The 54,496-nt window shown below is 56.6% G+C and carries 63 protein-coding genes and 1 tRNA gene (2 of these 64 cut by a window edge); 28 read left to right on the forward strand and 36 right to left on the reverse strand.

What is annotated here, in order from left to right; genetic code table 11:
• The 3 genes from ACN0WW_RS08335 to ACN0WW_RS08345 all read right to left on the reverse strand — a co-directional run.
• A protein-coding gene (locus ACN0WW_RS08335) for an ExbD/TolR family protein (RefSeq protein ID WP_417611334.1) crosses the window boundary here: on the reverse strand, window positions 1-12 show its 5' portion. 510 nt of this gene lie to the left of the window's left edge; the window shows 12 of its 522 coding nt (coding positions 1-12); its start codon is at window positions 10-12; its stop codon lies off the left edge, out of view.
• Window positions 13-121: 109 nt separating this feature from the next.
• A complete protein-coding gene (locus tag ACN0WW_RS08340) occupies window positions 122-916 on the reverse strand; it encodes a MotA/TolQ/ExbB proton channel family protein (RefSeq protein WP_417611336.1) in 795 nt (264 codons plus the stop codon).
• Window positions 917-996: 80 nt separating this feature from the next.
• On the reverse strand, window positions 997-1,653 hold the full coding sequence (locus tag ACN0WW_RS08345; RefSeq protein WP_417611338.1) for an energy transducer TonB: 657 nt from the start codon (window positions 1,651-1,653) through the stop codon (window positions 997-999).
• A 268-nt stretch (window positions 1,654-1,921) separates the two neighbouring features.
• On the opposite strand from ACN0WW_RS08345, the gene ACN0WW_RS08350 reads away from it, so the two are divergent.
• Together ACN0WW_RS08350 and ACN0WW_RS08355 are read left to right on the forward strand one after the other, a co-directional pair.
• Entirely contained in the window at window positions 1,922-2,761 is an 840-nt protein-coding gene (locus ACN0WW_RS08350; protein WP_417611340.1) for a hypothetical protein, read from the forward strand.
• 97 nt (window positions 2,762-2,858) lie between these two features.
• The gene (locus tag ACN0WW_RS08355; RefSeq protein WP_417611342.1) at window positions 2,859-4,157 is read left to right on the forward strand and encodes a homoserine dehydrogenase; all 1,299 of its coding nucleotides are present in this window, start codon (window positions 2,859-2,861) and stop codon (window positions 4,155-4,157) included.
• Here ACN0WW_RS08355 and ACN0WW_RS08360 read toward each other — a convergent pair whose 3' ends face one another.
• Window positions 4,158-4,640 (reverse strand): hypothetical protein, encoded by a 483-nt coding sequence (locus tag ACN0WW_RS08360; protein WP_417611344.1) that lies wholly within the window; start codon window positions 4,638-4,640, stop codon window positions 4,158-4,160.
• Between the two features lie 60 nt (window positions 4,641-4,700).
• Here ACN0WW_RS08360 and glpX point away from each other — a divergent pair, with 60 nt between their 5' ends.
• Genes glpX through ACN0WW_RS08375 form a run of 3 tightly spaced genes read left to right on the forward strand, consistent with a single transcriptional unit; the run spans window position 4,701 to window position 7,500 of the window.
• Window positions 4,701-5,675: a class II fructose-bisphosphatase gene (gene glpX / locus ACN0WW_RS08365; RefSeq protein ID WP_417611346.1), complete on the forward strand. Its 975-nt coding sequence runs from the start codon at window positions 4,701-4,703 to the stop codon at window positions 5,673-5,675.
• 23 nt (window positions 5,676-5,698) lie between these two features.
• Window positions 5,699-6,913 carry an alpha/beta hydrolase gene (locus ACN0WW_RS08370; RefSeq protein WP_417611348.1) on the forward strand — a complete coding sequence of 405 codons (1,215 nt, stop codon included), beginning with the start codon at window positions 5,699-5,701 and terminating at the stop codon, window positions 6,911-6,913.
• Complete coding sequence (locus tag ACN0WW_RS08375) at window positions 6,910-7,500, forward strand: uracil-DNA glycosylase family protein (protein ID WP_417611350.1); 591 nt, start codon at window positions 6,910-6,912, stop codon at window positions 7,498-7,500. The genes ACN0WW_RS08370 and ACN0WW_RS08375 overlap by 4 nt, the downstream gene beginning before the upstream one ends.
• Here the strand turns inward: ACN0WW_RS08375 and ACN0WW_RS08380 are convergent.
• The gene (locus tag ACN0WW_RS08380) at window positions 7,497-7,988 is read right to left on the reverse strand and encodes a flavodoxin family protein (protein ID WP_417611352.1); all 492 of its coding nucleotides are present in this window, start codon (window positions 7,986-7,988) and stop codon (window positions 7,497-7,499) included. The two genes, ACN0WW_RS08375 and ACN0WW_RS08380, sit on opposite strands and share 4 nt — an antisense overlap.
• 65 nt (window positions 7,989-8,053) lie before the next feature.
• Between ACN0WW_RS08380 and recJ the strand changes: the two genes are divergently transcribed.
• Window positions 8,054-9,820, forward strand: a complete 1,767-nt coding sequence (gene recJ, locus ACN0WW_RS08385; protein WP_417611354.1) for a single-stranded-DNA-specific exonuclease RecJ — start codon at window positions 8,054-8,056, stop codon at window positions 9,818-9,820.
• A 200-nt stretch (window positions 9,821-10,020) separates the two neighbouring features.
• Window positions 10,021-10,095 (forward strand) — tRNA-Glu (locus ACN0WW_RS08390).
• 229 nt (window positions 10,096-10,324) lie between these two features.
• Here ACN0WW_RS08390 and gntA read toward each other — a convergent pair.
• The 3 genes from gntA to ACN0WW_RS08405 form a co-directional block, all read right to left on the reverse strand.
• Window positions 10,325-11,017, reverse strand: a complete 693-nt coding sequence (gene gntA, locus ACN0WW_RS08395; protein ID WP_417611356.1) for a guanitoxin biosynthesis heme-dependent pre-guanitoxin N-hydroxylase GntA — start codon at window positions 11,015-11,017, stop codon at window positions 10,325-10,327.
• A gap of 6 nt (window positions 11,018-11,023) precedes the next feature.
• Window positions 11,024-11,518 (reverse strand): hypothetical protein, encoded by a 495-nt coding sequence (locus tag ACN0WW_RS08400; RefSeq protein ID WP_417611358.1) that lies wholly within the window; start codon window positions 11,516-11,518, stop codon window positions 11,024-11,026.
• Window positions 11,519-11,618: 100 nt separating this feature from the next.
• Window positions 11,619-12,353, reverse strand: coding sequence for a Crp/Fnr family transcriptional regulator (locus ACN0WW_RS08405; protein ID WP_417611360.1), 735 nt, complete (start codon window positions 12,351-12,353; stop codon window positions 11,619-11,621).
• Window positions 12,354-12,635: 282 nt separating this feature from the next.
• On the opposite strand from ACN0WW_RS08405, the gene ACN0WW_RS08410 reads away from it, so the two are divergent.
• The gene (locus ACN0WW_RS08410; protein WP_417611362.1) at window positions 12,636-13,391 is read left to right on the forward strand and encodes an NRDE family protein; all 756 of its coding nucleotides are present in this window, start codon (window positions 12,636-12,638) and stop codon (window positions 13,389-13,391) included.
• Window positions 13,392-13,520: 129 nt separating this feature from the next.
• Here the strand turns inward: ACN0WW_RS08410 and ACN0WW_RS08415 are convergent, their stop codons facing one another.
• The 5 genes from ACN0WW_RS08415 to ACN0WW_RS08435 all read right to left on the reverse strand — a co-directional run bounded on the left by ACN0WW_RS08415 (window position 13,521) and on the right by ACN0WW_RS08435 (window position 17,544).
• Window positions 13,521-14,078, reverse strand: a complete 558-nt coding sequence (locus tag ACN0WW_RS08415; RefSeq protein WP_417611364.1) for a DUF421 domain-containing protein — start codon at window positions 14,076-14,078, stop codon at window positions 13,521-13,523.
• A 29-nt stretch (window positions 14,079-14,107) separates the two neighbouring features.
• Window positions 14,108-14,557, reverse strand: a complete 450-nt coding sequence (locus tag ACN0WW_RS08420; RefSeq protein ID WP_417611366.1) for a hemerythrin domain-containing protein — start codon at window positions 14,555-14,557, stop codon at window positions 14,108-14,110.
• A 459-nt stretch (window positions 14,558-15,016) separates the two neighbouring features.
• Window positions 15,017-15,244 (reverse strand): hypothetical protein, encoded by a 228-nt coding sequence (locus ACN0WW_RS08425; protein ID WP_417611368.1) that lies wholly within the window; start codon window positions 15,242-15,244, stop codon window positions 15,017-15,019.
• Window positions 15,245-15,313: 69 nt separating this feature from the next.
• A complete protein-coding gene (locus ACN0WW_RS08430) occupies window positions 15,314-16,051 on the reverse strand; it encodes a Crp/Fnr family transcriptional regulator (protein ID WP_417611370.1) in 738 nt (245 codons plus the stop codon).
• Between the two features lie 5 nt (window positions 16,052-16,056).
• Complete coding sequence (locus tag ACN0WW_RS08435) at window positions 16,057-17,544, reverse strand: sensor histidine kinase (protein ID WP_417611372.1); 1,488 nt, start codon at window positions 17,542-17,544, stop codon at window positions 16,057-16,059.
• Between the two features lie 102 nt (window positions 17,545-17,646).
• On the opposite strand from ACN0WW_RS08435, the gene ACN0WW_RS08440 reads away from it, so the two are divergent.
• On the forward strand, window positions 17,647-18,195 hold the full coding sequence (locus ACN0WW_RS08440; protein WP_417611374.1) for a pyridoxamine 5'-phosphate oxidase family protein: 549 nt from the start codon (window positions 17,647-17,649) through the stop codon (window positions 18,193-18,195).
• An 87-nt stretch (window positions 18,196-18,282) separates the two neighbouring features.
• Here ACN0WW_RS08440 and ACN0WW_RS08445 read toward each other — a convergent pair whose 3' ends face one another.
• Complete coding sequence (locus ACN0WW_RS08445) at window positions 18,283-18,573, reverse strand: DUF883 family protein (protein ID WP_417611376.1); 291 nt, start codon at window positions 18,571-18,573, stop codon at window positions 18,283-18,285.
• Window positions 18,574-18,737: 164 nt separating this feature from the next.
• Between ACN0WW_RS08445 and ACN0WW_RS08450 the strand changes: the two genes are divergently transcribed.
• Complete coding sequence (locus ACN0WW_RS08450) at window positions 18,738-19,523, forward strand: response regulator (RefSeq protein ID WP_417611378.1); 786 nt, start codon at window positions 18,738-18,740, stop codon at window positions 19,521-19,523.
• A gap of 165 nt (window positions 19,524-19,688) precedes the next feature.
• Here ACN0WW_RS08450 and ACN0WW_RS08455 read toward each other — a convergent pair whose 3' ends face one another.
• Both ACN0WW_RS08455 and ACN0WW_RS08460 read right to left on the reverse strand, forming a co-directional pair.
• Window positions 19,689-20,279: a sigma-70 family RNA polymerase sigma factor gene (locus tag ACN0WW_RS08455; protein WP_417611380.1), complete on the reverse strand. Its 591-nt coding sequence runs from the start codon at window positions 20,277-20,279 to the stop codon at window positions 19,689-19,691.
• The gene (locus ACN0WW_RS08460) at window positions 20,272-20,508 is read right to left on the reverse strand and encodes a NepR family anti-sigma factor (RefSeq protein WP_417611382.1); all 237 of its coding nucleotides are present in this window, start codon (window positions 20,506-20,508) and stop codon (window positions 20,272-20,274) included. The genes ACN0WW_RS08455 and ACN0WW_RS08460 overlap by 8 nt, the downstream gene beginning before the upstream one ends.
• A 152-nt stretch (window positions 20,509-20,660) precedes the next feature.
• Between ACN0WW_RS08460 and ACN0WW_RS08465 the strand changes: the two genes are divergently transcribed.
• On the forward strand, window positions 20,661-20,882 hold the full coding sequence (locus tag ACN0WW_RS08465) for a hypothetical protein (protein ID WP_417611384.1): 222 nt from the start codon (window positions 20,661-20,663) through the stop codon (window positions 20,880-20,882).
• 97 nt (window positions 20,883-20,979) lie between these two features.
• Here ACN0WW_RS08465 and ACN0WW_RS08470 read toward each other — a convergent pair whose 3' ends face one another.
• Entirely contained in the window at window positions 20,980-21,408 is a 429-nt protein-coding gene (locus tag ACN0WW_RS08470) for a BLUF domain-containing protein (RefSeq protein ID WP_417611386.1), read from the reverse strand.
• Between the two features lie 105 nt (window positions 21,409-21,513).
• Window positions 21,514-22,902 (reverse strand): mechanosensitive ion channel domain-containing protein, encoded by a 1,389-nt coding sequence (locus ACN0WW_RS08475; protein ID WP_417611388.1) that lies wholly within the window; start codon window positions 22,900-22,902, stop codon window positions 21,514-21,516.
• 131 nt (window positions 22,903-23,033) lie between these two features.
• On the opposite strand from ACN0WW_RS08475, the gene ACN0WW_RS08480 reads away from it, so the two are divergent.
• From ACN0WW_RS08480 to ACN0WW_RS08495, 4 genes are all read left to right on the forward strand, one after another.
• Entirely contained in the window at window positions 23,034-23,477 is a 444-nt protein-coding gene (locus ACN0WW_RS08480; RefSeq protein ID WP_417611390.1) for a ferritin-like domain-containing protein, read from the forward strand.
• A gap of 39 nt (window positions 23,478-23,516) precedes the next feature.
• A complete protein-coding gene (locus ACN0WW_RS08485; RefSeq protein WP_417611392.1) occupies window positions 23,517-23,702 on the forward strand; it encodes a PLDc N-terminal domain-containing protein in 186 nt (61 codons plus the stop codon).
• A 128-nt stretch (window positions 23,703-23,830) separates the two neighbouring features.
• Window positions 23,831-24,235, forward strand: a complete 405-nt coding sequence (locus tag ACN0WW_RS08490; RefSeq protein ID WP_417611394.1) for a YidH family protein — start codon at window positions 23,831-23,833, stop codon at window positions 24,233-24,235.
• A 68-nt stretch (window positions 24,236-24,303) separates the two neighbouring features.
• On the forward strand, window positions 24,304-24,435 hold the full coding sequence (locus ACN0WW_RS08495) for a hypothetical protein (protein WP_417611396.1): 132 nt from the start codon (window positions 24,304-24,306) through the stop codon (window positions 24,433-24,435).
• 18 nt (window positions 24,436-24,453) lie between these two features.
• Here the strand turns inward: ACN0WW_RS08495 and ACN0WW_RS08500 are convergent, their stop codons facing one another.
• Window positions 24,454-25,878 carry a phospholipase D-like domain-containing protein gene (locus ACN0WW_RS08500; protein ID WP_417611398.1) on the reverse strand — a complete coding sequence of 475 codons (1,425 nt, stop codon included), beginning with the start codon at window positions 25,876-25,878 and terminating at the stop codon, window positions 24,454-24,456.
• Between the two features lie 149 nt (window positions 25,879-26,027).
• Between ACN0WW_RS08500 and ACN0WW_RS08505 the strand changes: the two genes are divergently transcribed.
• Window positions 26,028-26,849: a mechanosensitive ion channel family protein gene (locus ACN0WW_RS08505; RefSeq protein WP_417611400.1), complete on the forward strand. Its 822-nt coding sequence runs from the start codon at window positions 26,028-26,030 to the stop codon at window positions 26,847-26,849.
• A gap of 82 nt (window positions 26,850-26,931) precedes the next feature.
• Entirely contained in the window at window positions 26,932-27,546 is a 615-nt protein-coding gene (locus ACN0WW_RS08510; protein ID WP_417611402.1) for a GNAT family N-acetyltransferase, read from the forward strand.
• 227 nt (window positions 27,547-27,773) lie between these two features.
• Here the strand turns inward: ACN0WW_RS08510 and ACN0WW_RS08515 are convergent, their stop codons facing one another.
• Genes ACN0WW_RS08515 through ACN0WW_RS08530 form a run of 4 tightly spaced genes read right to left on the reverse strand, consistent with a single transcriptional unit; the run spans window position 27,774 to window position 31,204 of the window.
• Window positions 27,774-29,072, reverse strand: coding sequence for a DUF2254 domain-containing protein (locus ACN0WW_RS08515; RefSeq protein ID WP_417611404.1), 1,299 nt, complete (start codon window positions 29,070-29,072; stop codon window positions 27,774-27,776).
• A complete protein-coding gene (locus tag ACN0WW_RS08520) occupies window positions 29,069-29,260 on the reverse strand; it encodes a hypothetical protein (protein WP_417611406.1) in 192 nt (63 codons plus the stop codon). Before ACN0WW_RS08520 ends, ACN0WW_RS08515 begins: the two co-directional genes overlap by 4 nt.
• A 5-nt stretch (window positions 29,261-29,265) precedes the next feature.
• Window positions 29,266-29,841 carry a DNA-3-methyladenine glycosylase I gene (locus ACN0WW_RS08525; protein ID WP_417611408.1) on the reverse strand — a complete coding sequence of 192 codons (576 nt, stop codon included), beginning with the start codon at window positions 29,839-29,841 and terminating at the stop codon, window positions 29,266-29,268.
• 37 nt (window positions 29,842-29,878) lie between these two features.
• Window positions 29,879-31,204 carry a methyltransferase family protein gene (locus ACN0WW_RS08530; RefSeq protein WP_417611410.1) on the reverse strand — a complete coding sequence of 442 codons (1,326 nt, stop codon included), beginning with the start codon at window positions 31,202-31,204 and terminating at the stop codon, window positions 29,879-29,881.
• A gap of 152 nt (window positions 31,205-31,356) precedes the next feature.
• Here ACN0WW_RS08530 and ACN0WW_RS08535 point away from each other — a divergent pair, with 152 nt between their 5' ends.
• Complete coding sequence (locus tag ACN0WW_RS08535; protein WP_417611412.1) at window positions 31,357-32,523, forward strand: PQQ-dependent sugar dehydrogenase; 1,167 nt, start codon at window positions 31,357-31,359, stop codon at window positions 32,521-32,523.
• Window positions 32,524-32,541: 18 nt separating this feature from the next.
• On the opposite strand, the gene ACN0WW_RS08540 is transcribed toward ACN0WW_RS08535, so the two are convergent.
• Window positions 32,542-33,408, reverse strand: a complete 867-nt coding sequence (locus tag ACN0WW_RS08540) for a DUF1499 domain-containing protein (protein WP_417611414.1) — start codon at window positions 33,406-33,408, stop codon at window positions 32,542-32,544.
• Between the two features lie 129 nt (window positions 33,409-33,537).
• Between ACN0WW_RS08540 and ACN0WW_RS08545 the strand changes: the two genes are divergently transcribed.
• The 5 genes from ACN0WW_RS08545 (at window position 33,538) to acs (ending at window position 38,476) form a co-directional block, all read left to right on the forward strand.
• On the forward strand, window positions 33,538-34,050 hold the full coding sequence (locus ACN0WW_RS08545) for a GNAT family N-acetyltransferase (RefSeq protein WP_417611416.1): 513 nt from the start codon (window positions 33,538-33,540) through the stop codon (window positions 34,048-34,050).
• 47 nt (window positions 34,051-34,097) lie between these two features.
• Window positions 34,098-34,658: a DUF1285 domain-containing protein gene (locus ACN0WW_RS08550; protein WP_417611417.1), complete on the forward strand. Its 561-nt coding sequence runs from the start codon at window positions 34,098-34,100 to the stop codon at window positions 34,656-34,658.
• Window positions 34,655-35,254, forward strand: a complete 600-nt coding sequence (locus tag ACN0WW_RS08555) for a CoA pyrophosphatase (protein WP_417611419.1) — start codon at window positions 34,655-34,657, stop codon at window positions 35,252-35,254. Before ACN0WW_RS08550 ends, ACN0WW_RS08555 begins: the two co-directional genes overlap by 4 nt.
• A complete protein-coding gene (locus ACN0WW_RS08560; protein ID WP_417611421.1) occupies window positions 35,251-36,441 on the forward strand; it encodes a CCA tRNA nucleotidyltransferase in 1,191 nt (396 codons plus the stop codon). The genes ACN0WW_RS08555 and ACN0WW_RS08560 overlap by 4 nt, the downstream gene beginning before the upstream one ends.
• A 115-nt stretch (window positions 36,442-36,556) precedes the next feature.
• On the forward strand, window positions 36,557-38,476 hold the full coding sequence (gene acs, locus ACN0WW_RS08565; protein ID WP_417611672.1) for an acetate--CoA ligase: 1,920 nt from the start codon (window positions 36,557-36,559) through the stop codon (window positions 38,474-38,476).
• Between the two features lie 125 nt (window positions 38,477-38,601).
• Here the strand turns inward: acs and ACN0WW_RS08570 are convergent, their stop codons facing one another.
• The gene (locus ACN0WW_RS08570) at window positions 38,602-39,279 is read right to left on the reverse strand and encodes a nitroreductase (protein ID WP_417611423.1); all 678 of its coding nucleotides are present in this window, start codon (window positions 39,277-39,279) and stop codon (window positions 38,602-38,604) included.
• Window positions 39,280-39,413: 134 nt separating this feature from the next.
• Between ACN0WW_RS08570 and ACN0WW_RS08575 the strand changes: the two genes are divergently transcribed.
• Window positions 39,414-39,593 (forward strand): hypothetical protein, encoded by a 180-nt coding sequence (locus tag ACN0WW_RS08575; RefSeq protein ID WP_417611425.1) that lies wholly within the window; start codon window positions 39,414-39,416, stop codon window positions 39,591-39,593.
• 31 nt (window positions 39,594-39,624) lie between these two features.
• Here ACN0WW_RS08575 and ACN0WW_RS08580 read toward each other — a convergent pair whose 3' ends face one another.
• From ACN0WW_RS08580 to ACN0WW_RS08600, 5 genes are all read right to left on the reverse strand, one after another.
• Complete coding sequence (locus ACN0WW_RS08580) at window positions 39,625-41,385, reverse strand: sodium:solute symporter family protein (RefSeq protein WP_417611427.1); 1,761 nt, start codon at window positions 41,383-41,385, stop codon at window positions 39,625-39,627.
• 9 nt (window positions 41,386-41,394) lie between these two features.
• Window positions 41,395-41,688 (reverse strand): DUF4212 domain-containing protein, encoded by a 294-nt coding sequence (locus ACN0WW_RS08585; RefSeq protein WP_417611429.1) that lies wholly within the window; start codon window positions 41,686-41,688, stop codon window positions 41,395-41,397.
• Between the two features lie 252 nt (window positions 41,689-41,940).
• Window positions 41,941-44,232, reverse strand: a complete 2,292-nt coding sequence (parC, locus tag ACN0WW_RS08590) for a DNA topoisomerase IV subunit A (protein ID WP_417611431.1) — start codon at window positions 44,230-44,232, stop codon at window positions 41,941-41,943.
• Between the two features lie 213 nt (window positions 44,233-44,445).
• Complete coding sequence (locus ACN0WW_RS08595; protein ID WP_417611433.1) at window positions 44,446-45,237, reverse strand: ceramidase domain-containing protein; 792 nt, start codon at window positions 45,235-45,237, stop codon at window positions 44,446-44,448.
• Window positions 45,234-45,698: a hypothetical protein gene (locus ACN0WW_RS08600; RefSeq protein WP_417611435.1), complete on the reverse strand. Its 465-nt coding sequence runs from the start codon at window positions 45,696-45,698 to the stop codon at window positions 45,234-45,236. Before ACN0WW_RS08600 ends, ACN0WW_RS08595 begins: the two co-directional genes overlap by 4 nt.
• Window positions 45,699-45,874: 176 nt before the next feature.
• Here ACN0WW_RS08600 and ACN0WW_RS08605 point away from each other — a divergent pair, with 176 nt between their 5' ends.
• The 4 genes from ACN0WW_RS08605 to purQ all read left to right on the forward strand — a co-directional run bounded on the left by ACN0WW_RS08605 (window position 45,875) and on the right by purQ (window position 48,824).
• The gene (locus tag ACN0WW_RS08605) at window positions 45,875-46,819 is read left to right on the forward strand and encodes a DUF4349 domain-containing protein (RefSeq protein ID WP_417611437.1); all 945 of its coding nucleotides are present in this window, start codon (window positions 45,875-45,877) and stop codon (window positions 46,817-46,819) included.
• Window positions 46,820-46,941: 122 nt separating this feature from the next.
• The gene (gene purC, locus ACN0WW_RS08610; protein ID WP_417611439.1) at window positions 46,942-47,718 is read left to right on the forward strand and encodes a phosphoribosylaminoimidazolesuccinocarboxamide synthase; all 777 of its coding nucleotides are present in this window, start codon (window positions 46,942-46,944) and stop codon (window positions 47,716-47,718) included.
• Window positions 47,719-47,913: 195 nt separating this feature from the next.
• Window positions 47,914-48,168, forward strand: coding sequence for a phosphoribosylformylglycinamidine synthase subunit PurS (gene purS / locus ACN0WW_RS08615; protein WP_417611441.1), 255 nt, complete (start codon window positions 47,914-47,916; stop codon window positions 48,166-48,168).
• Window positions 48,168-48,824 (forward strand): phosphoribosylformylglycinamidine synthase subunit PurQ, encoded by a 657-nt coding sequence (purQ, locus tag ACN0WW_RS08620; protein WP_417611443.1) that lies wholly within the window; start codon window positions 48,168-48,170, stop codon window positions 48,822-48,824. Before purS ends, purQ begins: the two co-directional genes overlap by 1 nt.
• 383 nt (window positions 48,825-49,207) lie before the next feature.
• Here the strand turns inward: purQ and ACN0WW_RS08625 are convergent, their stop codons facing one another.
• From ACN0WW_RS08625 to ACN0WW_RS08650, 6 genes are all read right to left on the reverse strand, one after another.
• Entirely contained in the window at window positions 49,208-50,317 is a 1,110-nt protein-coding gene (locus ACN0WW_RS08625; RefSeq protein ID WP_417611445.1) for an OmpA family protein, read from the reverse strand.
• A 190-nt stretch (window positions 50,318-50,507) separates the two neighbouring features.
• A complete protein-coding gene (locus ACN0WW_RS08630; RefSeq protein WP_417611447.1) occupies window positions 50,508-50,948 on the reverse strand; it encodes a DUF2793 domain-containing protein in 441 nt (146 codons plus the stop codon).
• A 54-nt stretch (window positions 50,949-51,002) separates the two neighbouring features.
• Window positions 51,003-53,228 carry a phage tail protein gene (locus ACN0WW_RS08635; RefSeq protein ID WP_417611449.1) on the reverse strand — a complete coding sequence of 742 codons (2,226 nt, stop codon included), beginning with the start codon at window positions 53,226-53,228 and terminating at the stop codon, window positions 51,003-51,005.
• The gene (locus tag ACN0WW_RS08640) at window positions 53,229-53,621 is read right to left on the reverse strand and encodes a peptidoglycan endopeptidase (protein ID WP_417611451.1); all 393 of its coding nucleotides are present in this window, start codon (window positions 53,619-53,621) and stop codon (window positions 53,229-53,231) included.
• A gap of 17 nt (window positions 53,622-53,638) precedes the next feature.
• A complete protein-coding gene (locus ACN0WW_RS08645; protein WP_417611453.1) occupies window positions 53,639-54,454 on the reverse strand; it encodes a DUF2163 domain-containing protein in 816 nt (271 codons plus the stop codon).
• Window positions 54,451-54,496: the 3' portion of a DUF2460 domain-containing protein gene (locus ACN0WW_RS08650; RefSeq protein ID WP_417611455.1), read on the reverse strand. Its footprint extends 2,303 nt past the window's final position; 46 of the gene's 2,349 nt are visible here — the last part of the coding sequence; its start codon lies beyond the right edge, outside the window; its stop codon occupies window positions 54,451-54,453. The genes ACN0WW_RS08645 and ACN0WW_RS08650 overlap by 4 nt, the downstream gene beginning before the upstream one ends.

Raw genomic sequence — 54,496 nt, forward strand, 5'->3', positions numbered from 1 at the left:
ATTCATTGCCATAGGATCTTATCCTCTCAAAACTAAACCATCTGAAGGAAGCGAAAGCTCCCTCGTCGTGCGTTGGTCAGGTTGCCAGTCAACATATTTGGCTGACAACCCGACCCCCGTCTTACTTCTTTGCGGCAGGCGCAGCAGGCTTTGGAGCAGTTTTAACACCGCCAGCAGTTGTTGCGACTGGGGCAGTTTTAGCACCACCAGTTGTTACGACTGGCTTAACGCCGCCATCCGAGGCCATGTAGCCAAGAACGTCGTTCGAGAAGGCGCCGAGCTGCTCAGCGATCCGCTTGTTGCGGCCCTGCAACCAGTTGTAGGCCAAAACAGCAGGAACAGCCACACCAAGACCAAGAGCGGTCATGATCAGAGCCTCACCAACCGGACCAGCAACTGCGTCAATCGATGCCTGACCAGCAATACCGATTTTGATCAGGGCGCGATAGATACCGATAACCGTACCGAACAGACCAATGAACGGCGACGTTGCACCAACCGTTGCCAACCAAGGCAGACCGGTTGCCAGACGCGACTTGATCAGATCTTGCGAACGTTCAATCGAGCCGTGCAGCCAGTCATGGGCTTCAACCGGATCGGTCAATTTGGCGTGGTCAGAGTCAGCCTTGATCGCGTCGTCGACGATCTGACGGTAAGCGGAATTCTTGTCGAGCTTTGCAGCGCCTTCCTTAAGCGTGCTGGCACGCCAGAAGGTCGAGCGCATTGCCTGACCCTGCTTCATAATCTTGTTCTGTTCGAACAGCTTCGAAAACAGGATGTAGAAAGACGATACCGACATAATTGTCAGAATGGCCAGAACGGACCATGCGATAACGCCGCCTTGCTCCATGGCTTCGACGAAACCAAAAGAGTTTTGCGGTGGAGTGGCACCAGCGGCCAAGATTTCAATCAACATTTTAACATTCCCCTCAGGATAAACTAATTGCAAAAAATCTGTTGCGGGAAGGACGATTGGGAACGCCCTCCCCCATTACATTATTTGGGTATCTGCCAACGAACGGCGTTGGAATAATATCCGGTCATCGGATTGCCGTTCGCATCCAGAGCAGGTCTAAACCGCGCACGCCGAGTCAAGTTTTTGCATGCGGCCTCATCAAGATCGGCATGACCACTGGAACCAGTGATCTGACAATCAGTTACCCGACCGTTTGTGCCTACGGTCAAGCGGAAACGGGTCGTGCCTTCCCTTTCTTCACGCAGAGCGCGAGAAGGATAGTCATTCGCATTCGCCCAGCTTCCTGGATTACCACGAGCCTCCGGATTCGCCCGTTGTGGCGGTGGTGGTGGTGGTGGCGGCGGCGGTGGCGCAACCACTGGTGCCGGTGGCGGTGGTGCGGTCGGAACCGAGCGGATCACCGGCCGCGGTGCAACCACTGGTGCCACGATCGGAGGCGGCGACACTACCGGTGGCGGCTCAATCGGCTTGTCCGGTGGTGGTGGCGGTGGTTCTTCCGGCTCAGGTGGCTCTTCCTCTTCTTTAATGTCAATCATATCAAGCTGCGAGGCAACCTTCTTGACAGCATTATACGCCAGGCCGGTGACCAGCGCATAGCCAAGTAAAATATGGATGATCACAACAAGAGCAATCGATATGATCTTGTTCGAACTCATCTCTTGGTCAGCATAAGCCATTCAGAAATGTAACTCCTTTTTCCCCATCACAGAGCCATGTGCTTCATCGCTGAAGCTTCCGATAAAGACCGACAGGTTTGGAAAACCATTGCGACCCTTATTATCCCCATGACAACTTTTCGTTCGCTTGAAAGCCATCTTAAATTTGTTTTAACGTGCTACTTCCAAGCAGGCAATCGCTTTGTTGGTTCAGCGTCGATTAAGCTGTCAATGCCCCAAAATAGGGGCTAAAACCAGTCTTCTTCAAATTTTATTTTCAGAGAAAACCATGCGCTCCTTGTTGATGATAACCTTCACTCTGTTTTTCAGTCAAATTGGTGCGTTTCCAGCTTTCTCGCAAGCTTTGGAGGAAAGTGACCCGCTGCAATATGCGGACATCGTCGACCTCAGCTCAGAGGCTCCCATCATTGTCAATGTGGTCATCAAGGACGCGATAAAAATCGATCCGGAACGCGCACCCAATGCGCCTGCAGGGACGCAACGCTTCTATATTATAGCCTCCACAAGCGCCCTGATTCGTGGTCAGGGCGGGGTCGGGGAAACGATTCGCTACGTCATTGATTTGCCGCTCGATGGCCGCGCCCGCGCGCCAAAAATCGAGAAAAAGCCGTTCATCATATTCGCTCGCCGGCCGTCGGGTGGCAGTATAGATGATGTCCAGCTGGTAGCCAAAGACGCACAAATCGCATGGACGCCCAGCCGCGAACAGCGGGTCCGTTCGGTGGTTCGCGAGCTGGTCGCCCGCGATGCACCACCCGCGATTTCGAAAATCGCCAGCGCTTTTCACGTCCCCGGCACCATCCTGGGAGAAGGCGAAACCCAGATTTTTCTGGAAACGGATACCGGCACACCGATTTCGATCACGGTCCTGACGCGAGATGGTCAGCGGAAATTCTGGGCCGTGTCGCTCGGCGAAATTGTTGATGAAGCGGCCCGTGCGCCGATGCGAAACAGCCTGCTCTGGTACCGGCTTGCCTGTTTTCTGCCACGTCAATTGCCGGCCCCTGCGCTGGCAGGCGATACATTGGCAAACGCGCAGCGCGCGCGGAACGATTATCAAACAGTGCTCGATGATCTGGGCAGCTGTCCGAGATCACGTCAGCCCTGACTTCAGCCTGACAATGCAGAACTAGTTCTGGCATTCGATCAGGGCGGCGCTAATAAGGCGCCTTCACACTCATCCCAACGCAAAGAGGCTATTAATAATGACAGCTCCGCTACGCATCGCGCTCGCTGGACTGGGGACCGTCGGAACCGGCGTCATCCGCTTGATCGAAGAAAATGGGGCCATGATCGCCCAACGGGCCGGTCGGCCGATTGTCGTAACCGCCGTTTCTGCCCGCGACCGCAATCGCGACCGCGGGATCGATCTCGGTGCCTATCTCTGGTGTGACCAGCCTGAAGCGCTCACTGAACAGGAGAATATAGACTGCGTTGTGGAAATGATTGGCGGCTCGGATGGTACCGCGCTGGATCTGGCGCGCAAAAGCCTGGCAGCGGGCAAGTCATTCGTCACGGCAAACAAGGCGATGATCGCGCATCACGGCATGGAACTGGCTGAAGCTGCTGAAACCCGCAATCTTTCGCTGCGATATGAAGCGGCAGTGGCCGGCGGCATCCCCGTTATCAAGGGGCTGCGAGACGGCGCTTCGGCCAACCGCATCGAGCGCGTTTACGGCATTCTCAACGGCACATGTAACTATATTCTGACCGAGATGGAAAAGCACGGACACGCCTTTGACGACGTGCTGAAAGAGGCGCAGGAAATCGGCTATGCCGAAGCCGATCCCGGATTTGATATTGATGGCGTCGATGCAGCCCACAAACTCGCGATCCTCGCCGCTCTGTCCTTTGGCAAGGCCCTCGACTTCGAAGGCGTCGAGATCGATGGCATCCGGCATATCATGGCAGCCGATATCGGGCAGGCGAAGGCGCTGGGATATCGAATCCGGCTGCTCGGCATGGCCCGGATAGATGACGGCAAATTGTTCCAGCGGGTCAATCCGTATCTGGTGCCCGAAGGCCATCCGCTGGCCCATATCGAAGGGTCAACCAACGCCGTTGTTGCTGAAGGCAATTTTTCCGGGCGCTTGATGTTTCAGGGCGCTGGCGCAGGCGAAGGCCCCACCGCCTCTGCGGTGGTCGCCGACCTGATAGATATAGCGCGCGGCGATGCTGGCACCGTGTTTGCTGCGCCGGCCAGCGAAATGAAACCATGCGAACGCGCTGAAAGCGGCCACCGCGTGGGCAAAAGCTACGTCCGCTTCATCGTCGCGGACAAACCCGGTGTGCTGGCCGAAATTACCGCTGCCATGCGGGATGCCAACGTGTCGATCGAAAGCCTCATTCAGACGGAGAAAACCGAGGAGGGCTCGGTGCTGATCTCCATGGTGACACATGACAGCCGGGAAAGCGACGTATCAAGGAGCCTTGCAGCGCTATCGAGTTCAACCAGTTTGCAGGCGGTGCCCGTGGTCATGCATCTGCTAAGCGATGAAGACTGACTATTCGCCCGTCGCCGGGGCCAGAGGTCTGATCATGGCCTGCTTCACATAGTCGTCGTCCGGTACATCTGGAGTGACCGCTTGCCAGATACGGCCAGCGGCTCCGCCGACACCGCCGCCGCTACCGCCCAGGCCGACGCTCAGGACCGACAGGCCCTTGAAGCAGTTTCGTTCATTCATCGTCACATAACAGCGGCCCTGCTGTACGATTTGCGGATTGCCCTTTGGCAACGGCTCGCGAATTCTGGCGCCCGGTTCAGCCGCCAATTCGGGATAGGGCAGCCTTTGCTCGCGGTCGATTTCCGGGATGCCGCACACCACAATCTCGTCAGTGGTGCGCATGAGAAGACAGCCATCAGCATCAACCGCCGCCAATTGTCTGGCATTCTCCATGAGTTGATGAGTGCGTTCCGTAGGTTGTGCGATCTGTCCGATGGCGGCCGATGGCATCAGCAGTAAGATCAGAAAAACCTGTCTCGACATTGCAATATTGCTCCCCTATCGAGAAATCCAAATTACCCTATAGAAGGAATAATCAAAAATATGCCCCAAGCAAGCGACATATTAGACCGCGTACTCGTCATGGAAATGGTCCGGGTTACAGAAGCAGCCGCAATATCGGCTGCCAACCTGATCGGCCGCGGCGATGAAAAAGCTGCCGATGCCGCCGCCGTGGAGGCGATGCGGGCGGCGCTGAACGAACTGGATATTTGCGGCACCGTCGTGATCGGCGAAGGCGAACGCGATGAGGCACCGATGCTTTATATTGGCGAGAAAGTCGGATGCGGCTGCGAAGGGGAAGCGCCAGCGATTGACATCGCGCTGGATCCGCTGGAAGGCACGACCATCACCGCCAAAGCCGGCGCCAATGCATTGGCCGTGCTGGCGATTGCAGAAAAGGGCAATCTGCTGAACGCCCCAGACGTCTATATGGAAAAGATGGCGGTCGGCCCGGGCTATCCTGCCGGTATCATCGATCTCGACAAGTCGGTTACCGAAAATGTCGAGGCGGTTGCCAAGGAAAAGGGTGTCGCACCTGCGGACATCATCGTCTGTGTGCTCGATCGTCCGCGCCACGACAAGATCATCGCCGAGCTGCGTGCCATCGGCTGCGGGATCATGCTGATCCCTGACGGTGATGTCGCCGGCGTGATCGCAACGTCCGACGAAGACACGACCGTCGATATGTATATGGGCAGCGGCGGCGCTCCGGAAGGCGTCTTGGCTGCAGCGGCTCTTCGCTGTGTCGGTGGCCAATTCAAGGGCCGGCTGTTGTTCCGCAATGATGATGAACGTCAGCGCGCCTATAAATGGGGCATCGAGGATCTCGATAAAGTCTACGATCTGAAGGAACTGGCGAAGGGCGACGTGATTTTCGCCGCGACCGGAGTCACGCATGGATCGCTTCTGGAAGGCGTCAAGAAGCTGCGCGGCGGCAAAATGACGACCGAAAGCGTCGTGATGCGCGCCTCCTCCGGCACCGTTCGCTGGGTGAAGAGCGAGCATCGCAGCAACTGATCATGCCGATGACCGGCCCATTAATGTCTAGGCATTTCGCGTCGAAAGCAAAATGGGCCGTTCTCGCATTACCATGGCTGATCGCCGGTTGTGTCACGCCAGTGGAATATGGCGACATCCCGCATTCCGCCTATGTGGAACCAGAACGCTGCAACCCGACGGCAGCCACTGCGGTGGAGCAGGACGACAAGCCCTTCTTCTTTGTCACCAGCCGCCTGCCCAACTGCTTGACGGAAAATATCACTCTGCTCCATCATCGCGGGGACAAGGTTCGCTACGGCCGTTTTGCCGGACCGCAAAAAGCCACAGAAGAGACCGACGAGGACAACCGTTCCATCTCGCTGTCCTTCTCTGAATCGCAGCGATGGTGGACCGATCTCGCTGGCCAGATGCAGGCTGCAGATGGCAGGGTTCTGGTCTATGTCCATGGCTTTCGGGAGACCTTCTATACAAGCTCGCGCGACACGGCGCAGATTGCGCGACTGACGAATTTCGCCGGACCCGTCATCCAGTATAGCTGGCCCTCACAGGGCGCGCTGCTCAAATATCCTGTCGATGAAACCAATATGTATTGGGACGAACGCAACTTTCGCAAATTCCTGATGCAATTGGCCCAACTGCAATCGACCAAAGAAATTATACTGGTATCGCATTCGCTCGGCGCGCGACTGGTCCTGCCCTCGGTTGAATATGTTGACCGCAATGTATCTAACGGAGACTCGAGCGTGATTTCGAATATCATTCTCGTTTCACCGGATGTCGATACGCAGGATTTTGAACGCGATGCGACGGATGAGATCCTGTCGGCCCGGCGGGTGCGTAACAATCGCCGGATCACGGTCTATGCATCGCTCAATGACCGGGCGCTGGCGCTCTCAGACGATATTCACGGCTATCCGCGACTAGGCCGGCCGCGATGCTTTGATCCTTTTGAAGCGGCGGATCTCAAGGCCCGGAACCTCCCGGAAAGATGCTACGCGGCGCAGCCCAAATATGCCGAGGCGATTGACAAGCTGGCGCTGACGATAGTCGATACGACGGCGATTAGCCGCGGTCGTACCGGTCATAGCAACTATCTGCTGAGCGCGCCTGCCTGCAGGGACTTTGCCGCCGTGGTCAATGGCGAACGGAGACCGGAAGGGCGGCAGGCGACGCACCTTCCCCACGTCTTTGTCTTGCCTGCCATTCCCAAGGACGAGAAACCCGACCATTTGGCGATTTGTCGCCGAAACGAATGACGGCAAACAATAGTGATGCCCTGACGGAGCTGCTCCAACAGGCCCGATCATGTACCATCTGCAATGGCCTGCCGCTTGGTCCCAGGCCGTTGCTGCAAGCCTCTGGAAACGCCAGAATCCTGATTGCCAGTCAGGCGCCAGGCAGCAAAACCCATGGGAAAGGCCGGACTTTTGATGATGCCAGCGGCAACCGGCTGAGACGCTGGCTTGGCGTGACCCCAGACCAATTTTACGACCCTGAGATGTTCGCGATCCTGCCTATGGGTTTTTGCTATCCCGGCACCGGCACGGGCGGCGACCTGCCGCCCCGGCCACAATGCGCGGCCAACTGGCGGAAACCGCTGCTGCAGGCAATGCCGCATATCGAGCTCACACTGGTGGTTGGCCAATATGCGCTCGATTGGCATCTTGGCGAACGAAAATCCCGCACGCTGACCGAGACTGTGAAGCGATGGCAGGAATTCTGGCCGGAGCTTTTGCCCCTGCCCCACCCCAGTCCGCGCAACATCCGCTGGTTCAAAGCCAATCCGTGGTTTGAATCGGATGTTATACCGGCGTTGCAGCAGCGCGTGAGGTCGCTGCTCTAAAAAACTCCCATCGCCAGCCCGGCGGACAATGTCGCCCCGGTCTCTGCGCAGCGCGCGCGGTCATCTTCCGCAATCACTTTAGCGGCCAATATTGCCTCCTCGGTCTGTGCGTGCGTGCAAATGATCAGCGTGTCGATAACCTTGCGGAGCCGCCACCCAGTGGCGATCCGTTCAAGCTGGGTCTTTGCATTCTCGCCATCTGATCCGGCACAAATCATCGCCGCATAGGGCCGCCCCTCGATCTCGCCGAGAAGTGGATAATAGCAGCGGTCGAGGAACGCCTTCATCACCCCGGCAATCGCCGCCAGATTTTCCGGCGTCGCGAAGATGTAGCCATCAGCTGCAAGCATATCCTCGGCCTGGCAATCCTCAGCCCGCATCAGCCGCACCTCGGTGCCATCCTCGCCCCGCGCAGCCGTGGCAGCAGCCTCCGCCATCTGCTCAGTGCCGCCGGTATAGCTGTAATAGACGATCAGTAATTTTTTCATCGCGCGTCTCCTAGCAAGTTACTCACCGATTGTCAGCGCGGGAGGATTGCCGCATAGCGCAGGCCATGAACGCAGTATTGAATGTCGAAAACTCCCTCTCTGGTCAGAGCTGGCGGTGGCGCAGTACCAGTGCGGACGCGCGCGACCCGGGATTTCAACCGGATGATCTGGTCACCCAGCTGTTGCTGGCCCGCGGAGCCAGCCGCGAGACGCTGGCGATCAACCGCGAACCGACAATCCGGGGCTTCATGCCCGATCCGTCGGTCTTTCAGGATATGGATAGAGCGGCTGATCGCCTGAGCCTTGCGATCAGGAATCAGGAAAAGGTCACGATATTTGGCGATTATGATGTCGATGGCGCAACCAGCGCCGCCTTGCTGATTCGCCTGCTCCGGGACCTCGGGCTGGACGCCGGCTATTATATCCCCGACCGTTTGATGGAGGGCTATGGCCCGTCGGGTGAGGCTCTGGTCAGGCTCGGCGCGCAGGGCAGCAATCTTGTGGTTACCGTCGATTGCGGTGCGATGGCCTTTGAAGCGCTGGAAATGGCCGACAAGGCCGGGGTCGAGGTCATTGTGGTGGACCATCACAAATGCGCGGTCGAGCTGCCCAAGGCGGTCGCTCTCGTTAATCCCAACCGGCTGGACGAGAGCGATGCCGGCGCAGAACACGGCCATCTCGCTGCTGTCGGCATGGCATTTCTGCTCGGCGCTGCTTTGGTGCGGACGCTCCGCAACCATGGGTTTTTCAAAGATCGCCCAGAGCCCAAATTGCTGGAGTTGCTCGATATTGTAGCACTCGGCACCGTCGCTGATGTGGCGCAGCTGCGCGGCCTGAATCGCGCCTTTGTCGCTCAGGGCATCAAGGTACTGGCGGGACGTCAAAATATCGGGCTCTCGGCACTGATCGATGCCAGCCGGCTCAAGCGGGCACCAATCTGCTCGGATCTCGGCTTTGCGCTCGGCCCGCGCATCAATGCCGGTGGCCGTGTGGGCAAATCCGATCTCGGCGTGCGCCTGTTGATCACGGAGGACCCGGAGGAAGCGCGGTCCATCGCCGCCGAACTCGACCATCTCAACCAGGAACGCCGCGCGATCGAGGCACATGTGCTGGAGGAGGCCGAGGCGATGTGCGGGTCGCAGCAGAACCAGGCGGTCGCCGTGCTTGCCTCCAAGGGCTGGCATCCCGGGGTCATCGGCATCGTGGCTGGCCGGATCAAGGAAAAGCTGAACCGCCCGGCAATCATCATCGCGCTCGACGAAGACGGCATTGGCAAAGGCTCGGGCCGTTCCATTTCCGGCATCGATCTCGGCGCCGCCATCATCGCCGCCAGGGACAGCGGCTTGCTGATCGCTGGTGGCGGCCATGCGATGGCGGCCGGGATCACGATCGAAGCCGACAAGGTCGATGCTTTTTCCGAATTTCTCAACGACCGGCTCGCTGACGGCGTCGGCAGGGCGCAAGATGGCCGAGCGCTGCTGCTCGATGCGGTGCTGTCGCCAAGGGGCGTCAATCCATTAATGGTCGAAGCCATGGATGGCGCTGGCCCCTACGGCATGGGCTGGCCGGCACCGCGCATCGCTACCGGGCCGGTGCGAATCATCAAATGCGATATTGTCGGCACCGACCATGTCCGGATGATTGTCGGCGGCGATGATGGCGCGTCGATCAAGACCATCGCCTTTCGCGCGGCGGAAAGCGATCTGGGTCAAGCGCTGCTCAGCGCGCCACGAGGGCGAAAATTATGGATTGCAGGCCGTGCCAAGATTGATGACTGGGGCAGCCGTCCGGCGGCAGAAATCCACCTGGAAGACGCTGCCTGGGCGGACTGATTGAGGTAGAGGGCGCACGCACAGGGCATTTCGCTGATGGAGAACGCCATATTGCAACCTTAGTCCGCGACCCGACGGGCAGGACGCCACAGCCGATCTGATGCCGCAAATAAAATCGGCCTGAAATTCCGGCGAAAAGAGGGTTGACCAAAGCCGAGCACACCCCTAATGGCCGTGGCTCGCCGACCGGCAAATGGTATGGCCCCTTCGTCTAGCGGTTAGGACGCGGCCCTTTCACGGCTGAAACACGGGTTCGATTCCCGTAGGGGTCACCACGAATATTCTCTGCTTAAATCGGTAACAGTTACGGTTTTTCGCGGGAATTTCGTGCCGTAATTTCCCAGCCGGGGCGGAATCAAAGCAAAAACCTGTCACAACTTACGGATACAGACCTGACGACCTTAGGTCGGTGCGTAACCAGTGTCTGCCCCTTCTCGGCCGACCAGTCTTGGTTGCCCCTGCGTCGGCGCCGAGCGCATAGTGACCAAGCTGCCTAACACTTTGTCACGAATCTTTTCTAGCTTTCCTGCTAAAGGGGCATTTCCAATTCGGCGGCACCTTCCGGCCGCTATATTGCCTCGCTTCCGAGCTTTCACCGTGGATTGCCAGCATAGGATTTGCGCTGCCTTGGAGCTTTTTATCGCGGGCCAAAATCGTTCGCCGCAACTTTTGATAGCGCCCATTGGCACGCATTTTTTCGAACTGATGATGCAGGTTCAATATGATCGCCGGATGAGAAAATCGGCGGGACTGGCGCGAAGCCCCTGGATGCAGTCCCACGGCAAAGAAGGCCTGGCCACCGAAACTCAGAGAAAAATCTGCCGCCTCCGGGTCAGCGGAAACCGATTCATCTGCCGCCATATTTTTCCACACGTCCTTATCGGTCCATGATTGCAGGCGCTGCCACATGACTTTCTCGAACTCGAGTTCGGTCAAATGGTCCGGACTCTGGAAAAGAACCGCCAAGGACAGAAACTCGTCGCTGCATGGGTCATAATCGGAAGCAAAGCGTGTTATCTCTCTGTGTAATTCCAGGTCGTTCCATGAGGACGTGATGGACCGTGCCTTCAACGCGCAAAGTTTCCGTTTTTTCAGGGACGCTTTGGCCCCGACACAGGGAAATTCGGTATTTTCAACAAAAGCGCGAAACTCGCGAACGAGCGGGTCATGGCTCCGATTGACCGGCAGCGGTCGCATTGTGCCTTACACATCCTCTGAAGGGGTGATTTTTGCGATCAAGGTTTCGATCGTTATCGCCAGAAGCAAGACAATCGCAACGATCAACGCGCACAAAAAAACCATCATCCCGTACAGGATATTATAGAGCGTAGCGAACCATGAGGGCGGGAGGTTATCAAACTCCCCCACGGGCATCGCCAGAAGCATCAGGAGCACAACGGCACCAATCAAATTTACCGCACTGAGACGGCTCACCAGCGCTACCCGCTGATACAAATCGGTATCAAATTCCTGGTCCAGGCGCTTCACCAGTCCTACCAGAGTCAGCATGAGCGCGAGCGTTGTCGCAGAGCTGGTGGCGATGGCGGATCCAAGATAAAGGGCGGACCCACTCAAAGCATCGAGAAGCTGTTTTGCCTCGACCGATGAATAGACATAACCGTTTGCCCAGCGAGATGCCAAGCCGGTCCCGATCATCGCAAAGAACCCGACCAGCGGCAGTCTCGCGTTGAGAATCATCTGGATATTATGGGCCATGTTGCACCTGCATCGGATGCATCTACGCGGTAATCTGCCGAAGTAACTTAACCCACTATAAGTTCTGGATAAGCTTTGAAAATTAAGATGGGGCCGGAAACCAAGAGGTATCAATTTGTTCGAAACGATTGGTATATTCAGCGATCTCGCGGAGGCGCTGTTCGTCCCCCAGCTTGATGGTCCGTCCGGTGCGGTGGATCAATCCCCGACGCTCCATATTTCTCAGCGTCCGGTTGACATGAACCGGAGTGACCCCGACAGCATCGGCGATATCGACCTGTGTCAACGGCATCTCAAACTCGCTTATCGGGTCTGCGCTCATAACCCGCTTTTTTGATACAATCGACAACAGGAGGTTTGCCACTCGTGCTTCGGCATTGGTTCTGCCCAACGCCTTGAGCCGGTCGCAGAGAACAACATTTTCCATCATGCCAATGGCATATAAAAGAGCGGCCAGCCGTTGATGGTCTTTAAATAATTTGTCCAAATTTTTCCGGGGAAACCGGCACAAGGTCACTGGCGTCAACGTGGTTGCCGAAGCGAACGCCCGTTCAAAAGCAATGCCCGCAGTTCCCATAACGTCGCCGGCATAGTGGAGCTGGAGCACTTGCCGGTCGCCGTCCAGTACCATCGTCGAACATGCAAGCCATCCTTTGTTGACGACGAACAGATCGGTTAGAGTATCTCCTTCGTGAAAGATCGTTTCGCCTGCACCATAGTCCGCCGAATCTTTTTCCAGTTCGGCCAGAACTTCCTCTTCCCTATCGGTCAGATCGAGAAAGTGATTAAGATGAACCGCGAGACAACTGTCTGTCATATATCAGGCTTTCCGCTAATTCGCCTGGTGCTGTCTTCAGAAAGCAACAAGCGCAGCAATATCAGTGCCATGGGCATATAGCATGTTCGATAATTTTGCTGTGTTTTATCGGACGATAGCCGAATAACATGCCTGCGCGCTAAATATGGCCTCGATTTTGGTGCTGCACCGGCATCGACGCCAGTCATCGGATGCTGGCTCGTCACCACAGCAAACAATATCGCGCGATCCTGTGCCGGACAATATATTCGCAAAGCGGCCCGGCTTTGCTATTGGCTCTGCATGTGCATCATTTCACTTGCGTGGCAAGCTCACCCCCGATGGAAACTGGTCGCGATCGGCAATCGGGATGAGATGCATAGCCGACCGGCCGAACCATTGTCCCGGTGGCCCGAATCTCCCGATATTCTGGCCGGCAAAGATGCTCTGGCGGGCGGCACCTGGCTGGGCGTGTCCGAGCAGGGCCGGTTCGCTGCGGTTACCAATCTCAGCGGCTATGGACCTGCCGACAGCAGCCGTGCTTCCCGCGGCAATCTGCTGAAAGAGTTTCTCGCGCGGGAAGGCACCGGAGCCGATCTCGAACGCGTATCCTTCCGGCAATTCAATCCGTTCAACCTGTTTACGATAGAGAAAAACGAAGCGCGTGCGCACTCCAATCGTCCGGATGCGATCAGCCGCTTACTCGCACCTGGCATCCACGGCCTGACCAACGGTCCGCTCGACCATCCCTGGCCGAAAGCCGCATCTCTGAATGCTGCACTGGAGGATTGGCTGCAAAGTGGCTCCGTGGATCCCGGACCGTTACTGGATGCGCTTGCCAACCGGACGACCTATCCGCGGGCCGCAGTGACCGACCCGCCAGCGGTGCTGGAACCCGCAAGCTCCGCGATTTTCATCGACAATCCTGTCTATGGGACACGGTGCAGCACGATCATAACGATTGACCGCAACGGCAACGGAACGATGCTGGAACGCCGCTATGATGCTTCAACGGCCGCGGTCGGCGAAACCTGCCTGAGCTTCCGCTGGCCAGACTGACCGGCATCTATCATCTCAAGACCTGCACCTCTTTACCACATCATTCCGATAGCGGCTGATCGGTTCAGCCAAAGCAGCATCGCCAATGCCTATCGGCAATATACAGCGCTTTCGTCACGCACTAGCGACCTAGCGGTGCACCCGTTGACCATAGCGGTCACCGCCGATAACATCTTTTAACAGTTCGGGTTCAATCTCCCGGTCCTCGCCATCGGTATGAAGGACGCACACATCGCCGGTGGTCTCTGCTATCACCGCCAGAACCTGGGAAAACTGAAACACATTTGCTTCTCGCAACTTTCCCCAGAGATCGCTCTCGGTCATTTTCGCTTTTTTCAACTGGTCATGCTGAATTTCGCTGCCGATCATGATCAATCTGGGCTTGTTATCAGCTAGGGACTGAAGGACGGGAAAACGGCTCCTCAAGATGGCCATGCCGATTTGCAGCCCGAACAGGCAGACCAGCGCAGCCACGCCACTGGCGATGGGCGGGCTTTTTGACGTGATAACAGAGGCGAGGACGGATCCGATCGCAACCGTAACTGCAAAGTCAAAACCGCTCATTTTGGAGAAACTGCGAACACCGGCTAGCCGGGTCAACAGGATCACAGACACATACATCGCTGCAGCCGACAGCGCGATCAGCGCCGCCTGTGGCCAGCCGGTCATCGTCCATTCACTGAACATTTAAAATACTCCGTCCGGAGTTCAAAATGTTACGCAACTTCCTGTTTTTCGGTTGGCTTGCGGTCATTGAAGATTTGCGTCAATTCTTCGGCCCGCTCATCGCTCAAATCTTTCTTGGCAGCAGCAAAAATTTCTTCCTCTTCCTCTTCCATATGGTGCTCAAGCCGGTCCTTGAGGGTCTTGAAGCGAGTCAGCCAGCCAGTGCTGCTGAATTCCATGTCGACCAGCTCTTCAAAATAATCTTCGACTTCCTTATGTTCGGCAACCGAATGACGACCCTTGTCTTGCAGATCAGGACGCGCCAGCATCTCGGCATAGAGCGACTGTTCTTCCGCGTTGGCATGGGCGGACACGTCGATCCGCAGTTTTTCGAACGCAGTCCGGCGTTCCTCGCTGTCGCCGCTGGTATCAGCGACCCGGTCAAGCATCTCGCGATGAAGGTCATGGTCCTGTTTCAGGCGCGTGAAAATGTCAGTCATAAGGTCTCCGTTCATAATATCGTGCCACTAAGACGCGTGAACGGCCCGTTGGTTGCATGGCTGCGGTCTCGGCCCGCGTTCCAATCGCATGACCGATCAGAACCCTGGCGTCGAAGAGCGCGGCCAGAGAACACCGATCAGAGTGGTAAAGCGGGGCCGGAATAAAAAGTGCAGTCTGCGGGAACCAATATCTGCACGGCAAGTTATCAACATTGAATGGATGTCGCCTATGACCCGGCGCTGTTTTCATTCCTCAAAAACCGGCTGGGAAGTTGACCCTATCGTATACCCCCATTTGCACCAGTGTGAATTTCCCAGCCACCCCCAAAACTTCCGCAACATCGCCCCTTTGACCGCCTGACTTTGGCGGAAAAAGATCTATTGCGACGACTGATCAAAACAAAAAAATGGCCAGGACACGATGCCTGGCCATTGTTGTCTAAATATGTTGCAGCGGAATTATTTTTCCGATGGCATGGTCACGTCGACGTCAGGAACGTCTACCGTTACTTCTTCCGATCCGACTTCTACGTCGGCGGTATCAACATCGACCTCTGGCAATTCGCCAGCATCGCCGGAAACGTCAACATCCATCGAAGGCATTTCGCCTTCATCGGTTACATTGGCTTCACAGGCAGAAAGCGCCAAGCCAGCGGTCAATACAGCTGCTATTGCAATTTTTTTCATTATGAACTCCCTTAATTGGTTCGGTATAAGCAACGCAGGCGCTACCATAGGGTTCCCTGACACTCAAACTTATTCACGTCCGAGCCGCATGCGGAATGCGTCGAGATGGAAATAACTGGGATCAAACTGGCTGATATCCGCAAGTCGTTCCTGGTCCTTGAAAGCGATCCAGCCATTTGTACGCTCCAGCAAGCCGTCTCGCTCCAGTTGCCGCAGCACCCGGTTGGTATGAATCGGGCTCAAGCCAAGCGCATCGGCGATTACCGTTTGTGTGAGCGGTACGCTGAAACCTTCGTCCGTTCCGGCACCTGTCATCAGTACGCGACGATAGAGTTCCAGCAGAAAATGCACGATTCTTTCCCGAGCCGTTTGCTTGCCGTTGCGAACGATTTGCTCTCGCAGAAAGGCCTCTTCCTGAACCTGCATCCACCAGAAAGCGAGCGTCAACTTTCCGGACTGGGTCAACAAGCGCCGAAATTCGGCAGGTCTAACTGACAAACAGGTTAAATCAGTTATCGTTTTCACCGAATGATCGGCTTCCGCAGCCACCAGAACCTGCAGGTCAAATGTATCGCCGGGCAACAGCACGTTCAGAACCTGGCGGCGGCCATCCTCCAGAGTTTTGTAGCGCACTGCCCAGCCCTGCTGGACGATAAGCACACTGTCCATCTCTTGGCCGGCGTCGATAACCTCGGTACTTTTCTCGTAGTTTTGCTCTCTGCCATCAATTGCCATGACGACTTGCTGTTCGACGTCATCGAGATCGGCATAATAGGATATACGCCGGAGCAAGGCTTGTTGCGCCACTAACTTTATTCCTCTTCATCGGGGGCGGGAAATGTAATCGTGCATTTCAAGCCTTCCTCCGCCCAATCACGTTTAATATCTCCGCGCAAATTGCGGGTGATGCTATGATCGATCAGCGAGGAACCGAAACCGGATTTGGCCGGAGCGGGCACCGATTGTGGGCCACCACTTTCCAACCACTGCAACTTGACGATATCCAGCCCCTCCCCATCTTCTTCGATAGCCCAACTGATTTTTACCCGACCGCTATCGGTTGTCAACGCGCCATATTTGGCAGCATTGGTGGCAAGTTCGTTGAGAACGAGCGAAATCGACACCATCGCGTTTTCCGCCAGAATGATATCGGGACCGGACCAGCTCACTCTTGGATAGGTGGAGCACAGGTCTCTGACCAGAGCCGCAAAGGACCCGGTGACGAAATTGGTGTCGAGCAAGATTTGCTGGGCACGGTTGAGCGCCCGCAGCCGACTGTTGATCCTTTCGATATAGTCGTCAATCGAGGTTGCCGAATTTTTGGTCAGCGCCATAATAGACTGCAACGTCGCAAATAAATTACGAAGGCGGTGGTGAAGTTCACGCGTGTGCAGTTTGAGCTGTTCCTGCTGGTCAACGGAATCGGTAATGTCTTTGTTGACCCCGGTCAGCGTTGGTCGCCCGTTTGATTCCAGATAATCGCCATAGCCTTCCACCCAGCGAATTTCCCCTGATGGCAACACGATCCGGAACCGGGCCTCATATTTTTCATTCCTTTCGATGGCCGCGCTCATCGCCTCCTGCACCGCTTCCCGGTCTTCGGGGTGGACGCGCGCCATGGCGGTTTCGACTTCGGAAACCATCTCTCCGGCGTCTTTTCCCCATATTTTCATATAGGCACCGCCCCATTCGATCAGACCGGTTTCCAAATCGATTCGAAAGCTTGCAATATCGCTGAGCGCCAGCGTGAGATCGAGATTGGATCTGGCAATCGCAGCATTTCTTTGCGCCTGTTCGCGCAGGCCGATCTCCCGGCTGAGTTCCATCTCGCTCATGACAATATCTGCCATGCTGGTCAGCTGATTCAGCTGATTCTTCGTTATCCGGAATCGCGGCACCGTGTCCGCAATCCACAACGCGCCCAAAACCGCGCCATTGGGTGCGATCAAGGGTGCCCCAGCATAGAAACGAACGGACGAACCGCCATTCAACAGGGGATTGCCGGCGAAGCGGGTATCCATGCCGGCATCTTCAATCACCACAGGCTTGCTGTCTTCTATGGCTTGAGCGCACATTGAAACCTGCCGGTCCGCGTTGGTTTCGGTCAAACCGACCGGTGATTTAAACCACTCTGTCTCACCATCTATCAGCGAGACTGCTGCCATGGGAGCGGAAAAAATGTCGGCGATCAGCGTGGTGATCCGGTAAAAGGCACCTTCCGGCGCCTTGTCGAGCGCTCGATACCCATCCAATGTCGCCAATCGCTCGGCTTCTCTCTTTAGGTTCGATTTATTGCCCATTTGGTTGCCCGCATCCATTCCTGATCGCTTTTGCCACAGTCGCTCCTTGTCGAGAAGCCAACGACTAACTGGCCATCTCGTTGCATTTGAGCGGAACCAAAAATGCAGGCCGCGCGTAGTTTATGTAGAATCCCGAGACGAATTGAAAGCGAAGGAGACTCTTGCATGAATAACGATGATCGTGAAGAATTATTTGAATTGATTGAGGATGTTGGCACCGCAATGCTGGTAACCGAAAAAGATAATGATTTGCGCAGTCGCCCGATGAGCGGAAAATTATACCGCGACAGTTGCGAGATCTGGTTTCTCACCGAGAGGCTTTCTGGAAAAGTTCAGGAAATCACAGAAGACCAAAACAGTAACCTGACCTATGCCTGCCCCGAAAAGGAGACCTATATTTCCATCACCGGGACCGCGGCGTTGAGCCGGGATGCGGACAAGATTGATGATTTATGGGGTCCATGGGCCGAAGCATGGCTGCAATGCGAAAAAGACGACCCGAAGGTTGCAGCCATTCGTTTTAAACCGGAACTCGCGGAATATTGGTCATCACCGTCGTCGTCGCTGGTCCAGGCGTGGGAATTGGCCAAGGCAAACCTGACCGGCCACCAACCCGAAATGGGAGAAAATAAAACGGTGTCCATGTCCTAGGGCAAAACTAGCGCGGGTCTACCGCAATCAAAAAAGGGGCGGGAGTATATTCCCAGCCCCTTTTTTATATCGATATGCTTGAAAAACCTAGCTTCGCGCCATCAGAGCGCCGATGATGAGGCCGATTCCAGCAGTCGCAGCGATGCTGACGATAGGATTTTCCTGAATCGTGCTCTGCGCCTTTCTGCGGCCCTTGGTTCCCGCTTCAATCGACTTGGCACGCGCCGAATCAAGTTTCGTTTTTGCGTTAGCGCGCAATTCCAATGCATTGGCTTGAGCATCTTCCTTGACGGCCTTCGTCAATGTTGCCAAATCTTCCTTTAACGTTTGCAGATCTGATTTCACTGCGCCCATTTCTTCCGTATAATTGCCGGTCATTTCTTTTTCTCCATCTTATGTTTAATAGTCATTCTACTACTGACCGCCAAATTGGTTCCGGCACCAGCCTCGATCTCTCATCTAAAAACGACCTTCATCCTGCAAATTTCTGTGGAACCCTTTTTTCCATCATGCGTAGGGTGCCCATCACGGAGATATAAGACATGTCATTAGCCCAAAGTTTGAAACCCCATCTTCCTTATCTCCGCCGCTATGCACGCGCCCTGACCGGCAGCCAAAAGAGCGGTGATGCTTTTGTAAAATCCACGCTAGAGGCGATTATCGCTGAACCCGGATTGATTGCAGACGACGATAATATTCGCGTGCAGCTATATCGGGCGTTTGCCGGGATCTGGGAAAGCGCTTATGTCAGCGTGTCCGACGATCCGGATAATAATACGGCACAAGGTCATCTGAACGCGATCCCGCCCATCAGTCGGCAAGTATTGCTGCTGACTGCACTGGAAGGCTTTTCGGTCAGCGAAGTCGCAAAGATTGCGGATGTCGGCGAGAATTCGATTAACGGGCTCCTGGAAGATGCCATTGCCGAGATCGACAAGGAAATCCGGTCAGATGTTCTAATCATCGAGGACGAAGCGCTGATTTCGATGGAGTTGCAGCAGATCGTATCCGGGCTGGGCCACCGTGTGTGCGGCACTGCCACCACGCACAAGGCCGCTCTGGAAGCGGTCGCGAAAGCGCAGCCAACCCTGGTTCTGGCGGACATTCAGCTGGCGGACGGCAGTTCCGGTATCGATGCCGTCAAGGACATCCTGGAAAAAATATCGGTCCCGGTGATCTTCATCACCGCCTTTCCCGAGCGCCTGCTCACCGGAGAACGGCCGGAGCCGACTTTTCTGATCACCAAACCGTTCCAGCCCAATGCGATTCGCGCTGCGATCAGCCAGGCGCTCTTCTTTTCAACAGAACCACAAGAGAGGCGGCAATAATCGTCGCGTTGATTGGCGTTCGCTAAACACGGCAGCCTCATCGACGCGGAGCCGATAAAAATCTCACTGCAGGTAAAGCACGGATCCGGAAGGAACCGTGCTTTATGTTCGTCATGCTCTCGATGATTGTCAGCTATCAAGGGCCAGCTGCTGGCCTGCGGGATGCTAGTGAGCGATTTTTTCAACGGCGCCGATAATATCTTCCAGCGCGGTTGCGGTAAGACTGGCGTGATCTTTTGAGGCAGTGGTAAACCGCCCCTCTTCCAGAATCTCTTCCAGCGCCTTCCGTGCCCGGGAAACCCGGCTTTTCATGGTGCCGATCGCACAATTGGCGATGTCAGCAGCTTCCTCGTAGGAATAGCCGCCAGCGCCAACAAGAATAATCGCTTCCCGCTGGTCGTCGGATAATTCCATAAGTCCGCGCTGCAAATCAGCCAGATGTAAAGGCTCCTGCTGCGGTGCCGGCGCCGACAATATCCTTTCGGCCACCAGCTCATCATAATTCGCGCTGAATTTCTTGCGACGCATGCTGGAGAAAAAGGTGTTGCGCAGAATGACAAAGGTCCATGCGCGCATCGATGTGCCAGCAATGAAGCGGTCCCGTGCGGCCCAGGCTTTCAGCAGGGTGTCCTGCACGAGGTCGTCGGCAACATCACGGTCGCCCGACAGACTCCGCCCAAATGCGCGCAGATGCGGAATCGCTTCCGTCAATTGCTGTTTGAACTGCGCGGGCGTCAGAGACTCAGGCTTACTCATTTATGTCAGGCCGGCTGGAGTCAGAATCGTCATCGTCGTCCAGCTGATCCAAAAGCGCCAGCATGTCGTCCGGTAGCGGCTCGTCGAGAACACTCAAATACATGTTCTTCAATCCAAGGCCTAATCGTTGCTGCATGTCTTCCTTGCTTTTCACCGGCATGTCCCTTGACTGCTGACCTTCATCATCAGGTTTTGATGGTTCAGGTTGATTTTCATCCTGGTTTGTCAAACCATGCCTCATTTATTTCGTTCGACATCACAACACCCCATTTCCGGAAAGGTTGCATATATTTTTTTCGCCCCGGCTCCAACGACCGGAACAAACACGACCGCAATGCGTTAAGCACATAACCACATTAATTTATACCCGGAGATTGTGTAATGACCGATACAAAAAAAACAGAAAATGAATCCAACTTGAAAATGGAAGGTGAAGGAAGCCGGGAAGGTTCGCGCCGCTTTCAGGAAGCGCAGCACGAATTTGCGGAGAGCGGCGACGTCGAAGGCAAAGCGAAAGAGGCCGCAGAGGCGGTTGATGGCGACGAGGCAGCAGAACTGGAAAAAGCCAGAAAAGCCTCGGCGAAAGGCGAGACGGCCGACTGAACCGGAACCGATTTCGTTTCGACCAAAAAATCATCGACAAGAGAAAGCGGCGAAAAAATTACGCCGCTTTTTCATTTCCAGCGTTACATGGCCAGTATTAGAGGCTTAATTGTTTCCCGCCAAGCGAGAGAAAGCTCTGGAAAATAGTTCGCGTGGAATCGCTGACCGCGCTGTCGGCCAACATTTCATCGACGCCTTGTCGTGCCAATCCCTTTTCTGACGGCAGATAGCGGCCCGCCATATTGAAATGGGTAAATTGCCGCTTCGTCGTGTCCGACGTACTCAGGATCGTTAACCCGCTGTGCCGATCATCCATACCAATATGATGAAGACGGTCATTGACGGCCGGCCGATCGCCCTCAAGATACTGGATGAAATTAAATCCGTTGAAGACGATAAGCCCGGTAAGGCCAAAACGTTCGTTATTGCGCTGGGCGACGTCCACGATGTCTAGGAATTCGTTTTCGTCCAAACCGGCTCTGGCCGTGCTCACATAGATAAGCGAGGTGATTGACTGGTGGGGCACAAACAACTTTCTACTGACGGTGGCTTCTAACCCAACCTGATACTAAACCGTTCGATAGTCGATTGCTCGAAGGCTTGCTCTAACATAGATTAAAGAAGTCAGCGATCATTCGACCGGCTGCTGATCGTCGAGCAAATCGGCGGAACCGCTGCCGGAACGCTCCGAATCGACCAATTTTTCCACATGATCTTCCGGCGACACGTCGACCGCTTCCTTTACCGCAGCTCTTTTCGGCGTTTCGCTGGTCGGGGCGGGCCGTTGACCGTTGTCGATAATCCCGGATAGTGACGGTGGACCGTTATCGAACCTGAGGCGATAGATCGGTTCGGGCAAAGCGAAGCCGCATTCCTCCAGCGCATTTTTTGTAACCCGGATGGCGGCCCCTCTCGCCTTTTTGAAATCGCTGTGGCGCTGATCGACCCAGCCGTGAAACGCTATGACAATGTTGGAATCGCCGACTTCGCTGATTTCCGCAGTGGCTTCGGGATCATTCAGAACGAAATCCTGCCCGTTTATCGCCGACAATCCGGTTTCGATGGCAGCCGCAGGATCATCATCGGCATCGACGCCTAGCTCAAAACTGAACCGACGCTCGGGATTGCGGGAATAATTTAATATTTCCGCTTTGAAGACAGTGGCATTCGGTATCCGCAGGTGGTTTCCGTCCATCGTCATCAAGATGGTGGCGCGGGACGTCAATCGCACAACGCGCCCTTCCCGCTCGCCGATCAGAACATGATCATTGGCGCGAAACGGTTGCCGGATGCTGAGCATGATGCTCGACATATAATTGTCCACCGTATCACGAAGAGCAAAGCCGACCGCCAGGCCGATCACGCCAGCGCCGCCCAGCACCGCCCCCAGCAAAGCCGTCGCATTCAGAATGTCCAGGCCGATGAATATCCCGATCATTATGAAGACAACGCGGATTGTACCCGCGATCAGCTCGGCCAGAAAAATATTGGGCGTAACGCGTCGCCAGAAGCCCATCAGCGACGCAAGAAAATGTCCCAATAATCCGACTAGAATCGCGGCAAGAAAGGCGATCCCGATCAGTGGCAATGCGGAGAGAAAGCTCTGCAAGGTTGCCCCGAATTTGTCGACAACCGGCTCCACATTGCTGCCAACAGACAGATCGCGTTCAAACTGGGTTTCGACCGTGACCACCCCCGACACTCGTTGCGCAATGGCCTCCGCCCGGTCCGCAGATTCGCTGTCGGCGATCGGCCCGGAGAGGCGCACGACGCCAGCATCAACTTTGATCGCGATAGCCTCCAGTCCGTTTATTTCCTGAAAAATGCCGCGCAACCGGTTCGCGATCGCACGATCATCGACGCCTGTCGCCGACGGATCAATGGCCGGCTCCGGAACGTCGGCAGGCTCGTCGACCGCAACCTGGGCACTGGCCGGTTCCGCCAGGGCCAGATTTAATACTAGGGGACCAAGGCCGATTGCCAACAGCAACAGGCTAAAAAAACGGCTTTTTAGGGGCATAAATCTCCAATCGACAGCGCAGTCATACGCCATACCATAACAATAGTTCCGGCCGCCAAGTAAAATATTGTCGGGAACCGAACAGATCGTCCGATGTTTATTCAGCATAGCAATTATGAAATGAGGACGACATGACAAACACAGCTTCCATCGATTCATTGAACGATATCCTCGAAACACTCACCGATTCCAAACAGGGTTATGAAAAAGCGGCAGAGATCGCGGACCGGGATACGTTCAAGGATTTCTTCTCCCGTCGCGCCACTTCTCGCAGTGCGATGTCTGCTGCCGTACGCAGCGAAATCATCGAGCTCGGCGGCACGCCGGAAAATGAAGGCACGATATTGGCTTCTGCCCATCGCGTCTTCATGGGCCTGAGCGCTGCCTTGCAGGACAATGACGAAGCAGCCATTGAAGCGGTCGAAACAGGCGAAGAGCATCTGCGCAACAAGTTCGAAAAGGCGCTTGATAACGACGATCTGACGCCGTCGGCAAAAACACTGCTCAGAAACTATCAAGGCGAATTGAGAGCGGATGGTCGCCTGATCGATTATCTTGAAGAAGCCGCTTCTTAAACACCTACTATCTACAATCTTAAAACGAGGGAAATTATCATGGAATATGGAATTATTGGTCTGCTGATTTTGGCATTGGACATCTGGGCACTGCTCAGCGTTTGGGGCAGCGGTTCTTCAGTCGGCGCAAAGATTATCTGGTCGCTGATCATTCTGATCCTGCCAGTCATCGGCCTGCTGCTCTGGTTCTTCGTCGGGCCAAGAGGCTCTGCACGGGCAATCTAGCTCTCAAAACAAAAGTCTGGTAGCAACTACTGGAATATAGCTCCGATATTCGTCCGATTAAGGTCGCCTATCGGAGCTTTTTCATAGGGGTCGTCCTTCAGATCACAGATCGGTCAGAGGAGAGCAGCATGGGTAAAGAATCGTCCAGCAATGAATTGGCGAATGAGCGAACGGATCTGGCCGAAGATCGTACCGATTGGGCTGAAGACCGGACAATCATGGCCAACGAACGGACCTTTGCCGGATGGATGAGGACGGGGCTTGCGGCGGTCGGGATCGGCCTTGGTTTCAATGCCCTTTTTGGTAAACTGGAGCCACTCTGGGTACCCAAGGGCATCGCAACCTTGTTCATGATCATTGGCATTTTCATTTTCTGGGCGGCGCAGCGCAACGGCTGCGCAGTGCAATCACGCCTGAGTTCCCATCAAGCCACGCCGGTCAAACCAACGAATATGCGTATCATATCCGGCTTGATGGCCTCTGGAGCGATAGCGCTGATCGCTGCTATCTGGACAATGGACTTTAGTGGTTAGTGAAGCCGGATTGCAACCAATTCGGCTTTCGGCGGTAAGTATCAAGTATAGGGAAAGCGATTCAAAGAATGAAGGAACAGGACGTGCGTTTTATTATCAGAACTATTGCAGCCGGGGCAATTTCGATTGCCGCAAAAATCATCATCAAGAAATTGCAGGAAAAAGACGAGCCTGAAGCGGTATCTCAGCCCGCTGAGTAGCCTTTAGAATTAAGGGATTTAGGGCCGCCGCGAAACGATCCCGGCGAACGAATCGTCGGCGCGCTGAGGATCGAGAATATCATTTTCGGCCAGCCATTCATCGACAGCATTTACGTCCGGTATCTGATAAGCACGCAAGCTGCGGCCATCATGGCTCAGGCGCTTGATCGTCTCGATCAGTGACCCTGTCTCTTCTATAGATTTTCGAATATCGCTCTCGTTCACATCGAGATGCTCCGCCAGCAGGTCATTGCGAGTATGCGCAATCTGACCGGACACCCGACCATCACCATCTCCAGGCGCTTCCAAAGCAACGTCACATTCACTGTCAAAGCCCAGTGAACGGTTGTTGAAATTGGACGAACCAACCCGAAGATAGCGATCGTCCACGGTCAATATCTTGGCATGCACATAGATGGGCGTGCCCTCAGCGTTGAACGGGTGGAACATCTGAAAACGATTATATTCATCCCGCGTTTTCACGGCTTGATATAGGCGCGCACGTGTTGAATCCATGATTTCGGACTCGAGCCATCCCTCGGCGCTTTGCGGGTTGACGATGACCACCTCTGGCCCGTCTGGCTCTGACAAGCGCTCGGCAATCGCATTGGCTATTCGCGCAGACGCAAAATATTGGCTTTCAGCATAGATAAAATTCTTGGCAGCGGCGATCAGATCGAGACAGAGGCTTTCGATCTCGTAGACCCCCTCTTGGTCATCCATTTCCGGCAAGGTCCGCGCCAGTGCGATCTGGCAATCCGTGAACTCGGCATCCAGGTCTTTCGGCCAGCAGTCGGCCTTAGCGGTAACCCGCTTCGGCTCTTTCCCGCCCGCATCGTTCCAGTGTTGCACGGCATATTCGGCGAGGCCGCCAGCGATATCACCCTGCACCACCATCGCCGCATCATGCCATGGCCCTGCATCATTACCATCCGGCTGCAGCCGATAATCCTGATGCTCTTCATGGCTGCGTGTATCCCAGCGGTTATTGGCGACGTCGATCCCGCTACAAAATGCGGTATCCCCATCGATCACGATGACCTTTTGATGATGGGCCGCTCCCACAGGATGATGGGCGTCGAGCTTGAAATGGACCCGGGGGTGGAACAGCCAACGGGCCAGCGTCCACAGGCTGGAAGCACGAAACAGGGATTTCAGGGCACCGGTATCCCAGCGCAGCACGTATATGTCGAGATCGCGATTGTTTTTCAGCAGCCAGTCGAAATAAGCACCAATCCGCAATGGCCCGTCTGGCTCCTCGGCCGTATCATGCATTTGAACCCGCTCATCGAAATCCCAGCCCAGCAGCATGACTCGCTGCTTTGCCTGCGCAAGAGACTTGCGAACGGCGCGAAAATAATTTTCGCCGTCGATTAAAACGGCGGCACGCTCGGCATGCTCTACGCGCCAGCAATTTTCCCCGGGCTTAAACAGTTTCGACATGGGTAATTAACCTTTCCTGTCGGTTGCAGTTCCCGCTACCACAATATTATGTGCAACCAATCGGTTATTTCGGAGTTTCTCAACCCATGGACGACAAAGTAGACCAATCACTAAACACGCTTCAAATCTTAATCAGACAGCTACAATCAATGTGGCAAGGCATTGTCAGCCTGCTCCCCAGCCTGGTTATTGCCCTACTATTTCTGATCGTGACATGGATTGTCGCCAGATTTGCCACCAACATCGCCGATCGACTGACCTCCAAGATGGCCATGCGGCCGTCGCTGCGGGAGCTGGTCGAAACCCTCGTCCGCATTGCAATCTGGGCGGTCGGCTTGCTCGTGGCCTTGACCATTCTGCTGCCCGACCTGACCCCTGGCAGCCTGATCGCAGGCCTTGGCGTCGGTACGGTTGCTATCGGCTTCGCCTTTCAGGATATTTTCGAAAATTTCCTCGCCGGCATCTTGATCATGATCCGTGAGAAGATGAGAATAGGCGATTATATCCGCTGCGATGGTATCGAGGGCAGAGTCGAACAGATCATGCTTCGCGAAACCCATATCCGGAAAATGTCCAACGAACTGACGATCGTTCCCAATTCGATCCTGTTCAAAAATCCGGTCGAAATTTTGACCGACATGCAACAGAGGCGGCACGAAGTCGTGGTCGGCGTCTCGTACGACACGGATCTGGAAGAAGCCCGCGATGTTATCAGAACGGCGCTGGAATCATCCGACGCCACCGATGGTGATAAGAAGATCGATATCTTCGCCTGTGAATTCAACTCCAGCTCCGTCGACTTCAGACTGCGCTGGTGGTCCGGTTCGGCACAACGCGACATGCACGAAAGCCGCGATGAAGTCATTCGTGCGGTCAAGCGCGCGCTGGATGAAGCGGGTATCGAGATCCCCTTCCCGTATATCACGCATACCTTCAAGGAACCGGTTCCGATGGCTTCGCAGGGAGATTGATGTTATTCCTTGTCCCGCGCTGCGGCTGAGATAGACAGCTATCCTGCCAGACACTTCAAGCAGCCGGATGGGGAGAAACAGGGTGACGAAGCCATTCTCGTTCCAGAATCGCGTCCAGTCCGTGAATGCGAAGCTCGACAACGGCACCAGCATCTGCCTGCGACGCGTTCGCCATTCGGATCAGGAGTTGATCGAAAAAGGCATCAGCGAGATGTCGGACCAAAGCCGCTATTTGCGTTTCTTCTCCGGATCGAAAACGATGCCGCCATCGGTGGTGGAGCGGCTGGCCAATGCCGATGGCACCTTTCATCTGGCATGGGGTGTCGTCAATATGGACGACGACGGGCATCCCGCGATTGCCGTCGCGCATGTGTTTCGGGAGTCAGAAAACTCTGACCGGGGCGAATTTGCTATTGCTGTTCTGGATCAATATCACGGACAGGGCATCGCACGCATATTGATGACGGCGCTGTTTCTCGACTGCTATTGTGAAGGGCTGCGACAGTTGCAGATCGAAATGCTCCGCGACAACAAGAAGGCCTATCGGCTGATCCGGGCGATAAGCGGCACTGCCGGTATTACCGAAGGGTCGGTCGCTCAATATGACGTTGTGATCGAGGATGCTGTCTCTGCGCTGCGAAACATGGACCATCCGGCCGCCATTTCGGATGTCTTCGCCGCTTTCACTGCGGCCTGACAGCTGCGGATCATTCCATCGAAAAAAATTTCACGGCGAGGGAACCAAAAAAATCCGCCGGCGTTATCCCCGTAGAATCTATGGGCGATGTTCCAAGTTCACCTTCGACCCAGAGGTTTGCGCCAGAAAACGCGGTCCCGACGAGTAGCGTATATCGAGGACCGCGTTTTCTGGCCCATCATGCCGATTCAGCCCTTACAGAACCACCTTTTCCCACCCTGTGCCCGTTATTTCTCGCTGGTCTCCACGACCTTTTGCGACCGTGCTTTGAGGTCGGCAATGTCCGGTTCGTGAATAATTACCTCCTCTGCTCTCGCCAGCGCGTTGCGCGATGCTTCGGATGCGGTTGCGGAGAATAGCTCTGGCCAGGACTTGGCCAGCGCAAGCAGGCATAGCTGAATACGCTGCTGCACCTCGACCATCCCGGCACCGTCCCGGGCAATTTTGGTGAAAAAATCGGTAAAAAGGTCTCTGAGTTCTATCTCGGGACCATGCACGCGCTTAAATTTCGGTTCTTCAGGCTCTGCGCTCGATTGCGCAAGCGCCTCAAAACAGCGCAGCCCGCTGTCCAGCACGGAAATCGCCGTCCCGGGATCATTGACCGCCGGCGACAAAGCGCGGGACGCTATTTCGGACAGCACCACAAGGCCGAACCGGGGATCCTGATCGAAGCTGCGGTCATGCTCGATCAATATGGCGTCCCGGAACGGCTGCGGATCCACTTCTATTGCTTTCTGTCCCTTCAGATAGAGCAAGGGACGCGCGGGATATACGAGCTTGCCGGGGTGTATGGCGAGATACACGGTAACGCCATGTTCTTCGGCCGTTTCTTCCAGCGCCTCCAGATCAATCGATGTGACAACACCGCTCGAAATATCGCACTGCAGAGAGATTGCATCCTCCGGAATATCAACCGGCGGCTGCGCATTCAAATACGGATGCTGGCCATGCCAACGCAGAGCTTTCGCGGTAGCTTTCTCGACCCGCTCGATCAGATCATTCATCCGCCCGAACGTGGACAGCTGCTGAATCCAGTTGATCAGGGTCCCGGTGATCAAAACAATGACCGCAATCGTCGCGAAGAACAGGATAATCCGGCCACGGTTGTCATAGAAGCCGGCCGACAAGCCAATAATGCCGACAATGCTGAATAGAAACGTGCCCAGAAAGGTCGAAAGCGCATTCTGCGACCGGTCATCGGCAAGCATGAGAGCGATCGTCCGGGGCGTCGCAGTACTGGTAGCCGACCCATAGGCCGAGACCATGATGGAAACAGAAAAGGCAATGACCGCGAGCATGCTCGATGCCAGGATTTTCAATATGCCGCCAACCGAGCCGCTCGCCAACTCAAGGTCCGATTTGTAGGGAACCAGCGGACCAATCCATTCCGCAGCGGTCGCGGCTAAGATCGCAGCCAGACTGAACAGCATCGCCCGAAACCAGATTTTTTCCGGCAGTCGCGAAATATATTTCCGCACTTCCAGTATCAAGCGCGTCCCTTCACCAGCTTTGCGAATACGCGTCATTCCATCACCCGTTCGATCCAGTGCCTTGTTGGACGCTTGTTTTTCATCCTCGACATGTGGTCCTGATAGCCCGTTTTATTTGCGCCGACCAGCGGGGTTTCCTGCCTTCGGTGGTTAAAGCGTATATCAGCGAAGGCGCTGACCATATTGCGCTGGAAAAACCTGCAATTGGCCTGTTCATCGATCATCACGATCACGCTTTCCAGCAGCCGGCGAGATGGTCGTCGGTCATCCCGATGGCCTGCATATAGGCGTATATGATGGTGCTGCCGACAAAACTCATACCGCGCTTCTTGAGGCTTTTTGAAATCACGTCGCTGACCGGAGAACTAGTCGCCATATCAGCGAACCGCTGCGGCCGGTTGACCGGCGGATCGCCGTCGAGATGGTCCCATAGCCACGCATCGAAGCTGCCAAACTCCCGCTGTATATCCAGAAATACGCGGGCATTTTTGCGCACAGAGTAAATTTTGAGACGGTTGCGAATGATCGCCGGCTCGCTCCGCAAAGCTTCGAGTTCTGCATCCTCCATGCGAGCACAGCGCGCTATATCGAATCCGTGAAAGGCGCATCGATAACCCTCCCGCTTGCGCAAGACGGTCTCCCAGCTCAAACCCGCCTGAGCGCCTTCAAGAATCAGATTTTCGAACAGCAAACGGTCGTCATGCACCGGCACGCCCCATTCCCGGTCGTGATAGTCGCCGTAAAATTCTTTGCCTGCCTGTCCGCCGAAACAGCGATGCTTTCCGTCGGTTCCAACCACTGTCATACAGATCAACTAGCCGGTCTGTTCGGCTCCGACAATTTTATTCAGCCGGCTGAATTTCCGGTTCGCGGTCTCGCTCCGCCGGCCACCAGCCGATCCTCCGCTTGGCCCAGTTGACCGCCCGAGGAATTGGCGCATTGCGATCCATCCATTCGGCATATTCCTTGTAGACGGGATCACTCAGCAGATGCTTCTCCTCGGTCTTGGCGCGCCAGTAATAGACGCCGCTGACCACGGCCATCAGCGCCGTGTTGCGGACACTGTCGGCAAAGCTGCCAGACGTCACCAGAAACGGCATGCTGACCAGCCACCAGTAGATATTCTTGGCAACATAAGCCGGATGCTTGGTCCAGCTATAAGGGCCGTGAGTGAGAATGCCGCGATGGGTAAGGTTGGAAAAGCGCAGGCCAAAGGCAACGGTTGCCCAGGCATAGACGCCCGTGAGGAAAACCAAAATTGCACCCCACACCGCCAGGATGGTTTCCCGGCCCTGCAGCCAATAAGCCCACTCGGCGATATTTACGTGATAGTTCAGCGGGCCGTTATCGCCCATGAGGATGAAAGGCGGATAACACATCAGCGCAGCGACCCATCCGGCAAGATAGGGGTTGGCAGTGCGGATATGCGAATCGAGAGGCTTCATGGTCAGCAGATATCCAACCGTTGCAAACTGGACGTCGACCACGAACATCGCAACGATCAGCCAGCGCGCGATCGCCACTGGATCACCGGCGATTTCATTGAAATCCACCCGGATCAAATCGCCGAAGCCGCCGGGAACGATCGAGATCATGAACGCCAGAAAGAAGCCCTTCACTGCCCATGCCCGCAAATGATGGTACACCTGCTCTCGATCGGATTCGCTCTTTCCGCCGATCAACAGCTGGCCGAAATGCCAGGCCCCGTCTCGCGGTTCGATGGTGAAGCGGTCCATGAACAGCACATAAGGGATAGATAGCAGAAACAGCCAGGGCGCTGCCGCCTCCATCATTTGCATGGCAAATTGATACTGCCCCGTCCAATACCAGCGTCCGATACAATAGATCGTTCCGATCATACCCCAGGTTGCCCAGAGACCAGCCAGTTTGACCAAGCTGATATCGAACGTGTCTTTCAGCTTTTTCGGGTTGCTCCAGTCGATACCCGTCGTCGGGCGCAAATGCACCTTGTCTCTCAACAGCGACCACAACACCATCGGGACCCCGCAGGCGAAACAAGCAGCAAGCGCCGAATAGGGGCCATCCATGCCATATTGGCGGGCGATCAGAATCCAGCAGGTGAGACCAATCAGACCAGCAACTCCCACGCCATGTGAAACTGCCGAGGTGGGGCGAGGGTCATCCGTGCTTAATTTTCTCTCAAACATGCGGATGGATTAACCGCTAATGGTAAGCAAGCGGTGAACGGAGCAAAACTATATAAAAATCCTCGGATTCACCTAGGCAATTCGGGCGCGCTACTCTATATTGCGGAACAAAGGTGGCTGGGATCAATTGGATGATAAAACACGGGAATCTTATGAGGAATATCGGACTTTCGCTCTCGATTGCGATCTTCGTGGTTGCTTGCTCCAATGGCGACGATGCGCGGGCATCGGGCAGCACCTCTGAAGGGATGCAAGCGAAGACCGATATTTCACCGGTTGATCGCAAGCCTTTTGAGTCCACCGAAATTGCCAGTTTCGATGAGCCGTGGGCCATGACTTTCCTGCCCGATGGACGCATGCTGGTAAGCGAAAAAGCGGGCAAGCTGCAGCTGGTTGACGCCAAGGGAAAGAAAACCGAAGTCAGCGGCGTGCCGGAAGTTGATTATGGCGGTCAGGGCGGGTTCGGCGATGTCGTCCTCTCCCCCGATTTTGCGACCAGCAAAATGGTCTATCTGAGCTGGGTGGAAGCGGGTGATAAAGACACGCGCGGGGCCGTGGTTGGGCGCGCCAAGCTTGATCTCGATGGCGAGAAACCGGCCTTGAAGAATCTCGAAACCATCTGGACGCAAAAGCCGAAGGTCACCGGTAGAGGACATTTTTCTCACCGGATCGCCTTTTCCCCCGATGGCGAATATCTTTTCATCGGCTCGGGCGAGCGGCAGAAATTTGACCCGGCCCAGGATATGTCCGCCAATCTTGGCAAAATCGTAAGGCTCTATCCGGACGGCACCGTTCCCAAGGACAATCCGTTTGTCGACAGGGAAGGTGCACTTCCCGAGATCTGGTCGCTGGGCCACCGCAATATTTTGGGCATCGCGTTCGACAGCGAAGGCCGTTTGTGGAATCAGGAAATGGGTCCGAAGGCCGGGGACGAACTGAACCTGGTCCAGCGTGGCGCCAATTATGGGTATCCCTTCGTCTCGGAAGGCGATCATTATGATGGCAAGAAAATACCCAATCATGATACCCGCCCGGAGTTTGAAGCACCGAAAGTGGCATGGGTTCCGACCATCGCGCCGAGCGGGCTGATCTTCTATTCCGGGGATATCTTTCCTGCATGGAAAGGCAGCGCCTTCATCGGTGGCCTTGCCAGCCAGGCGCTCATCCGGGTGAGCTTCGATGGTGATACCGCCAAAGAAGCGGAACGCTTCCTGATGGGTGAACGGATCCGTGAAGTGGAACAGGGCCCGGACGGCGCAATCTACGTCCTGGAAGACGGCAAAGATGGCCGGTTGCTCAAGCTGACGCCAACCAAATAGGTCGGCGCCAACCGATTATTATTGCGAAGCCGTGGTCGTCGTTCCGGACAGGTCACTGAGGAAACGGCGTACGCGCTTTGCATTGGCACCCAGATCATGGACACCGACCCGGCTCACTGAGCGCATGTCGATAATGCTGGCCGCACCATTTTCCACCGGACGCGCACGGATGACAACATCGTCTTTAAAGCGGAACAGCGAGATTGTAGCGGTCGCCTCAAGCTTGCCCGCAGCCTCGTCGACATTGACGATTTTCCAGCCGCGATCCTCTGCCAGCCTTTTTGCTTTTTCGATCACCACCGCCACTGGTTGGTCGATACGCACCGACCGGATATCCGGATAGGCATCCTGATGAACCGTTGCCCAGCGCTGGCGAGGGTTCATGCCTCTCATGCTATCGTCATCCGCCCCCGGAATATTATCCCAATTGTCGTCGCGCAGCGAGAGAACCTGAAACTGGGGCGGGTCAGCAAGATCAGTGGTGATGTCATGAATGGCCGGAAGGGTCACGATAGCGACGCCATAAGGAACCATGAAAGCCATGAAGCCAAGCGTCGCCAGCAAACCCAGCCCCATCAAAGGCCATCTTGTCTTGCGCCCTTTGCGCCGGTTCAGGGCGATAAATATGATCGCCAACACCAATGTGATCAAAGCGATCAGCAGGATCCAGGGTATCGCCGCCAGACCGGCTTGCCAGCCCCACAGGCCCAGACCGCTGCCGGCGGCCGCGATAAAGAACGCCAACGGCGCGCCAACGCCGAGCACTGCGATCAGCCAGCCCTTGGGATCGCGGCGCAGGGATGAGGCCCGCGCGGGCTTTGCGGGATCGGCTGCAGACGTTTTGTCGCCCGTCGATGGTTCGGTCGCCCGTTTCTGTTCCGTCACACACAAACTCCCTTAAAAGATCAATCTTTTAGCTGGTGCTTGGCAATCATGCAATTGCAACCTATGCGGCTCGACTTTTGCACTAAAGCGGAGTAGCGCGCGCTTTTCCAGCTATACGAGACCAACGACTTGACCACCATCATACCCCTCGCCGAAATCGATCCGCAACTTGTCGACGCCCTGCTTGACTCGGCCTTTGGCGAAGACCGTCATGATCGCACGGCCTACAAGGTGCGCGAAGGCATGGATATGCTCGAAGGGCTGTCACTGGCCGCCGTGGATCAGGATAAACATGAATTGCTCGGATCGATCCAGTGCTGGCCCATCGCCCTGACCGATGAACAGGGCAAGATGCACCCGATGATCATGGTCGGTCCGGTCGCAGTCTACCCCGATTTTCAGCGTGAGGGCATTGGCCGTGCCATGATGACGGCGCTGCTCAACGAAATTCAACCGGAAGCCCCGCTGCCTTTGGTGTTGATCGGCGATCCCGAATATTATGAGCGATTCTTCGATTTCACCGCAGAGGGTACTCGCGGCTGGACATTGCCGGGCCCTTGGGAACCATCCCGGCTGCTGGTCAGGTCCGGCAAGAATATTCCGTTGCCCAAAACCGGGACGCTTGGCCCCTGGAAGCGATAGCGAGTCTAAAGCTTTACAGAAATGGCGCCGGGCAATAGTCCGTTGGGATGCCTTATACACCACCTCCCGAACTGGCCTCTCTTTCGATCGCGGAAATCGCCGAGCTGGCCGAGGCACAGAAATTGCCTCCGGTCGATCAATGGGATCCGAAGGAGACGGGCGACAGCGAAATGCAAATCGCTGCGGATGGCACCTGGTACCATCAGGGCGATCCAATCCTGCGGCCGGCAATGGTCCGCGCGTTTTCGACTATCCTGCGGCGGGAAGAAGACGGCAGCTACGCCCTGGTGACACCCTATCAAAAGCTCAGCATTCAGATCGACGATGCACCGTTTGTGGCGGTGGAACTGGAAAGTGAGGGCAAAGGCGCAGAGCGGACGCTGGCATTCCGGCTCAACACCGATCATCTGGTGGTCGCCGATGCCAGTCATCCGCTCAGATTTGGAGCGGATAAACCACAGCCCTATCTGACAGTCCGCCGCGGTCTCGAAGCGGTGCTGGCGCGTCCGGTCTATTATCAGCTGGCGGAACTGGCGCTGGAAGAGGATGCCGACCCCATCGGCATCTGGTCGGCAGGCACGTTTTTCCCGATGGTGGTCGGTTCATGACATTGCGCGACCGGCTCGAAAAAGCGCTGGTAAAAGGCCATGAAAGTGACCTCGACCATCTGCTGTACAACGAACGCGATCATATTGACGATCTCAAATTGTTGCGCGATGCCGCAGTGCTGATCGCGGTAACCGATCGCCCCGATCCCGGTGTGATCTTCGTCCAGCGACCACGGCACATGCGCAATCACCCCGGCCAGGTTGCCTTTCCCGGCGGCAAGATTGATCCAGAGGACGAGGATGCCATCGATGCGGCACTGCGGGAAGCCCATGAAGAAGTCGCACTCGAGCGCCGTCACGTCGATGTCATCGGTCTGACCGACAGTTTCCAGTCGGGCAGCGGTTACAATATACAGCCGGTATTGAGCGTCATTCCTCCCGATCTGCCCTTTGTCGCAGAGCCCAGCGAAGTCGAAAGCTGGTTCGAAGCACCGCTCGATTTCCTGCTCGACCCCAAAAACCGCACCGTCCACGAAGGCACATGGAACGGGCGCAAGCGGCATTATTATGAGATTTTCTGGCAGGATTATCGTATCTGGGGGATTACCGCAGGCATTTTGAACAATCTCGGCAAGAGGCTCGGCTGGGAACCATGAAACTGCCGCCATCAGACTGGACAGAAAGACGCGGCCTCGCGGCCCTGATTGCAGCGCTCGATGGACAAACGCGCTTTGTCGGCGGAGCTGTTCGGGACAGCTTGCTCGGCGTTGCTGTAAAAGACGTGGATATCGCAACGCCTCTACTGCCCGACGATGTTGTCAAGCGGCTCGAGGCAGCCGCAATCAAGGTCATTCCATCCGGCATTGACCATGGCACGGTCACTGCGATCCTGCCCGATGGGCCCGTCGAAATTACTACACTTCGCCGCGATGTATCAACCGACGGCCGCCGGGCAACCGTCGCGTTCAGCGACGATTGGCGGGAAGATGCCGCGCGGCGCGACTTCACGATCAACGCGCTTTTCGCCGATCCGCAAACAATGGAGATTTTCGACTATTTCGGCGGCCTTGATGACCTCAAGCAGCGGCGGATCCGCTTTATCGGTTCAGCAGCCGAACGGATCGCCGAAGACCATCTCCGGATCATGCGCTACTTCCGCTTTCTGGCCCGCTTCGGACAAGACGAACTTGAAACCGAAGCCTTTCAGGCCTGTGTGGATGCAGCGCCAAAGCTCAGGCAATTATCGCGGGAACGGATCGCCGATGAGCTGCTGAAATTGCTTGCTACCGACGATCCCCGGCTTGCCATCGGCAAAATGCTGGAGGGGAAGATTTTTGACCATATCGTGGCCGAAACAGACGATAAGGCAGCGCCCATTCTGAACCGGCTGGTCACCCGCGAACAGGCCCACAGCATTGCGCCGAGCGCAGTCCGACGGCTGGTCGCCTTGCTGCCGAAAGACAGCGAGACCCAAGGCACAATCGCCAAAAGCCTGAAGCTATCAAAAAAAATGCAGCGCGCGATTGTCGAGCGCTCCGCGGGACATGGCGCCACCAACATCCGCGCGCTTGCCTATCGCACCAGCGTCGAGACCGCCCGCGATATAGCTCTGCTGTTTGCCGACGATGACGCTTTGCCAGAAATGCTGGGCTACCTTGAGAACTGGCAGCCGCCCGTTTTCCCGCTGACCGGAGGCGACCTGATCAAGCGCGGCCTGAAACCCGGTCCGGTTGTAACCAGAAAGCTGGCGACCATCGAACAGGCCTGGATCGACCATGATTTTCCCGATGAAAATTGGGTGACCGAATTTGCCGACGGCCTTGATTTCAGCGGCCGGACATGAGCAAAGTCATGCAGAGATTCGAACGATAAGGATGGGGCGAATACGACCCTGTTGAACGAGCAGACAAGAGAGGCAGCAAATGACAGAGGCTCCGGATAAAAATAACCAGGCGGAAATGATCGCATCGCCCCGCCCCGATGACGACACCCATTGCACCGCTGCAGACTATGACCGGCTGTACCGCGAAAGCATCGACGATCCCGACACATTCTGGTCCCGGCAGGCCGAACGACTGGACTGGCAAAAAACGCCCACCACGATAGCCAACTGGTCCTACAATCCCGTCTCGATCAAATGGTATGAAGATGGCGTCCTGAACATCTGTCACAACGCCGTCGATCGCCATGTCGCCGCCGGCAAGGGCGATGACACCGCGCTGATTTTCGAACCCGACCATCCGAAATCGCCCGGCCGCACGATCAGCTATGCGGAGCTGCAGTCTGAAGTCATCACCATGGCCAATTGTCTCAAAAAGCTGGGCGTCAAAAAGGGCGACCGCGTCACCATCTACATGCCGATGATCCCGGAAGGCGCTTTTGCCATGCTTGCCTGCGCCCGAATCGGCGCGATTCACAGCGTGGTTTTTGGCGGCTTTTCGCCGGATGCCCTCGCTGGCCGGATCGAGGATTGCGACAGCAAGTTCGTGATCTGCGCCGATGCCGGCCGCCGCGGTGGCAAGGCGGTCCCGCTCAAAACCAATGTTGACGCCGCGCTGGAAAAGGTCGCCGTCGATGCCGTGCTGGTGATCAACCATACGGACAGCGATGTCGCCATGACCGAAGGACGCGACCACTGGTATCATGAGCTCAAGACCGATGTCCCGGATGACTGCCCTTGCGAGCCTATGAACGCAGAGGACCCGCTGTTCATTCTCTATACCTCGGGCTCGACCGGCAAGCCGAAGGGCGTGCTGCACACCACCGGCGGCTATGCGGTCTGGGTCGCGACCACCTTTCACCATGTGTTCGACTATCAGCCGGGTGAAGTCTTCTGGTGCTCGGCCGATATCGGCTGGGTCACCGGCCACAGCTATATCGTTTACGGTCCGCTGATCAACGGTGCCACCCAGGTGATGTTCGAGGGCGTCCCCAACTATCCGGATTTCGGCCGTTTCTGGGAAGTGGTCGCGAAGCACAAGGTCAATATCTTCTACACCGCCCCGACCGCGATCCGCGCGCTGATGCGCGAAGGCGATGGCCCGGTGAAAGCGCACGACCGCTCTTCGCTGCGCCTGCTCGGCACCGTCGGTGAACCGATCAACCCGGAAGCCTGGCGCTGGTATTATGATTTGGTTGGAGAGGGAAAGTCGCCAATCGTCGACACCTGGTGGCAGACCGAGACGGGCGGTATCATGATCACCACCCTGCCCGGTGCGCATGGCATGAAACCCGGCAGCGCCGGCAAGCCCTTTTTCGGCGTCCAGCCGCAACTGGTGGATGGCGATGGCAAGGTACTGGATGGCGCGACCGACGGCAATCTGTGCATCACCGCCAGCTGGCCGGGACAGGCGCGCAGCGTCTATGGCGACCACGAACGCTTCATCCAGACCTATTTCACGACCTACAAGGGCAAATATTTCACCGGCGACGGCTGCAAGCGCGACGCCGATGATTATTACTGGATTACTGGCCGGGTCGACGACGTCATCAATGTCTCGGGGCACCGCATGGGCACGGCGGAAGTCGAATCCGCGCTGGTCTCACACCCCAAGGTCGCCGAGGCGGCGGTGGTCGGCTATCCCCACGATATCAAGGGACAGGGGATCTACTGCTATGTCACGCTGAACGCGGGCGAAGAAACATCCGATGAACTGGTCACCGAACTGCGCAATCATGTCCGCAAGGAAATCGGTCCCATCGCCACGCCCGACCATCTGCACCTGACGCCGTCGCTGCCCAAGACCCGCAGCGGCAAGATCATGCGCCGCATCCTGCGCAAGATCGCCGAGAATGAACATGGGGCGCTGGGCGATACGTCGACGCTCGCCGATCCGGACGTGGTCGATTCGCTGGTCGAAGGCCGGCTGAACAAGTAGCGGTGTAACTGTGCTCCGCACTCGATGCGGAGCTCTGGCGGCCAGAATTGCTGCTTACAGCACAGGGCTCCGCATCAAGTGCGGAGCACATCGCGTGTGCCTGCGCAGGGGCACGCAAGCCTTATCTACCCGTCAAACCCGACAAATGTCACCGCCTCATCGACCGACTTGCGCGTCGACACCACCGCATTGGCCGGGAAATCGTCGTCCGGCCAACCCAGCGCGATGCTCTTCATGATCACCTGGTCATCGGCAATCCCGGCATGTTCGCGCACCACCGGCGACTGCATGATACCCTGGCTATTAATCACCGTGCCCAGCCCGCGCGACCACGCCGCATTGACCAGAGCCGTCGCCACCGCACCGCAGTCAAAGGGCGTGTCGTCGCTGCCATCGACCGCGCGATCATAGGTGATGATCACGCAAACCGGCGCATCGAACTGGCGGAAGCCGCGCATCACCCAGTCCTGCCGCGCTTCCTTGTCATCGCGCTCGATCCCCATCGCCGAAAACAGCTGCTTCGCCACCCCGATCTGCCGCTCGCGATGCGCGCCAGCAAAGGCTTCACCGGTGCGAAACTCCCGGGACTGCGGCACACCGGCCAGCATCCGCTCGGTATTGCCTGCCCGGATTTTCTCCAGCGGCTCACCGGTGATCACATAGAAATTATAGGGCTGCGTGTTCATCGACGAAGGCGCGCGCATCGCCAGTTTCAGGATTTCCTCGATCAGTTCCCTCGGCACCGGGTCCGGCTTATATCCGCGGATGCTGCGGCGGCCGAAGACAACTTCATCAAACTGCATGTGAGGCTCCATTTATGAATGTCCGTCGGAGCTAGCGGACAAAAGGCCCTCTGCAAAGCCCGCTGTTGCCAGCGGTCGAGCGTGCCGGATTCTAATTGGGTGCACGCCCCCGATAATCTGCTAGGCCGGAATATATGAAAGACCATTTCGAACGCCACAAGCAACCCTGGACCAGCGAAGAGATCCAGAAGCTGCACGCCTTTGGCAAAAAGGGCATGACCCTCAAGGCCATTTCCAAGGCGCTAACCCGCAGCGAGGAATCTATTCGGACGCGGGCCAAGCTGGACAAGCTGAAAATCGCCAAGAAACGCTGAACTCGAATGCGGCTGGCGGGATAGCCTCAACCTAATCTGAACTTCGAGGCACCCGGATCTTGTCGACCAGCCAGCCGATCTCCCTCGGCGGCGCGCTGGTGAACCGAGCCACCGCAATCGCCACCGCAAAATTCAGCAGCATCCCGATCACGCCAATCCCCTCGGGTGAAATGCCAAACAGCCAATTGGCTGCAACATTGCTCTCCGGCGACCAGAGCTTGAACCAGCCGATATAGAGGAAGGTAAAGCTCAGGCCGGTCACCATTCCGGCAATCGCGCCTTCGCGGTTCATCCGCTTGGAGAAAATGCCCATGAAGATCGCCGGGAACAGGGACGCGGCAGCCAGGCCGAAGGCAAACGCCACCACCTGTGCCACCCAGCCGGGCGGATAGATACCGAGATAACCGGCGACGACAATCGCGGCGGTCGCCGCGAGCCGCGCCGCCAGCAATTCTCCCTTCTCGGTAATCTGCGGCCGGAAGGTGCTCTTCAGCAGATCATGACTGATCGACGAGCTGATCACCAGCAACAGACCAGCCGCTGTCGACAGCGCCGCCGCCAGACCGCCCGCCGCGACCAGCGCGATCACCCATCCCGGCAGATTGGCAATCTCGGGATTGGCCAGCACCATGATATCGCGGTCGACATAGACTTCATTCGGATTGTGGTCAGCCGCTGCATTGGAGACGATCCGTTCGCCGCTCGGACCGGTGCTGTCCGCAAACACGGGCGCACCCTGAAACGGATCGCCCTTGCCCAGCTGCATCTGGCCGTCGCCATTCTTGTCGCGCCAGGCGATCAGGTCGTTGCTTTCCCAGTTCTTGAACCATTCCGGCGCCTGGGAATATTCCACATTGTTGACGCTATCGATGAAATTGAGCCGGGCAAAGGCACCGACAGCGGGCGCCGTCGTATAGAGCAAGGCGATAAACACCAGCGCCCAGCCCGCCGACTTGCGGGCATCTGATGCCTTGGGCACGGTGAAGAAGCGCACGATCACATGCGGCAGGCCCGCCGTTCCGACCATCAGCGCAGCGGTAATGCAAAAGACATCGATCGTCGACTTTTCGCCGCTGGTATAGGCCGCAAAGCCCGTGTCCTGCAGCACCAGATCGAGCTTCTGCAGCACATAGAGTCCGGAGCCGTCATTGACCGTCGAGCCCAGCCCCAGCTGCGGCACCGGATTGCCGGTGATCAGAAAACTGATGAAAAAGGCCGGCACCATATAGGCGAAGATCAGCACGCAATATTGTGCGACCTGCGTATAAGTGACACCCTTCATGCCGCCGAGCACCGCATAGACAAAGACGATCGCCATGCCGATGATCACGCCGAGATTGATCGGCACATCGAGAAAGCGGGAAAAGACGATGCCGACGCCGCGCATTTGCCCGGCGATATAGGTGAAGCTGATAAAGATCAGGCAGATCACGGCGACGACGCGCGCGGCCTTTGAATAATAACGCGTGCCGATAAAATCCGGCACGGTGAACTGGCCGAACTTGCGCAGATAGGGGGCGAGCAGCAGCGCTAGCAGCACATAGCCGCCGGTCCAGCCCATCAGATAGACCGAGCCGTCATAGCCGGAGAAAGCGATGATCCCGGCCATCGAGATGAAGCTCGCCGCGGACATCCAGTCGGCCGCAGTCGCCATGCCGTTGACCACCGGATTGACCCCGCCGCCGGCCACATAAAATTCGCTGGTCGAGCCCGCGCGTGAGGCAATCGCAATCCCGATATAAAGCGCGAAGGACAGGCCGACGAACAGATAGATAAGCGTCTGGGTCGCCATCAGCCGCGCTCAGTCATCGAGATCATATTGCCGCTCGATCCGCTTCATCCGGATGCTGTAGAACAGGATCAGCAGAATGAAGACATAGATCGAACCCTGCTGGGCAAACCAGAAACCGAGCGGATAACCGCCAATCGCAAATTGATCGAGAAAATCGCGGAAGAGAATCCCCGCGCCGAAGGAAACGACAAACCAGATCGACATCAACGTACACAGCAAGCGGATATTCTGCGACCAGTAAGCCGTTTCATTGGCGCTGGTCGCGCCGTCCTGCTCGGGCGCATCCAGACTTTTGTCGGACATTGGCCTCCCCCTTTTTTTGTTCTTGCCGCTCAAGCTAGGGGGTAAGGCCGGATTGCGCAAATAGGTTTTGTAGTTAGACACCCTCTCCCGTGAGGGAGAGGGATGTGGAGACTTGGCAGCTTGCCTGCCTAGTCGGAGCTGGGTGAGGGTGTACGAAACTAAAGAGGGCAGAACACCCTCATCCAAGTCCGCCTAGTCCGCTTCGCGAATAAGGCTTCCTATCCTTCTCCCTCACGGGAGAAGGAACGCATTTCAATCAAACTTGCCGCTCTTCGGAAAACCGGTTGGCGGCAATCTGCCAGCCGCACCGCGCGCCACTCGCCACATGGTAAGGTCATTCTCGGTCCTAGTGCGTCCGGTCTCGCCGCCCATGGTCCAGCTCAGGCCCTTTTCGAGATTGAAGGTAATCGCATCGGACAGGCCGCCATCCTTGTAGCGTTGCAGCATCACGCCCTGCCCCTTTGCCATTTCCGGCATTTCCTTCAGCGCGAAGATGACCAGCTTGCGATTTTCGCCGATCGCCGCGACATGATCATCGGCTGGCTGATCCGCGTCGCCGGCATTCACGGGATGAACGACCAGGAGCTTTGCATCGCCCTTCAGATTGGCGACCTGACGACCCTTTTTGGTTTCGGCGACAACATCGGCGATATTCGCGACAAAACCGCGGCCCCAGGTCGAGGCAAGCAGCAGCTTGCCCTTCATATCGGCGACCATCAGTGCAATCGGCTCCGCGCCGGGCTCCAGATCGACCATCGACCCGACCGGCTCGCCAAAGCCGCGGGCTCCGGGCAGCTTGTCCGCACCAATCGTGTAGAAACGCCCGTTGTCGCAGGCCATCAGCAGCTTGTCGGTGGTCTGCGCATGGAAAGCATATTTGGGACCGTCGCCTTCCTTGAACTTGAAACTGTCAGGCTGCGACAGGTCAGCATGGCCCTTCATCGCCTTGATCCAGCCGCGCTGCGACATGATCACGGTGACCGGCTCCTTCTCGATAAAGGCCTCCAGCGAAATTTCCTTCGCGGGTGCCGCCTCGATCAGCATCGTCCGCCGCTTGCCGAGATCCGTGTCCTCGGCATAAAGCTTGCGTAGTTCGGCAAGGTCCTTCTTCAGCCGCGTCTTCTGCCGCGCCGGGCTGTCGATCAGCTTTTCTAGACCGTCGCGTTCCTCGAGCAGCTTGTCCCGCTCGTTGCGCAATTCCATCTCTTCCAGCTTGCGCAAGGAGCGTAGCCGCATGTTGAGAATCGCCTCCGCCTGCCGGTCGGTGAGACTGAACTCATCCATCAGCATCGGCTTGGGTTCGTCATGGTTGCGGATAATCTCGATCACCCGGTCGAGATTGAGATAGGCAATGATATAGCCCTCAACCAGCTCCAGCCGCGCGGCAATCTTGTCGAGCCGGTGCTGTGACCGGCGAACCAGCACTTCAATCTGGTGCGTGATCCAGTGCTGCAGCACCTCCTTGATACCCATCACCTTGGGCACCCGGTCCTTGTCGAGCACGTTCATGTTCAGCGAGAAGCGGTTTTCCAGATCGGACATCCGGAACAGCGCGTTCATCAAGTCCTCGGGATCGACGGCGCGGCTTTTCGGTTCCAGCACGATCCGCACCTGCTCGTCGGATTCGTCGCGAATGTCAGCGAGGATCGGCAATTTCTTGTCGGCGATGATCTGGGCGATCTGCTCGATCAGCTTGCCCTTCTGCACCTGATAGGGAATTTCAGTGACGACAATCTGCCACGCGCCGCGCCCCTCGGCGTCTTCCTTCTCCCACTTGCAGCGCACCCGCATCGCGCCGCGGCCGCTCTCATAGGCGGCATCGATCACCGATTTCGGGTCGACCAGCGTGCCGCCGGTGGCCAGGTCGGGGCCCTGGATGATCTCCATGATCTCGGCATGCTCTGCCTTGGGCGATTCGATCAGCAGCGTTGCCGCGTCGATAATCTCGTGGACATTGTGCGACGGGATGCTGGTCGCCATGCCAACCGCGATGCCGCTGGCGCCATTGGCGAGCAGATTGGGGAACAGACCGGGCATGACCTCGGGCTCTTCATCCTCGCCATTATAGGTCGGCTTGAAATCGACCGTGCCCTCGTCGAGCCCGTGCATCAACTCGATCGCGGTGCGGGTCAGGCGGGCCTCGGTATAGCGATAGGCCGCTGCATTATCGCCGTCGATATTGCCGAAATTGCCCTGCCCGTCGACCAGCGGATAGCGCAGCGAGAAAGTCTGCGCGAGCCGCACCATCGCATCATAGACCGACTGGTCGCCATGTGGGTGATATTTACCGATGACATCACCGACCACCCGGGCGCATTTCTTGTAGCCCTGCGACGGATCCAGCTTGAGCAACCGCATCGCCCAGAGCAGACGGCGGTGCACCGGCTTCAGGCCATCGCGCAGATCGGGCAACGACCGCGCGGTGATCGTCGACATCGCATAGATCAGATAGCGTTCGGACAGCGCCGAATCGAACGGAGCCTCCACGATTGCATCAAATTCATCTTCGGGAGCCGCTTCCGGCGCATCGGTAACATCACTCATGGCAAAGGCGATAGCAGGGTGGATTCCCGGTTGGTAGGGGGAAAGTGGTATGGCGCTAAAGAGACCCCGTTCCCCGGCGCAGGCCGGGGCCCATCTCGTGAACCTTGGTCATGGCACGATGGGCGGATCGCGCGCGCCTTGGCATCCACGCACCCAAAGACCCGCACAGCTGAACGATCCATCAGGAAACGGGCCCCGGCCTGCGCCGGGGCACTAAACTTCTGAGCCCACTGCCCGCTCGCTGCGATAATAGAGAAAGGCAAACCACAGCGCGACCGCGCCAAGCAAATGCCAGATCGCATGCCCCTGCAGCAGGCTGTCCGGCGCACAAAGCTGACCGTTCTGGTCCAAATTCCAGATGGTGAACGCCACAATATTGGCGATCAGCCCTGAGACATAATAACCGGTGCGGACCTGCGGCCGCCGCGGTCGCGCAAACATCAACTCCAGAATGATCGCGATGATCAGCACCACCGCAAAAAGCCAACGCCGGACTTCCGGCAACGTATAAAGGATTGCGACAAGCACCGCGCAAAGAACCGCATAATAGACCATCGCTCGCCGGTCCGGGATATGCCGCCATTTCGCCAGCGCGCTGACCAGAAAGAACCCGCTGATCAGATACATGCCCAGCACATCGAAAAACTGGCCCCACAAGGTCAGTGTGGCATGCAACAGTACCGAGCCAATCCCGACGATGATCGCGCCCGTACCCAGAACGCTCGCAGCCAACGGCGGAAAAGCCGATCGCCAGTCGCGCGACCGCGCCTGTAGGATCATCAACAGCCCGGCAAAAACATAGCCAAAGGAGGAGATACTGTTGGCGGGCTGCAACAGCAGCGCGCCGGTCCGCGGTATTTCGCAGAAACAGTGGGTTTCGGAGCAGGTGGCGAGAGCAAAGCGCGACCATTCGGGACCAACGAGATTCAACAAGGCCAGAGTAATGGCCGCCATCAGAACCGTCAGCGCCGCAGCCGTCAGCACGCGGCTGCTGCCAGCGCTCATCGGACCAACCACGCTTCCGGCAGATCCAGGCCCTCCCGTTCATTGTCCCAGATGATCGACATGATCCACCAGCGGCCATCCGGCTTGCCATCATACCCGATGCCGTCATTCCACAAATGCACCATATTCACGCCACGAAACTGTATGTCCGGATGGTCCGGTGTTGCCCGGGCTTCATAGCTGCTGAAGACATGGGCGACCTGGCCGAAAACATCGGTCTTGCGACTGATCTCGATCTCGTAAAAACTGCGTCCTGCAAGAAGAGGAATGGTCGCTTCGACAAATTCGTCATAGCTGAAAGTAAAGGCAACCGGCGCTCCGCCTATAATCCTGGTCCGGGTAATCAATGCTCGCGGATGATAAATATCGCGATTGCGTTCCCAGTCCTGTCCACCGGGTGGTCCGGAGATACAATCATAGAGCGTGTCCATGATCGCATCGATGGTGGCATATTTGGTCATGGCATCGCTTCCCAGCGTTCGCGCTCAAACCAGACCTACAGTCTATCGGGGAACGGTACCTGACAAATTCCTGCGCGCACGCCTCAGCTCACCCTTCATATAGCACGTTTTATCGTTGACGGTGTAACATTGTCACATTAACTCTGGTCCCTCCCCCTGGAAGAGGAGCCAGATAAATGCGTATTTTATCATTGGGCATAGTGATGATGTTGGCCGTGACCGGCTGCAGTGACGGCAGCAACACCAGCGCCGAATTTGATATGGCTGAAGAAGCGACCGAAGCATATTCTGTTGGTCAGGCCATGGATATGGAGACCGGTGAGGCCGGCAATGCAAATCCCGGCGCAGAAGAAGCAGATGCTGCGGCTGCTCCCGGTGAAATACCCGTCTCCGTCCCGCAGATCGCCTACAGTTATCAATATGGCTTCCGGCTGCCCGCAGCCGAAATTCCCAAGGCACAGCAGGCGCACGTCAGGCTGTGCGAAAGCCGCGGTCCCACAATTTGCCGCATATTGAATATGGAAAACAGCGGTGGTGAAGGTGATTATGCAACCGGCATGCTCAATATCGAGGTAGCCGCGCCGCAGGCACGGTCATTTGGCAAACTACTCGCCGAAGCGGTCGATGAATATGGTGGCAGCCAGATTGCAGCATCGATTAGTGGCGAAGATCTGTCCAAGCGGATTGTCGATACGAAAGCGCGACTGCGCAGCAGGGTTCTGCTGTCCCAGCGGCTCACCGAACTGCTGCGAACAAAAAAAGGCAGCGTAGCGGAACTCGTGGAAGCGGAACGCGCGGTCACGCAGGTCAATGAGGAAATTGACCAGGCCCGCAGCTGGCTGAAGGAAATGCGCGGACGCGTCGCTTTCAGCAAGATCGTGATCAATTATCAGTCGGCAGCACCCGGCTCCGGCGGGTTCACGAGACCCATTCGCGATGCATTGGGCGGCGTTGCCTCGACCCTCGGCTACTCAATTGGTGCCGCGATCACATTCCTTTCGGTCCTTCTGCCATGGGTTTTGATTATCGCGCTGGCGGTCTATCTGCGTCAGAGGTTCAAGGCGCCCGACCGAAGCTTTTGGGGGCGGACGATCGAGCCGCCTCTGCAACCCGAGGATTGATTGCACCGCCCACCAGTTTGGCATATAGGTGAATTTCAACGCCCCGGTTCAATCGAGATCGCATGATTCGGTTTGCCGGGGCATGATTTTTTGTCGCTCTCCTAGCGAAGTGGAACCAAGCAATGTCCCGTCGTCGCCAAATCTATGAAGGCAAGGCCAAGATTCTATATGAGGGTCCGGAGCCCGGCACGATCATCCAATATTTCAAGGACGATGCCACGGCCTTCAACGCGGAGAAAAAGGGCACGATCAACGGCAAGGGCGTGATCAACAATCGCATCAGCGAACATATCTTCACCTTGCTCAATCACATCGGTATCCCCAGCCACTTCATCCGCCGGCTCAATATGCGCGAGCAGCTGGTCAAGCAGGTCGAGATCGTGCCGATTGAAGTCATCGTCCGCAACGTCGCCGCGGGTTCGCTGTCGAAACGCCTCGGTATCGAGGAAGGTACACAGCTGCCGCACACGCTGCTGGAATATTGCTACAAGGATGATGCGCTGGGTGACCCGCTGGTCGCCGAAGAACACATCGCCTGCTTTGGCTGGGCCAGCCAGGAGGAGATGCAGGACATTTCCGCCATGGCGATCCGGATCAACGATTTCATGGCCGGCATGTTCGCCGGAATCGGCATCAAACTGGTTGATTTCAAGCTGGAGTTCGGGCGCGTTTTCGAAGGTGATTTCTCGCGCATCATATTGGCCGATGAGATCAGCCCGGACGGCTGCCGCCTGTGGGATATGGAAACCAATGAGAAGCTCGACAAGGACCGCTTCCGCCGCGACCTCGGCGGAGAAGCCGAAGCCTATCAGGAAGTGGCCCGGCGACTGGGACTGTTTCCGGAAGGCGTCAGCGAAGTGCTCGATCTGAACAGCGAACGGAAGAAGCGCGGCAAATAATCGGCGGATTGCGCTATCTGAGACGCCAGCCGATACAAAGATTTCGAGACTTCGACCGGACAGGGAATTAGAAGCACGCTATGGCGTCGGCTAGGCGTTCCCTGCCTTGGCCAATTTTTGTTCTTCCTCTTGCCCCAACTAATCTTGACGCTATAGCAAGGCGATATTGGCGGCAGCAAAACGCGAGGGCGAAGCATGAAAGTCAGAATATATGTAACGCTTAAGAACGGCGTATTGGACCCGCAAGGGAAGGCTATCCATCATGCACTGGAAAGTCTGGATTTTGCCGGCGTCAATGATGTCCGCGTAGGCAAGTTGATCGAACTCGAAGTCGACTCATCGGTTAGCCGCGAAGAGATCGACAAGATGTGCGACAAACTTCTCGCTAACACCGTCATCGAGACATATGAAATCGAATTACCCGAAACCGCGATGGAAGCGAACGGCTGATGCAATCGGCAGTGATCGTCTTTCCAGGCTCGAACTGCGACCGCGATATGGCTGTCGCTTTGGAAACCGTGTCCGGCCAGAAACCACACATGGTTTGGCACGGTGACACCGAGCTACCTGCTGGCTTGGATGTGATCGCGATTCCCGGTGGATTTTCCTATGGTGATTATCTGAGATCCGGAGCGATGGCGTCGAGGTCCAACATCATCAAGCCGATCATCGAAGCGGCGCACCGTGGAATAAGAATTCTGGGGGTGTGCAACGGGTTTCAGATTCTTACGGAAACCGGGCTGTTGCCTGGCGCGCTGATGCGCAACAGCAATATGCATTTCATCTGTCGGGATGCCGAGCTGGAGGTCACCAATACCGACAATATATTCACCTCCCGCTACGCCGACAAAAAATCGGTTTCGATCCCTGTCGCTCACCATGACGGCAATTATTTCGGCACCGATGACACGCTGGATATGTTGGAGGACGAGAATCGAGTGCTGTTTCGCTACCAAAGCAATATAAATGGCTCGTCACGCAATATCGCCGGTATCAGCAATGCAGCGGGCAATGTCCTTGGCATGATGCCCCATCCCGAGCGTGCGATCGACAGAAAGCATGGCGGAACGGATGGGCTGGCGTTGTTTGAAAGCCTGCTGAACTAGGCCGCTCCAGCCGGTACGCTACTTCAGAACCTGAAATCGACGGAGGCGAGTTGACGCGCTGGATCGCGCTCATATCAGGCGTTCCTCTGTAAGCATGACTGGGCACAAAGCGCACATCTTCGCGTGCGCCTTAAACTGGCACCGATGCGGTTCTTGGGTCTGCGAACCCGCGCCATTGGCAATGGCGGAAAGCAGCAGCGGTAAATGTTCAGCCGTGCAATTCCCCGCCGAAAAGAATTGTTCCTGATCCGGCCAGGGTTAGCGCCGCCGTGCGGCTCAGCATCTTGAGACAAGGCCCCGTAGTTCCACCCGAACCGCAAACGGAATAAAAAAAGGGCCGGTCGGAAGACCAGCCCTTTTCAAATTTTGTAGCAATGTTGCTATTAGTTACCGGAACCAGGTCCGTACATAATTTCAACACGACGGTTCTGAGGCTCACGAACGCCGTCTGCGGTTTCAACGCGCGGATTCGTTTCACCGAACGCTTCGCTCGAAATGACGCCGCCGCTGATGCCGCGCGATTCAAGATAGGCGCGAACAGCTTCGTTGCGACGCTGGGACAGGCCAACGTTGTAGCTGGCAGAACCAGATCTGTCAGCGTAACCAGCCAGCATGACCTGAGCCGAACCACAATCGCCATATGCCGTAACCGCATTATCGAGAACCGCAGCCGCTTCTGGTGTGATATCGGACTGATCCCAGTCAAAGAACACAATATAAGGGCCAGGTGCACATACAGCCGGTGGTGGCGGAGGTGGCGGTGGTGGTGGAGGCGGTGGTGGTGGTGGTGGTGGAGGCGGTGGTGGTGCCTCTGGTTCGCCGCCGAAGTTGTAGATCAGGCTACCCAGGATAGAGTGGGTCCGCAGACGCGTATCGGCTGTACGGCCGAGTTGATCGACGAGATTGATCTTGTCAGCATTGAAGAAGCGGTACTTCAATCCCACATCCCAGCTGTCGCTCAATGGTGCACGAACACCAGCAAGCAATTGCCATGCAAAGCCAGTATCCGAATCATCGAGGTAAGGAGCAGCATAGATGTTGGTAACTTCGGTCCGGGCAACGCCGACACCGCCGCCAGCAAAACCCTGAATGCCGTCGTCGTCACCAAAGTCTAGCAAACCGTTCAGCATGAAGCTGAGCGCGTTCACTTCGCCATTGATCGGAAACACACCGGTTACGGTTGGACCGGCACCAGTAGCGAACGGTGGCACGCCTGGCGCACCAGCTTGTACACGTTCAGCCGCAGCAGTTTTGTATCCGACTTCAGCTTCCAGACGGAAACCTCCGAAGTCATATCCGACGATACCGTCAAAATCATAGCCGGTGTCATGATCGACTTCGAATGCACCGTTATTACCAGCAACATTGACCGACAGATCTTCAGCGATCATTGCGCCGCCTTCAACACCAACATACCACTGGTCATCACGAGCCAGTGCAGGTGTCGCAAGCGCCGTGGAGGCAAGCGCCATTCCTAAGGCAAGCTTCCGCATTTATATTCCCCTTCTCAATTAGGTTCTAAATTCACGCCGCTTTCTAACCTCTAGCTTTGTTTAGTGCAAGCAGCCAAATCGCATAACTGTTGCGAAAATGTCGCCATTTTCGGCATTTAGCCCAAAAAATAACAGACAAATGGCGCAGCGTTACGGAATTAGCGGTCTTGATGGACGGCATCGGTTGATTTTACAAGCCTGATTGGACAATCCCCTGCGCCTGCAAGGCCGTAAGAATCGATTCGATTGCCGCTCGCGCCTCACTATCAATCACTGTGCCTGCGACGGGGCTTTCGACGACCGCACTGGCCTCCCAGGAAGACCGATAAACTGCAAAATTTCCAAGGGAATTGATATAGACACGCATCATTGGCGACGGTGTTATGAATAGCCAGCCATTTCCCGTCCACCCGGCGATTTGATCATCGTGACCGCCCCAGACGCCCGTTGCGTCCGAACCGACAATCCACGCCTGTCCACTCTCGGGCGTTATCGCAGTCGGTTCGCTCGCGATGGCTTCCACCACCGGATGCATCAAAAAGTCGATTCGCGCCAAGGCTTCGTTGTGAAATAACTCCTTGTGCGCCTGGCCGCTGGCGAGCAGCGGAAGTTTAAACCGGTCGGTTTCCAAAAGGGGCATAGTGTCTGCTTTCAATGTTTGATTGAAAAGGGAATGGCGTCCGGGTCAAATCGCTATGGTGAAGGCGAGTGGCCCGGACAGGCCGTGCGATCCAATTTGATGGATTTTCGCAACTACCTCATTGATATTAGGTGCAAATTCTGTCTCCATTTGATCGACATCCACAGTAACTCGTGGCTCGCTGGTCTCGATTACAATAACTGGTCCAGAGCCACTCTCAGCCGCCAGCTCAACCCGGTATCCTTCGCTCTCCTCAGCCAGCGGGACGTCCACATGATCGGGCCAGATTGTTCCCGCTCGGGACCGCCGGATCCATTGGATCTGAAGGTCTCCATTACCCAGAAATTCCCACTTGGGATGAACTGGCGACCACGGCGTCAAAGCTCTGCCGGGAGACGCAATCGTTGCAGCAACCGGAACATCGTCATCGCGCCCCAGCGCCAAAATAAACAAGGGCGAAAACGGCGCATAATGAGCCGCTCCAATTTCCAGCATCGATGCCCCGTCGAGCAGCACGAAATCTTCACCGATACCGTGCCGTTCCACTTCAGCCTCGGTGCCGCCCAGTCCGCGTATAAGGCGGGAGAGACGAAACCGACCGTCTCCCAAAGGCGCTGCCTCCGCAAACTGGACAATCTCCTGACCAACAAGAGCAAGGTTCCGCCCGGCGAGCAGTTGCATGCCATCTGCGTAAGCCAGCGTCATATTCGCATTGTGCAGGACCACATCAATGACATTCACCCTGTCAACCAGAGCCGGATTGGCAGATGCGAGCGCGCCGGATATCGTACCAATCGTCGTCGGCGCTTTTATCTGGCCGATATAGGCACCCGCTGTTCCGTCCGGCCCGGACGCAAAAAGCTGGGCATTTCGCCATCCGGCATCGCCTGCGGCCGCAGCATACGGCATGGCCGAATCAGACACCGTCATGGACGCATCAAGAGCAAACGGCAGGTCCACGAGTATGAGGCGAGTCAAACCTGCGCGCAGATCTGGGTCGCCTATGCTTCGCCCTTGCTCCGATCCGGCGGCGGCAAGTCCTCGATCCGCACTCGCTCGGGTCAGCGAAAGCTGCACGAGCCCTCTGCCAATCTCGCATTCCCTGACCCGCCACAGGCCATCCCAACCATTGAATTTGACCAGCTTACCGGGGCGATTCAGGCGACCATCCAGAGGCACGGCGACGTCCAGCGTAGAACGCTCGTCATATTGCGACCAGAGGCTGGTTGCGGCGATTTTTCTCGCCTGGTCCGCCACAATAGTAGCTGGAAAATCTATAACCGTCGACACGCGGCCAGCCCCGGGCCGAAAAGCGGACTGGGCCCCCGATTGATAGTCTCGCGCCGGATCATAATAGCGAACAGAAAATTGTCTCGGCGCTGCCGCAATCGACGCTGTGCGCCTGGCTGGCGGTGCAATCGTCCGTGTCCCCGCCGTGCGCACGAAATTCGCGTCGAACGCAGCGGCAGAACTGGCATCCGCAGCAGACCGCGCCACGGACTGGATGCGATCGATAGCGCCTGGATCGGAAGACAAGGACAGCGGAATCACATCGGTCAGCGCAAGCAGGGCCGCCCGCCGGTCTTCTCCGCCTGCCGCATATCCGATGAGGCCATCACCGGTAGGCATGGCGATCCGCTGCCCGGAAATATCACCAACGATATCAGTGAGCGTCACCGACCCATCGTCGGCGATCACTTCGAAGGTCAGCGACGGGATCCGGTTACCATATTGGGTGAGGTCCATATCTTCGAACACCGCCAGCGCAAGGCCGCGATAAGCCGGCGTTCCGCCACTGGCTTCCGCACTGGCCATCAACCCGTCAACCGGCTGATCTTCACCGCCTTTATGTAGGGAAAAGCGCGTTTCGGTCTTGAAATCGCCAGCCAGCCCGCGGAAGATTTTGCCGTCTGCCCAAATCCGGCCGATGCTTTTGATTCGGCGACTGGACAGAGCCACCGCAAAACAGGCGGAGTAGCTGTAGACAGTCGTGCTCGGCCGCCCCTTGCCACCGCCTTCCCGGCTCCGCACTTCCTTCAGATCGGTCGCCCAGATCACCGTCCCGGCAACCCGCATCATGCCAAATATCCGCGGAATCTGCGCGCCATAGCTCGATGTCTGGACCGCCAGTTCCTGCAGACGCGGGCCTTGCCGGCCCTTAGGTCTGAACAGGATATTCTGGTCTACCTGCTGGCCGACAATCGCTCCGAGAGCGCCGCCAATCGGACCGCCGATCGCGGTGCCAACAGCCGACAATAGCAAGGTCGCCATTCAATCCTCCGCCAGTCTGTAAATTGAGGAAATCGGCCAAGGCGCGTCTCCGGGACAATGGACCACTTTGCCCAGTCCGGCATGCGCATGCACAAAACCGTTGCCGGCGCGGATCAGGAAATGCCACTGCACCGGACTGGGCCTGACCAGAACAAAATCGCCCTCGCACAGATCGGCGTCCGGCGGGAAGCGCGCAAAACCGGCCTCTTCCATAAATTCTGCGATCGCCCGCTCCGAACCGCCCCGGATCGAATAGCCATTGGGCACATCGCATTCGAACCGCGCCGCGATCAGGCATTGCTCGGCCAGACCGATGCAATCCAGTCCCGTCTGTTCGTCGCGTCCATGCAGGCAAAATTCCGCACCGCACAGAGACATCGCCTTATCTGCCATTCTCGCCTGCCTCCGTTTCATGCGCCGGGATAGCGGGTGAGCAGATCATTGCCCGGCAGATAGGGTTCCCCGCGAAAATTGAGGCTGTTGGCAAAGCGGTCGCGGCAGGTGGCAAAATTCTTGTCACAGCCCTGGTTCAGCAACACCCGCGTTCCATCCGTAACCGGCTGACCCGGCGGATCCGCCAGCCGGACCCTATCGCCGTCTCCGCCGATAATTGCAAAGCTGAGCCCGCAATTCGGCCCATCGAGAAACCGCAGCGATCCGAATGAAAAGTCGGCGGCATCGCCCAGGCCGCCAATTTGAATCTCTTCTCCGCTTGCGGTCAGCACCGCACCCTCGCGCTGATAGCGATGCAAGCTCAGCTTGCATTGATGATCCCCGAATTCGGCCCGACAGGTGGGCGATGTCAGCGGCGCTACCGGCTCGTCGAGAAAAGATGTCGCCCCCAGCATTTCCACCGTAAAACCGTCACCCGAGCGCGCGATTTCGCCAAATTCCCCGCAAATCAGCGGCAGCGGCTCGCTATCCGGCTGCTCCCAGTCGATCAGCGAGATATAGAGCAATGCCCCGTCCCAGCGTCCGGCATCAAGATCCGCTTCCGCGATCGCCGCACTGGTCATCACGCCGGATATTTCCACATTGTCGATCTCGAAACTGTCGGACAGCGCGATCGACGACGGCACCATGCCCGGAGCCGCCCGATAGCGTAACGCGCCAATCACCAGGTCGCGGTCGTGCGAGGTAAATCCGAGTGCAAATCCATCTGCGCGCTCCAGTCGCCAGAGATAGGCGCTGGCAGTGACCTCCCGGTCCAGCCAGTCCAGACTCATGACGGCTCCCTGACCTCAACCAGCAAAACCTCAGCTATGTCG

Origin of the sequence: Parasphingorhabdus sp., from assembly GCF_048269865.1 — a bacterium.
Taxonomy (GTDB): Bacteria; Pseudomonadota; Alphaproteobacteria; order Sphingomonadales; family Sphingomonadaceae; genus Parasphingorhabdus.

Bases quoted from the DNA above. Each gene is read 5' to 3' on its own strand.
- ACN0WW_RS08340 (WP_417611336.1), bottom strand. From the start codon at position 916: ATGTTGATTGAAATCTTGGCCGCTGGTGCCACTCCACCGCAAAACTCT.
- ACN0WW_RS08345 (WP_417611338.1), bottom strand. From the start codon at position 1,653: ATGGCTTATGCTGACCAAGAGATGAGTTCGAACAAGATCATATCGATT.
- ACN0WW_RS08350 (WP_417611340.1), top strand. From the start codon at position 1,922: ATGCGCTCCTTGTTGATGATAACCTTCACTCTGTTTTTCAGTCAAATT.
- ACN0WW_RS08355 (WP_417611342.1), top strand. From the start codon at position 2,859: ATGACAGCTCCGCTACGCATCGCGCTCGCTGGACTGGGGACCGTCGGA.
- ACN0WW_RS08360 (WP_417611344.1), bottom strand. From the start codon at position 4,640: ATGTCGAGACAGGTTTTTCTGATCTTACTGCTGATGCCATCGGCCGCC.
- glpX (WP_417611346.1), top strand. From the start codon at position 4,701: ATGCCCCAAGCAAGCGACATATTAGACCGCGTACTCGTCATGGAAATG.
- ACN0WW_RS08370 (WP_417611348.1), top strand. From the start codon at position 5,699: ATGTCTAGGCATTTCGCGTCGAAAGCAAAATGGGCCGTTCTCGCATTA.
- ACN0WW_RS08375 (WP_417611350.1), top strand. From the start codon at position 6,910: ATGACGGCAAACAATAGTGATGCCCTGACGGAGCTGCTCCAACAGGCC.
- ACN0WW_RS08380 (WP_417611352.1), bottom strand. From the start codon at position 7,988: ATGAAAAAATTACTGATCGTCTATTACAGCTATACCGGCGGCACTGAG.
- recJ (WP_417611354.1), top strand. From the start codon at position 8,054: ATGAACGCAGTATTGAATGTCGAAAACTCCCTCTCTGGTCAGAGCTGG.
- gntA (WP_417611356.1), bottom strand. From the start codon at position 11,017: ATGCGACCGCTGCCGGTCAATCGGAGCCATGACCCGCTCGTTCGCGAG.
- ACN0WW_RS08400 (WP_417611358.1), bottom strand. From the start codon at position 11,518: ATGATTCTCAACGCGAGACTGCCGCTGGTCGGGTTCTTTGCGATGATC.
- ACN0WW_RS08405 (WP_417611360.1), bottom strand. From the start codon at position 12,353: ATGACAGACAGTTGTCTCGCGGTTCATCTTAATCACTTTCTCGATCTG.
- ACN0WW_RS08410 (WP_417611362.1), top strand. From the start codon at position 12,636: ATGTGCATCATTTCACTTGCGTGGCAAGCTCACCCCCGATGGAAACTG.
- ACN0WW_RS08415 (WP_417611364.1), bottom strand. From the start codon at position 14,078: ATGTTCAGTGAATGGACGATGACCGGCTGGCCACAGGCGGCGCTGATC.
- ACN0WW_RS08420 (WP_417611366.1), bottom strand. From the start codon at position 14,557: ATGACTGACATTTTCACGCGCCTGAAACAGGACCATGACCTTCATCGC.
- ACN0WW_RS08425 (WP_417611368.1), bottom strand. From the start codon at position 15,244: ATGAAAAAAATTGCAATAGCAGCTGTATTGACCGCTGGCTTGGCGCTT.
- ACN0WW_RS08435 (WP_417611372.1), bottom strand. From the start codon at position 17,544: ATGGGCAATAAATCGAACCTAAAGAGAGAAGCCGAGCGATTGGCGACA.
- ACN0WW_RS08440 (WP_417611374.1), top strand. From the start codon at position 17,647: ATGCAGGCCGCGCGTAGTTTATGTAGAATCCCGAGACGAATTGAAAGC.
- ACN0WW_RS08445 (WP_417611376.1), bottom strand. From the start codon at position 18,573: ATGACCGGCAATTATACGGAAGAAATGGGCGCAGTGAAATCAGATCTG.
- ACN0WW_RS08450 (WP_417611378.1), top strand. From the start codon at position 18,738: ATGTCATTAGCCCAAAGTTTGAAACCCCATCTTCCTTATCTCCGCCGC.
- ACN0WW_RS08455 (WP_417611380.1), bottom strand. From the start codon at position 20,279: ATGAGTAAGCCTGAGTCTCTGACGCCCGCGCAGTTCAAACAGCAATTG.
- ACN0WW_RS08465 (WP_417611384.1), top strand. From the start codon at position 20,661: ATGACCGATACAAAAAAAACAGAAAATGAATCCAACTTGAAAATGGAA.
- ACN0WW_RS08475 (WP_417611388.1), bottom strand. From the start codon at position 22,902: ATGCCCCTAAAAAGCCGTTTTTTTAGCCTGTTGCTGTTGGCAATCGGC.
- ACN0WW_RS08480 (WP_417611390.1), top strand. From the start codon at position 23,034: ATGACAAACACAGCTTCCATCGATTCATTGAACGATATCCTCGAAACA.
- ACN0WW_RS08485 (WP_417611392.1), top strand. From the start codon at position 23,517: ATGGAATATGGAATTATTGGTCTGCTGATTTTGGCATTGGACATCTGG.
- ACN0WW_RS08490 (WP_417611394.1), top strand. From the start codon at position 23,831: ATGGGTAAAGAATCGTCCAGCAATGAATTGGCGAATGAGCGAACGGAT.
- ACN0WW_RS08495 (WP_417611396.1), top strand. From the start codon at position 24,304: ATGAAGGAACAGGACGTGCGTTTTATTATCAGAACTATTGCAGCCGGG.
- ACN0WW_RS08500 (WP_417611398.1), bottom strand. From the start codon at position 25,878: ATGTCGAAACTGTTTAAGCCCGGGGAAAATTGCTGGCGCGTAGAGCAT.
- ACN0WW_RS08505 (WP_417611400.1), top strand. From the start codon at position 26,028: ATGTGGCAAGGCATTGTCAGCCTGCTCCCCAGCCTGGTTATTGCCCTA.
- ACN0WW_RS08515 (WP_417611404.1), bottom strand. From the start codon at position 29,072: ATGACGCGTATTCGCAAAGCTGGTGAAGGGACGCGCTTGATACTGGAA.
- ACN0WW_RS08520 (WP_417611406.1), bottom strand. From the start codon at position 29,260: ATGATCGATGAACAGGCCAATTGCAGGTTTTTCCAGCGCAATATGGTC.
- ACN0WW_RS08525 (WP_417611408.1), bottom strand. From the start codon at position 29,841: ATGACAGTGGTTGGAACCGACGGAAAGCATCGCTGTTTCGGCGGACAG.
- ACN0WW_RS08530 (WP_417611410.1), bottom strand. From the start codon at position 31,204: ATGTTTGAGAGAAAATTAAGCACGGATGACCCTCGCCCCACCTCGGCA.
- ACN0WW_RS08535 (WP_417611412.1), top strand. From the start codon at position 31,357: ATGAGGAATATCGGACTTTCGCTCTCGATTGCGATCTTCGTGGTTGCT.
- ACN0WW_RS08550 (WP_417611417.1), top strand. From the start codon at position 34,098: ATGCCTTATACACCACCTCCCGAACTGGCCTCTCTTTCGATCGCGGAA.
- ACN0WW_RS08555 (WP_417611419.1), top strand. From the start codon at position 34,655: ATGACATTGCGCGACCGGCTCGAAAAAGCGCTGGTAAAAGGCCATGAA.
- ACN0WW_RS08560 (WP_417611421.1), top strand. From the start codon at position 35,251: ATGAAACTGCCGCCATCAGACTGGACAGAAAGACGCGGCCTCGCGGCC.
- acs (WP_417611672.1), top strand. From the start codon at position 36,557: ATGATCGCATCGCCCCGCCCCGATGACGACACCCATTGCACCGCTGCA.
- ACN0WW_RS08570 (WP_417611423.1), bottom strand. From the start codon at position 39,279: ATGCAGTTTGATGAAGTTGTCTTCGGCCGCCGCAGCATCCGCGGATAT.
- ACN0WW_RS08575 (WP_417611425.1), top strand. From the start codon at position 39,414: ATGAAAGACCATTTCGAACGCCACAAGCAACCCTGGACCAGCGAAGAG.
- ACN0WW_RS08580 (WP_417611427.1), bottom strand. From the start codon at position 41,385: ATGGCGACCCAGACGCTTATCTATCTGTTCGTCGGCCTGTCCTTCGCG.
- ACN0WW_RS08585 (WP_417611429.1), bottom strand. From the start codon at position 41,688: ATGTCCGACAAAAGTCTGGATGCGCCCGAGCAGGACGGCGCGACCAGC.
- parC (WP_417611431.1), bottom strand. From the start codon at position 44,232: ATGAGTGATGTTACCGATGCGCCGGAAGCGGCTCCCGAAGATGAATTT.
- ACN0WW_RS08595 (WP_417611433.1), bottom strand. From the start codon at position 45,237: ATGAGCGCTGGCAGCAGCCGCGTGCTGACGGCTGCGGCGCTGACGGTT.
- ACN0WW_RS08600 (WP_417611435.1), bottom strand. From the start codon at position 45,698: ATGACCAAATATGCCACCATCGATGCGATCATGGACACGCTCTATGAT.
- ACN0WW_RS08605 (WP_417611437.1), top strand. From the start codon at position 45,875: ATGCGTATTTTATCATTGGGCATAGTGATGATGTTGGCCGTGACCGGC.
- purC (WP_417611439.1), top strand. From the start codon at position 46,942: ATGTCCCGTCGTCGCCAAATCTATGAAGGCAAGGCCAAGATTCTATAT.
- purS (WP_417611441.1), top strand. From the start codon at position 47,914: ATGAAAGTCAGAATATATGTAACGCTTAAGAACGGCGTATTGGACCCG.
- purQ (WP_417611443.1), top strand. From the start codon at position 48,168: ATGCAATCGGCAGTGATCGTCTTTCCAGGCTCGAACTGCGACCGCGAT.
- ACN0WW_RS08625 (WP_417611445.1), bottom strand. From the start codon at position 50,317: ATGCGGAAGCTTGCCTTAGGAATGGCGCTTGCCTCCACGGCGCTTGCG.
- ACN0WW_RS08635 (WP_417611449.1), bottom strand. From the start codon at position 53,228: ATGGCGACCTTGCTATTGTCGGCTGTTGGCACCGCGATCGGCGGTCCG.
- ACN0WW_RS08640 (WP_417611451.1), bottom strand. From the start codon at position 53,621: ATGGCAGATAAGGCGATGTCTCTGTGCGGTGCGGAATTTTGCCTGCAT.
- ACN0WW_RS08645 (WP_417611453.1), bottom strand. From the start codon at position 54,454: ATGAGTCTGGACTGGCTGGACCGGGAGGTCACTGCCAGCGCCTATCTC.